Source organism: Plastoroseomonas hellenica, assembly GCF_018129085.1.
Lineage (GTDB): Bacteria > Pseudomonadota > Alphaproteobacteria > Acetobacterales > Acetobacteraceae > Plastoroseomonas > Plastoroseomonas hellenica.
In genome coordinates this window covers 1-54,499 of sequence record NZ_JAAGBB010000020.1, presented here as the reverse complement: position 1 = coordinate 54,499, position 54,499 = coordinate 1, and the positions used below count along the sequence as shown (strand labels likewise).

Below are 54,499 nucleotides of genomic sequence, written 5' to 3'. Positions count from 1 at the left end.
AGGTGAGGTCACCACCCATGTCCGATCCAGGCGGCACCGAGGCGCAGCATGAGGATACCGCGTCATCCAGGCGGAGCGATGCCGTGACCGGCGATCGGACCTACCGCGTCACCTATACCGAGGCGATCGTCCGGGACGCGGTGCGCAGCTATGTCCGCCGGCGGTTCCTGCGCGAACAGAAAGCCCTCTGGCTGGTCGCCTTCCTCATGCTCCTGCTCTTCGCCTACCTGCTCTGGACCGGCGATCGCAGCTGGCTGCTCGGCATCATCGGCGTCGCCGCTCTCCTGCCGGTGCTCTTCGTGGTCGCGGGGTGGCGGGCGCACCACGCCAATACGGTCGGCAGGTTCCGCCGCATGCCGAGCCCGGTCGCGGAGATCGCTTTCTGCGAGGACGGGCTCGCCGTCGCTTCCGCCCTCGGCAGCGGCCTGCTGCCATGGACAAGCCTCACGGAGATCTGGGAAAGGCCCGGTTACTGGATGATCTTCAGCGGCCCCGGCCAGTTCAACACCTTGCCGATCGAGGCCATCCCGGACGAGGACCTGCAATGGCTGCGGTCCCGCATAATATCGCGCTGAGCCACGGGCAGGATCAGCGCGCGGCTCCCGCAGCAACCGCCTTCTTCGCCAGCACTGCCTCATAGGCCTGCCGCAGTTCCTGGAAGACGGAGCGCGCCGGCTTCGGCGCATCCAGGTGCAGATGCCGCAGTTCGTCCATGAAGGCTTCCCACATCGGCGGCCCGCCATCCTCCAGCAGCTCGGCACGGATCGAGAGCTCCTCCGTCACCGGCATGTGGCGCCTTCCCCAGGCGGCCATATGCGCCAGCAACGGCACCAGCTGGATGGCGGGCTCGGCCAGGCTGTAGATCGCCTTCTGCTTGTGAGTCGGATCGTCACGCCTGGTCAGCAGCCCCCGCTCCATAAGCCGCTTCAGCCGGTCGGCTAGGATATTGGAGGCGATACCCTCATCCGAGAGGCTCAGCAGTTCCCGGAAATGGCGCCGGTTCCCGAACATGATGTCGCGGATGAGGATCAGGCTCCACCGGTCGCCCAGTACCTCCAGCGTCAGGTTTATCGGGCAGCCGGAGCGGCCTGCCTCCTCCACCTTCATGACTCCCACCCGCAAAAAACCGCTTGCATTTTAAAACCGCTTCTGCCAACACTCTGGTTGCTAATCGCAATCAGTAAGCGCCAAGGGAGCCCGTCATGTCAAGGCTGAGCGTCCGTGCCTTCACCATCTCCGCCGACGGCTATGGAGCCGGTCCCGATCAGAGCCTGAAGGAGCCACTCGGGGTGGGTGGGGAGGCGTTGCACGGATGGCTCTTCCCCACCCGGACATTTCGGCAGCTGTCCGGCAAGGACGGTGAGACCGGCATCGATGATGATTTCGCCGCCCGCAGCTTCGAGAATGTCGGCGCCTGGATCATGGGGCGGAACATGTTCGGCCCGGTGCGCGGTCCCTGGCCGGATGAGAGCTGGAAGGGCTGGTGGGGCGACAACCCACCCTATCATGTGCCGGTCTTCGTGCTGACCCACCACGCGCGCGCGCCCATCACCATGGAAGGCGGCACCACCTTCCACTTCGTGACCGACGGCATCGAAAGCGCGCTCGCCCAGGCGAAGGCTGCCGCCGCCGGCAAGGATGTGCGCATCGGCGGCGGCACCGCCACCGTCCACCAATATTTGCGCGCACGGCTGATCGATGAGATGCACCTTGCGGTCTCGCCGGTGCTGCTCGGCCGCGGCGAGAACTTCTTCGCCGGCATCGATCTGCCGGCGCTCGGCTATGCCTGCACGGAGCGTGTCTCCACACCCGCCGCGACGCATCTCATGGTGAGGAAGCAGGCGTGATGCCTGTCGCGGAAAGGGGCCGGAGCGGCGCTGCCGCCCGGCCCCTTCCCATGGAGCGTGATCGCTCGAGCGGAAACGATCACGCTCCAGGATTTTGCTTGATCGCGTGATTCACGCTTTGCGGCGATTCCGCCGCAAGCGATCACGCTCTACTCCCAGATCCGCAGGATCTTGGATAGCCGCTCCCCATCCGGGATCGGGCTGGAACCGATCGGGGCGTCCTGGTTCACGGTCCAGCGTGGAAACTGCGACTCAGCCCGCTTGACCGCCGCCTTGACGTTGGTCGCCTCGACCGAAACAACCGCCTGGCCGAGCTCATCGCTGCCAGAAGGCTTGGCATCGCGTCGTACGAGAGGAATGTCGAAGACCGGCATCCGTCCTACCTCCGCAGGGGTGGAGCCCCCTGAACGAAGGACCGGCGGCACGGTTCACGGGCGATGGGTCACGAGGAATGGAGGCGCGCCCGGAAGCGCGCCGGGTTGCTTTCGCGCAACACCTGCGCCCCGTCCAGGCGGTCAGCGCCGCCGCTTGGGCAGGTGCCGGATCTCGGCGGTTGCCGGCACGGCCGGCGGCGCGGCAGGCGCGGGCGGCAGAGCGAAGGCGATCCGCCAGCATTCCAGCCAGTATCGCTGCATCATCCGCGTCCAGGGGTTGTCCCAGGGGTTGGCCAGCATGCCCTTGAACATCTGCCCGTAGACCTGGTCGGGTGGCGGAAGCCACATGCGCGCCTCCTCTCGGCTCGAATCGGCTCAGGCGATCGGCCCGGGCGAATTTGCCATGCAAGGCATGGGCCGCGGAGGGAAATCCGGAAGCGGGCCTCAGCGCTCCTGCCGGCGCGGCACCTGGTCGCTGCCTTCCTGGCGGTCGCGATACAGCGCCGCGCGGGCCAGCAGCATCAGCGTCACCGGCGTGGTCGCGACGACGAAGAGGCCGATCAGCACCTCATGCACCACGAGGCGCGTCTGCAGCACGGAGAAGAACAGCATCGAGGCGAGCAGCACGCAGCCGACGCCGAGCGAGCTGCCGAGGGTCGGCGCATGCACGCGCTCATAAAAACTCCTGAGCCGCAGCAGGCCGATGGAGCCGATCAGCGTCAGCGCGGCGCCCACCAGCAGCAGCAGCGCGACCGGCACCGCGGCCCAGATCGGCAGATCCACGGCCCCGGTCATTCGATCACCTCGCCCCGCATCAGGAATTTCGCCAAGGCCGCGGTGCCGACGAAGCCGAGGATCGCGATCACCAGCGCCGCCTCGAAATAGATCACGGTGCCGGACTGGATGCCGAAGGCCAGCAGCAGCAGCATGCCGTTCAGGTAGAGCGCATCGAGCCCCACCACCCGGTCCTGCGCCCGCGGTCCGCGCAGCACGCGCCAGGTCGCGCAGGCCATGGCGAGGCCGAGCATCACCTGCGCGATCAGCAGGGACCAGGTCAGCAATGCCTCACTCACGGGAAGATCTCCATCAGCGGCGCCTCGTATCGATCCTTGACGGTGCGCACCCATGCGGCCTCATCCGCGAGGTCGAGCACATGCAGCAGCAGCATCCCCTCCCCCGAATCATATTCCACCCAGGCGCTGCCGGGCGTCGCGGTCAGGATGCAGGCGAGCGCCGCCAGGCCCTGCGGGTTGCGCAGCGTGAGCGGGATCTCGATGAAGCCCGAGCGGTGGACCCGGTGCGGACCCAGGATGATGCGCGCCACGTCGATGTTCGACCGCACGACATCCGCCAGAACCAGGCCCAGCAGCCGGAGCGCGGTGCCGAGGCGGCGCACCCGCGCCGTCCCCGGCTCCAGCAGCGCGAAGCTCCAGCCGCCGAGCAGGGCAAGCACGGCGCCGACCAGCGCTGTGCCAGGCGCCACGCTCTCGTTCAGCAGCAGCCACAGCAGGAAGAGTGCTGCGGAGACGAAGGGATAGGGCAGCAACCGCCTCATGGCCGCACCTCGCCGCGGGCGCCGGCCGGTGCCAGCACGTCCCGCACATAGGCGTGCGGCGCGTGCAGCTCGGCGGCGGCCGCCTGCATGTAGCGCATCACCGGCCCCGCCTGGACCGTCATGCCGATGCAGAGCAGCAGCAGGAACAGCACCGGCGCGATCTCGATGACGCTGACCCGCGGCACCACGCGGTCCGCCACGGCCCAGAGGTTGCGGATGCCGGCGCGGGTCGTCGCCAGCACGGTCGCCAGCCCGGAGAGGATGACCGCGGCGAGGAAGCCCCAGCTCGCGGCCGGCACCACGGCGGCCGCCGCCGCAGTGCCGAGACCCGCGGGATTCAGCACCGCGCTCAGCATCGCGAACTTGGCGATGAAGCCGGACAGCGGCGGCAGACCGGCCAGCAGCAGGGCGCAGCAGAGGAAGCAGGCGCCGAGGATCGCCATGGTCGCGGGGATGGCGACGCCGACCTCCTCCGCCTCGCCGGCATCCTCATCCTCCTCGCCGTCGCCGAAGGCCTCGAGCGTCACGGCCAGCACGTCGGCGCCGACATCGCGCCCGCGCTCCAGCAGCTCGATCAGCAGGAACAGCGCACCGACCGCGAGCGCCGAGCTCGCGAGGTAATAGAGGGCGCCGCCCGTCACGCTCACCTGCCCGGCGCCGACGGCGGCGAGCAGGGTGCCGGAGGAGATCATGACGCTGGCGCCGGCCAGCCGCGGCAGGTCCTGTGTCGCCAGCACGCTGACCGCGCCGAAGCCGATGGTCATGATCCCGCCCGCCAGCAGCCAGCCTTCGCCGAAGCCGGCGGAGGCGCCGGCATCCTCACCGAACAGCAGCAGCGACAGGCGCAGCACCGCATAGACGCCGACCTTGCTCATCATGGCGAAGATCGCGGCCGCGGGCGGGCTCGCCGCGGCATAGGTGGTCGGCAGCCAGAAGCCGAGCGGCCACATCCCGGCCTTGACCAGGAAGGCCATGCCAAGGATCGCCGCACCCGCTTCCAGGATCGGCCGGTCGCCGGCCGGGATGGCCGGGATGCGGGCGGCGAGGTCGGCCATGTTGAGCGTGCCGACCACGCCGTAGATCATGCTGACGCCGATCAGGAACAGCAGCGACGCCGCCAGGTTGATGGCGATGTAGTGCAGCCCCGCCTTCACCCGCGCGATGCCCGACCCGTGCAGCGCGAGCCCGTAGGAGGCGGCCAGCAGCACCTCGAAGAAGACGAAGAGGTTGAACAGGTCGCCGGTCAGGAAGGCGCCGTTGAGGCCCATGAGCTGGAACTGGAACAGCGCGTGGAAATGCGGCCCCATCCGCTCCCAACGCGCGGTCGAGAAGACCAGCGCGGCGAGGCCGAGCGACGCCGTCAGCACCAGCATCAGCGCCGAGAGCCGGTCGACCACCAGCACGATGCCGAACTTCGCCGGCCAGTCGCCGAGCCGGTAGACGCTGACCGCGGCGTGGCTGCCCTCCGATGCCCCGGCCCGCACCATCAGCAGGATGGCGATGACGAGCAGCGCCAGGGCGGAGGCGATGCCGATGCCGGCCCGCAGCCGGCGTCGCTGGTCGTCCAGCGGGATCATGATGGCGCCGGCGATCAGCGGCAGCAGGATCGGGAGGATCGCCAGGTGCTGGGAAAGCGCACTCATTCGTCGCGCCCCCTGCCGTCGACATGATCCCCCCCGGTGAGCCCGCGGGAGGCCAGCATCACGACGAGGAACAGGGCCGTGGTCGCGAAGCCGATGACGATCGCGGTCAGCACCAGCGCCTGCGGCACCGGATCGGCGAAATGCGCGGGGTCGCCGGCGGTGCCCGGCTCCAGCACCGGCGGTGCGCCGATTGGGAATCGGCCCATGCTGAAGATGAAGAGGTTGACTGCGTAGGAGAGCAGCGACAGCCCGATGATGACCTGGAAGGTGCGCGGCCGCATCACCAGCCAGACGCCGGAGCCGCCGAGCACGCCGATGCTGAGGGCGAGGATGAATTCCATCAGGCGTCCCCCGCCGGCTGCTCGAGGCGGGGCGCCGCCCGCTGGCTGCGCACCGACTGGTGCGCGATCGCGATCAGGATCAGCACCGTGGCGCCGAAGACCAGTGCGAAGACGCCGATGTCGAAGGCCATGGCGCTCGCCATCGGCAGCTTGCCGAGCCAGCCGAGATCCGCATAGGCGAAGAAGGAGGTCAGGAAGGGCCGGCCGAAGACCGCGGCGCCGATGCCGGTGCCGGCCGCCAGCAGCAGCCCCGCAGCCATCCAGCGCAGCGGGTGCACGCGCAACCGGTCCTCCACCCAGCGGGCGCCGCCGGCCATGTATTGCAGGATGATCGCGACCGAGAAGGTGAGGCCGGCGACGAAGCCGCCGCCCGGCAGGTCATGCCCGCGCAGCAGCAGGTAGATCGCGATGACGCCGATCGCCGGGAACAGCAGCCGCATGATGACGGCGGGGATCATCAGCCAGTCGCCGTCGCGGCTGCCCTCCTCATCGCGCTGCTGCTCCGGCACCTCGATGCTCTCGCGGGCCGGGCGGAAGCGGCGCAGCAGGGCGAAGACGGTCAGCGCCACGACACCGACGACCACGATCTCGCCCAGCGTGTCGAAGCCGCGGAAATCGACCAGGATGACGTTGACCACATTGGTGCCGCCGCCCTCGGAATAGGCGCGTTCCAGGAAGAAGCGGGAGATCCCGTCGGGGGAGGCGCGGGTCATGGTCGCGTAGGAGAGCGCCGAGAGCCCCGCCCCGGCGACCGCCGCGATGATGATGTCGCGCCAGCGGCGCAGCCGGGCGCGCAGGTCGCCCGCACCCCGGCTCTCGATCCGCCTCGGCAGCCAGCGCAGGCCGAGCAGCAGCAGCACCGTCGTCACCACCTCCACCAGCAACTGGGTCAGCGCCAGGTCGGGGGCGGAGAACCAGATGAAGGTCATGCAGGTGACCAGGCCGACACCGCCGAGCAGGATCAGCGCCGCCAGGCGATGGTACTTGGCCTGGTAGGCGGCGCCGATCGCGCAGGCGGCACCTACCGCCCAGATGATCGCGATCGCGGGGTCGATGCCGGTCATGGCGACCGGCCCGGGTCGGAGGCCATGCGGCGACAGCGCCCAGGCGGCAGCGACGAAGCCGAGGATGACCAGCAGCCGGAGCTGCATCTGCAGCCGCCTGGTGCCGAGCAGCCGCTCCAGGGTGCGGGCGAAGCGCCAGGAGAGAAAGACCATGACGTCGTCGAAGATCCGCCGCCCGTCCCAGCGTTCCAGCAGCGGCGTGCCCTCGACGCCGGCATTCAGGTGGCGCTGCAGCAGCAGATAGAGCAGGACACCGCCGGCGAGCGCGCCGAGGCTCATGATCAGCGGCAGGTTGAAGCCGTGCCAGACCGCCAGGCTGTATTCCGGCGTCGCGCCGCCCAGCACCGAGCGCACCGCGACGTCGAGGAAGGGGCCGATGGTCGCCGCCGGCAGGATGCCGACCACCATGCAGCCGAAGACCAGCACCTCCACCGGCACGCGCATCCATTGCGGCGGCTCGTGCGGGGTTTTCGGCAGCGCATCGGTGTCGGGGCCGAAGAAGGCGCCGTGCACGAAGCGCAGCGAATAGGTGACAGCGAAGATGCTGGCGATGGTCGCCGCGATCGGCAGGGCGGCATGCAGCAGCGTGAAAGTGCCGGTGGTCGCGGTCAGCGCCTCCGTGAAGAACATCTCCTTGGAGATGAAGCCGTTGAGCAGCGGCACCCCGGCCATGGCGGCGGCCGCGACCAGCGCCAGCCGCGCGGTGAAGGGCATGGAGCGGTTGAGGCCGCTCAGGCGCCGGATGTCGCGCGTCCCGGTCTCGTGGTCGATGATCCCGGCCGCCATGAAGAGGGAGGCCTTGAAGGTCGCGTGGTTCAGCGTGTGGAAGATCGCGGCCACCATCGCGAGCTCGCTGTTGAGGCCGAGCAGCAGCGTGATCAGGCCGAGATGGCTGATCGTCGAATAGGCGAGCAGCCCCTTCATGTCGTGCTGGAAGATCGCGACATAGGCGCCGAGCAACAGGGTCGCGAGCCCCGCGGTGCCGACCGTCCAGAACCAGGCATCGGTCCCGGCCAGCACCGGCCAGAGGCGCGCCATCAGGAAGATGCCCGCCTTCACCAGGGTCGCGGAATGCAGATAGGCGGAGACCGGCGTCGGCGCCGCCATCGCCTGCGGCAGCCAGAAATGGAAGGGGAATTGCGCGCTCTTGGTCAGCGCGCCCGCCAGGATCAGGCCGAGCGCCAGCAGGTAGAGCGGGTGCTCGCGGACCCGGTCGCCGGATGCGAGCACCCGGTCGAGGTCGTAGCTGCCCACGATATGACCGAGCACCAGCACACCCGCGAAGAGCGCGAGGCCGCCGGTCGCGGTCACGGTCAGCGCCATGCGGGCGCCGTCGCGTGCCGCCGCCGAATGCTGCCAATAGCCGATCAGCAGGAAGGAAAAGAGGCTCGTCAGCTCCCAGAAGAAGACGAGCTGGATCAGGTTCCCGGACAGGACCAGGCCCATCATGGCGCCCATGAAGGCCAGCAGGAAGGCGAAGAAGCGCGGCACCGGATCTTCGGGCGCCATGTAGTAGCGGGCGTAGAGCACGACCAGGAAGCCGATGCCCGCGACCATCGCCGCGAAGACCGAGGCGAAGCCATCCATGCGCAGCACGAGGTCGAGGCCGAGCGTCGGGACCCAGGGGATCTCGGTGCGGAGGACCTGGCCCGCGGCGACCGCCGGGTAGCAGAGCCAGACCATGAGCAGCACGGCGAGCGCCACGCCGCCGGCCAGCCAGGCCTCGAGGTTGCGGGCATTGGACGGCAGCAGCGCCGCGATCAGCGCGCCGAGGAAGGGAAGCGCGACCGCGGTCGCGAGAAACAGGTCATGGGACGGCAACCGCGGCAGGCTCCGGATGCTGGGGTGGCAGAACTCCGGCTGTTGGCCTCCAAGGACGGGCGGCCGATTCAGACCTCCGGCGAGGCTCAGGCGGCGTGCGGCGTATCGGCCTCCCGCAACAGCAGCAGCGCTTCTTCCGCCGACTTCGCCTGGCGGAGCTGGCGGGGAAAGTGGGTGTCGCGCAACGCGCGGCAGATCCCCGACAACGCCGGCAGGAAGCCCTCCGACGCATCCTCCGGCCAGAGCACCAGGAAGACCAGGTCGACCGGTTCCCCGTCGCGGGCGTCGAATTCGATCGGGCGGTCGAGCCGCGCCAGGATCGCGAGCTTGGCGTCCGGCCCCGGCAGCCGCGCATGCGGCATCGCGATGCCGCGTCCGAGCGCGGTGGAGCCAAGCCGCTCCCGCCCCTGCAGCGCGTCCAGGATCTCCTGCACCGGCCGGCCGAGGCGTTGGGCGGCTTCGGTGGCGAGTGTGCCGAGCAATTCGTCCTTATTGGCCGGCGCCAGGTGGAGAACGCCCTTCGCGTCCGGGAACAGGTCAGCGATTGCCATGCACGTCTCCTACAGGTCCGAAGCCTCCGCGGCCCGCCCAGGAGGGGCATTTCCGGCCGGGATGGCCGCGTCGAGCGCGCGGCCGGGCAAGCCGCGCCATGCGGGCCCTTCGGGGATTCACCAGTCGCGGCCGCGGTTGCCAAAGCTCGGCGGCGGCCGCCGCGCAAACTAAGTTAAGTCTTCGACAGGTCAAGTTTAAGGCCGATGACCCTCGGCACGGCTCCCGCTGGAGCATGATAGGCGCGCAAGCGCTCGCGCATCATGCTCCAGCCCGCCGTTTGACCGCGTGATTCGGACTTTTCGGACGATTCCGCCTCAAATCATCACGCTCCAGGCCGCTATCCCCGCCCACCCGCGAGTTGGGCAGCCGCCGGGCTCCGGCCCAGGTGCCGCATCGCGAGGCAGCCGAGCGCCGGCCCGATCGCCAGCGCGGCAAAGGCGCCGCCCCAGCCCGCCCGGACCACCAGCCAGGGCATCAAGTGGATGGTGACGAGGGTCAGCAGGAAGCCGAGGCTGGTCTGCAAGGTCAGCATGGTCCCGGTCAGCCCAGGGTCGGACAGCTCCGCGACGGCCGCGGAGAATTGCGGTGAATCCGCCACTGCCGTGATGCCCCAGACCAGGCAGAGCACCATGGTCAGCGCCGGGTGCAGGCCGAAGGCCGGGCCCGCCAGCAGGCAGCAGGTGGCGGAGCAGGCCATCGCCGCCACCGTGACCCGCACCCGGCCGATGCGGTCGGCCAGCAGGCCGGCCGCGACGCAGGTGATGGCGCCCGTCCCGATCACCGCGAAGGTGGCGAGCGCCGCTTCCGCCGCATCCACGCTGGCGCCGCCGCGCGATTGCGCGAAGCTGGCGGCGAGGTAGAGCCCGACCCAGGTCCACATCGCGTAGAGCTCCCACATATGGCCGAGATAGCCGAGCGTCGCGAAGCGGGTGCCGCGGTTGCGCCAGAGCCGGGTCGCGGCGGAGAAGGCGAAGGGCGGCGCCGGGGCGTGCCGGGGGCCGAGCCGCACCGGGGCGATCAGCGCCGCGCCGGCCAGCGCCGCGAGGGAGGCGGCGCCGAGGGTCAGCCGCCAGTCCAGCCCGCCGAGCCCGTTCACCAGATGCGGAGAGGCGGAGCCGAGGGTCAGCGCGCCCACCAGGATGCCGACAACGAGCCCGGTGTCGCCGCGGTCGGCCCAGCCGGCGGCCAGCTTCATGCCGACCGGATAGACCCCGGCGAGCGCTGCCCCGGTCACGAAGCGCGCCGCGATCATCGCATCGGCCCCGGGCGGCAGCGCCAGCATCGCGGCATTCGCGGCCGCCCCCAGCACCGAAGCCGCGGCGAAGAAGACCCGCGGATCCACCCGGTCCGGCAAGGCGAGGATCGCGCTTGCCAGCGTGCCGCAGACGAAGCCCGCCTGCACCGCGCTGGTGAGCAGCGCCTGGAAGCCGGCGCTCACCGCCGCCTCCCGCGCCATGCCGGGGCCCGCCGCGGTGCCGGAGAACCAGAGCGACAGGGCCAGGACCTGGGCCGCCGCGATCAGGGCGATGTTCGCTGCTTTTCCGGACATGGGGCCCACCGCCGCTCACCGCGCGATCATGCGGCCCCGCCGCGCCCGAGGACAGGGCGGTCCCGCACGGCGCCGTGCGGTTAATCGCCGGTTAAACTCCCTCCTGCATTGCTGGTGGCTCATCGCACCTGCCCGGCCGGCAGGAAGGAGCGCGTCGCGCATGACATCCGTGCCGAGCGGCATTCCGCCATTCTATGCCGGCTATCAGCCTGGCTATGTGGCGAACGGCTCCGGTTCCGCCTCCGGCGGCGCCACCCCCGGCGTCGCCGACATCGTGGATGTACGGGCGCCCCTGCCCTCGGGCAGCTTCACCGCGGAAGCCGGCGACAGCTTCTCCGTCCATGAGCTGTTCAGCGCGGGCGCCAAGGCCTGGGATACCGTGGAACGCTATCGGGTGGCACTGCGGGACGATCCGGTGGCCGGCGGCGGCGGGCGGCTGATGCTCAACGGCCAGGACGTCACCGACCAGGTCGACTTCTCGCCGCTCGAATTCAACTCGCTGCTCTATGTCGCGGGGCCCCACGGGACGAAGCAGGACCTGGTGGTCGTCGCGCGCGCCGGCACGCCGGTACTCGGCGGCGGGCTCACCAACATCGTCGACAGCCCGGCCGTCCAGATCTCCGCCAATGTCACCGGCAGCCGTTCGATCAATGCCGCCTCCGCGCTGCGCACCCAGCCCGGCGCCGACGAGGCGAACTTCATCAAGATCGCCCAGGACGCCAACCTCTACACGGGCATCTCCTCGACCAAGCGCCCGGCCGTCACCACGGTCGGCAACTTCACCGCGGAGGCCGGCGACAGCTTCTCGATGCACGAGCTCTTCGACGCCGGGCCCAAGGCCTGGGACACCGTCGAGCGCTACCGGGTGGCGCTGCGCGACGACCCGGCGGCGGGCGGCGGCGGACGCCTGATGCTCAATGGCCAGGACGTCACCGACCAGGTCGACTTCTCGCCCCTCGAGTTCAACTCGCTGCTCTATGTCGCGGGGCCGAACGGCACCAAGCAGGACATCGTCGTCGTCGCCCGCGCCGGCACACCGGAGCTCGGCGGCGGGTTGACCGACATCGTCGACAGCCCGGCGGTGCAGATCTCCGCCGAGGTTACCGGCAGCCGTTCCATCAACGCCGCCTCCGCGCTGCGCACCCAGCCCGGTGCCGATGAAGCGAACTTCATCAAGATCGCCCAGGACGCCGAACTCTATACCGGCATCTCCTCGACCAAGCGTCCCGCGGTCACCACCGTCGGCGACTTCACCGCCGAGGCCGGTGACAGCTTCTCGGTGCATGAGCTCTTCGATGCCGGGCCCAGTGCCTGGGACAGCGTCGAGCGCTACCGGGTGGCGCTGCGCGACGACCCGGCGGCGGGCGGCGGCGGGCGGCTGATGCTCAATGGCCAGGACGTCACCGACCAGGTCGACTTCTCACCGCTCGAATTCAATTCGCTGCTCTATGTCGCCGGTCCGAACGGGACGAAGCAGGACATCGTGGTCGTCGCCCGCGCCGGCACGCCCGAGCTCGGCGGTGGCCTCACCGACATCGTCGACAGCCCGGCGGTGCAGATCACCGCCGGCGTCACCGGCAGCCGCTCGATCAACGCCGCCTCCGCGCTCCGCACCCAGCCCGGTGCCGATGAGGCGAACTTCGTCAAGATCGTGCAGGACGCCAACCTGTTCACCGGCATCTCCACCACCACCCGGCCGGCGCTGACGACGGTCGGCAACTTCACTGCCGAAGCCGGCGACAGCTTCTCCGTCCATGAGCTCTTCGACGCCGGCGCCAAGGCCTGGGACAGCGTCGAGCGCTACCGCGTCGCGCTGCGTGACGATCCGGTGGCCGGCGGCGGCGGGCGGTTGATGCTCAACGGCCAGGACGTCACCGGCCAGATCGACTTCTCACCGCTCGAGTTCAACTCGCTCCTCTATGTCGCGGGGCCCAACGGGACGAAGCAGGATCTGGTGGTCGTCGCCCGCGCCGGCACGCCGGAGCTCGGCGGCGGGTTGACCGACATCGTCGACAGCCCCGCGGTGCAGATCTCCGCCAATGTCACCGGCAGCCGTTCCATCAACGCCGCCTCCGCACTGCGGACCCAGCCCGGCGCCGATGAGGCGAATGTCCTCAAAATCGTGCAGGACGCCAACCTGTTCACCGGCATCTCCGGCACCACCCGGCCGGCGTTGACGACCGTCGGCAACTTCACGGCCGAGGCCGGCGACAATTTCTCGGTGCATGAGCTGTTCAGCGCGGGCGCCAAGGCCTGGGACACCGTCGAGCGCTACCGCGTCGCGCTGCGCGACGATCCGGTGGCCGGCGGCGGCGGGCGGTTGATGCTCAACGGACAGGATGTCACCGGCCAGGTCGACTTCTCGCCGCTCGAATTCAACTCGCTGCTCTATGTCGCGGGGCCGAACGGCACCAAGCAGGACATCGTCGTCGTCGCCCGCGCCGGCACGCCGGAGCTCGGCGGCGGCCTCACCAACATCATCGACAGCCCGGCGGTGCAGATCTCCGCCAATGTCACCGGCAGCCGTTCCATCAACGCTGCCTCCGCGCTCCGCACCGAACCCGGTGCCGATGAGGCCGATTTCCTCAGGGTGGTGCGGGATGCCGCCCTCTATACTGGCCTTTCCGGCGCCACTCGGCCGGCGGTGACGACCATCGGCCAGCCGGACGCGCCCACGGTGCCGCTCGATGCCCTGGCTGATGCGATCGGCGCCTTCCGGATGGCCGGCGGCACGACCGGCGCGGCCGCGCTGCAACCGAGTTCCGGCCAAACCTACACCCTGGCCGACCTGGCCGCGCTCTACCCCGGGGCGGTCGGCGGCAGCCGGACAGGGGCGGCCGCGACCACCAACCCCGCCCTGACCGCGCTCGCGATGCTGCTGGATACCGATGCGATCGGCATGCACCAATCCGCCGGCGACCGCCGCGCGCGCCAGAGCGTCGCCCTGCAGGCCTATCTGAAGACAAGCTGAGACCGGCGGCGCCGCATCCCGCGCGGGAGACGAGGCCCGCCTTAAGCATTTGCTGAACCCCGCCCTGGCAGTCTCCGGACATATGGGACCCGCCGATCTCCGATTGCTGGAACGCTACGCCGCCGAAGTGACGGTGCCGCCGCGCTGCGCCGATCGGGGCGTCTGCGCGGCCTTCACCACCCCGGCCCTGTTCGGCACCCGTCTCCGTCCCGCCGGCAAGGGCGAGGTGGAGCTGCTGATCCCGAACCCCTCCGGGCGGGCCGGCTGGCTGGTGGTGCCCTGGGCGGCGGTGATGGATGCCTTCTCGCCCACGATCGCGGACCGCATGCTGGTCGCCGGCCTCGGCGCCGAGGAGATCCTGCCGGAGACGATGACCGCCGCCGCGTTGCGGGTCGCCGGCGCCGGGCTTGCCGGGCGTGCGGCGCTGCGCGCGGCGCAGGCTTATGTGACCGGGATGCGCAGCCTCGACGCCTTCACCACCGCGCAGCTCGAACAGCGGGCCCGGGGCGCGGGGGAGCTGCTGCCGCTGTTCCGTGACTGTGGGATCGGCGGCGGCGGCGCGCCGCTGGCGCGCCGGGCCGGGCGCCTCCTGGAGTTCGCGCAGATGCTGAGCCATTGGCGGCAGACCTGCCCTTTCGACGAGGATCGCAACCGGGCGGCCCTGCTCGCCGCACGTGCCGTCGCGGTCGCCGAAGCCGCCTCCGCCTTGATCGCCGCCATGCACGCCCTCGCCGCCGACCTGCCCGCCATCCTCGCCGTCTGGCGCACGAACGGCATCGCGCTGCTCGCTTTCGCCCAGCGCGCCGGCTGGGTCCTGGATGGCTGGGAGCTGATCGCCTGTCTCTGGCGCGCCGCTGCCGGCGACGCGCAGCTCCAGGCGTTGCGGCGGATCTACGCGCTGGCGCCGCCGGCGGCGGCGGAGGCGCTGGCCTGGCCCGGCTGTGCCGCGCTCGGTGGCATCCCGGAGCCGCGCACGCCACAAAACGCGCTCCGCACCATCGACACGCGGCTCTGCGAGGCGGCGCTCTGCGATTGGCTCCATGCCCCATGAGCACGCTGCCGAAATCGCTGCGCGACCTGGGCCACGCGGCCCGCCAGGCGACCGACAACCAGATCATCAAGCTGGTCAGCATGGTCGATGCCATGCCGGAGCGGGGCGCCGCGGATGCGATCCTCGGGCCGGTGCGGGTGCGGCTCAAGCATCTCCGGCCCGAGCGGACGCTGAATGTCCCGCGGTTGCTGTTCCTGCCGCTCGATGCCGTGCTGCTCAATGCGCGGGACTGGCGGCCGGCGCCCGGCCAGGTGCCACGTACCGCGATCGTGCCGCTGATGGCCGCGCTGCGCGCCGCCGAGCCCCGGGTCTTCCAGGCCGTGGCGGACGCGCTGGCGGGCCGGAGCCTCAGCAACGGGCAGATGGTGAGCGAGCTCGGCGCCGCGCTCTGGACCGCCGCGGCACGGAGCTTTCCGGGGGCGCCGCCCGCCGGCTGGGCGGAGGCAGGCCTCCCGCCCCAGGGCTTCCCCTTCATCGCCGAGACCTGCAAGCCGCTCTGGCGGCATGGGCCGGCGCTCTGGAAGCTCCGCCTCGCGGGCGCCGACGGCCTGCGCGAGCAGGATCTGCGCATCGCCTTCCGCACGGTCGCGCAGGATGGGCCGGAGGCGGTCGGCATCGTGCTCTCGGCGCTGCTGCCCTATGTCGTGAACCCCGCCCAGATGATCGCGATCGTGGGCGGGCTGGACCGCAGCCTGGCGGGCATCGCGGAGCAGGTGCTCGACAAGTATCTCGCGGGCATCAGCCCGGACCTCGACTTCTCGGACCTGACGGCGGTCGCGACGGCGGCCGAGCGCTTCGCCCTGGTGCTGGAGGATCTGGACAGCGCCACCGGCCGCGACCGGCCGAAGCGTGCCCAGCTTCTGCACAGCCTGCGCCAGGCGGCGGCCGATGCCTGCGCCGAGCGCCTGGGCGATCAGGTCAACGCGCATCTGGTGCAGCCGCTGGCACGGCTGGTCACCGCCGCCAGCGTCTCCGATGCGGAGGTGGAGGCGCTGGAGAAATCGGCGATCGCGCTCAGGAGCATCGCGAATTCCGGCCGGGGGCTGCGCCAGGGCGGCGGCTTCGACCAGGCTCTCACGCCCGCGATCACACTGCTGGAACGCGCCCTGCCCGCCTTGCTGCCGGCTCCAGATCGGTACGGCTTCGCGGATGCGTTGCGGGTGCTCGAGATCCTGGCGGGGTCCGCGGTGGCGGCGCGCTACCGCCGGTAGGAATGATCGCCGTCGCGGCAGTCCGGCGATACACTCGCCGCCGGGCCCGGCCCAGGACAGCCGGTGCGCCCCAAGCGGGAGAGCCGCCGTGGCGAGAGTGACGTCATCCAATCATGCGCTGGCCGAAGCCTTTTTCGGCCGCTTCGCGCAGGCCTTCGCCACCTTCGAGGCGGGGCGCATCGCGGCCCTCTACGTGACGCCCGGGGTCGCGCTGCGCCGCGACGGATCGATCGTCGCGCTGACCTCGGAACGCGATGTCCTGCGCTACTACCAGGCGGCGCTCGACCACTATCACCATGATGGCTGCCGATCCTGCCGATGGTCGCAGCTCACCGTGACCCGGATGGGCCGCCGCTGCCTGCTGGCCACCGTGACCTGGGAGCTGCTGCGGGAGGATCTGACCCTGCTGACGACCTGGCGGCAGTCCTACAGCCTGAGCACCTTCGGCGATGACGGGCCGAAGGTCTTCGCGACCGCCATGCACGTGGAGTGACGGGCCGCTAGGCCGATCCGGCCCTACTGCGCCTCCGCCCCTTGGGCGATCATCGCCTCCCGCATCGCATCGGGGATCGCCGCTTTCACCGGTCCCCTGGTCACCACGATGATCCCCCGCGCCGAGCAGACCAGCCCATCCGCGCGCCACATCGCGTATTCATGCACGAAGCTCGACCGGCGGACCGAGGCCGTGCGGCAGGTCAGCAGCACCTCGTCCCCGAAGCCCGCCGGCTTCAGGTAGCGCACCTCCAAGGTTCCGACGACCGGGCCGATCGCCTCCGGCCCGAAGCTGCCGCCGAGCCCCTCCCAGAAGGCGACGCGCAGATCCTCGAACAGCGTCAGATAGGCGGTGTGGTTCACATGCGCGTAGAGGTCGCATTCCGCCCAGCGGATGCGGTGGCGCCGCGCCATCGGCCAGTCGCCCTCCACCTGGAAGGCTGCGCGTGTCGCGTCGTCCATCGGCATCTCCTCTGTCCTTCCGCCATGATGCGCGCCACCGCCGGCCACGCAAACCCTTCCACCCGGGACGCGAAACAGGGCAGGCTGCCCGGCAAGAAGACCACGGGAGGAACCAAGATCATGACCACACGCCGCAGCCTCGGCGCCGCGACGCTTGCAGCACTCGCCGCACCGCATGTCGTCCGTGCCCAGGCCGTCTGGCCGAACGAACGGCCGGTCGAGATCACCGTCCCCTTCCCAGCCGGCGGCGGCGTCGACGTCATGACGCGCCTGATCATGCCGCTGGTGGCGCAGCGTATCCCGGGGCTCAGGCCGGTCGTCATCAACCGCTCCGGCGCCGCCGGGCAGCTCGGGCTGGAATTCGTCTTCAACGCGGCGCCCGACGGCTATTCGCTCGGCGCCACCACCCTGCCGGCACACAACTCCATCCCGCTGGAGCGGCCGGTGCGCTATCGGCCGATGGAGTTCAGCTTCCTCGCCAACATCGTCGAGGACGGGAACTGCTTCTACGTCCGCAGCGAAAGCCCGATCCAGAACGTGCAGCAGCTCATCGACATGGCAAAGGCGCGGCCCGGCCAGCTCACCTTCGGCACCACCGGCATCGGCTCCGACGACCATATCTTCATGGTGGGGTTCGAAGCGGCGACCGGCATTCCGCCGATGATCCACATCCCCTTCGCCGGCGCGGCGCCGCTGATCCCGCAACTGCTCGGCGGGCATATGGACCTCGCCGCCATCAATGTCGGCGATGCCCTGCAGCTCAAGCGGGAAGGCAAGCTGCGCATCCTGGCCCAGGCCAACCGCGCACGCTGGGCGGAGGCCGCCGATGTGCCGACCTTCCGGGAGCTCGGCCTCGACATCGTCTACGGCGCGTCGCGCGGCATCGTCGGGCCGCCCAACCTGCCGCCCAGGATCACCGAGCGGCTGGTGGCGGCCTTCCGCGAGGCGCTGGCCGATCCCGCCTTCACCAGCGAGGCGCAGCGCCAGCTCATGCCGCTCCGCCCCGTCGTCGGGCGCGAATACGCGGCGATGGCGCTCGAGATCGACGAACGCGTGCAAGGCCTCTGGCGCGCCAAGCCCTGGCGCAACACCTGATCTGGCGGATCAGCCCGCGGCCGCAGGCCGCCCTCCATTCCTGCGGAGCGAGCGAAGCGATGCTCCGGGGCCGCGAACGCAGCCCCGCGCGCGACCAACAGCAGCGCCCGGTGCAGCCTGACAGCGCGTTAGCCAAGGCCGCGGACGCGGCCGCCGGCGATTGAGGACAATGAAAATGCCGGCGCTTGAGGTCAAACTATAACCCCGCGCCTTCCAAGCGCAGGATTGCGCGGGCAAGGCTCTGGGCGCGGGGGACAATGCTGTCGAGCTCGAGGTATTCCTCCGGGCTATGCGCCTTGCCGCCGGCCGGGCCGACCGCGCAGATGGTGGGCGCGCCCATCGCGGCGGTGAAGCCGCTGTCCGCGCAGCCGCCGGAGAATTCGCCGGTCACGCTGAGGCCGGAGGCCGCGGCCGCGCCCTTGTAGAGCTCGAACACCCGGGCGCCGGCTTCCGTCTGGTTCAACGGCAGGAACTCGCCCTTGATGGTCAGCGTCGCGCGCGTGCCGGGCACATGGGCGCGGCCGACGATGTCGTGGATCCGGCCCATGATCTCGTCGCGATCCGTCGGATCGACATAGCGCAGGTCGATCTGGAACTGCGCGGAAGGGGCGACCGTGTTCACGCTCTGCCCGCCGGAGACCAGGCCGACATTCAGTGTGATGCCGCGCTTGAGGTCGGTCAGCGCATGGATCGCGATGATCTTGTGCGCGGCCTCGCCGATCGCGCTGATGCCTGCTTCGAAATTGCCGCCGGAATGCGCGGCCTTGCCTTCGATGTCGACGATGCTGAAGACCCCGCCCTTGCGCCCCGTGACCACGGCGCCGGTCGGGCGGCCGGGCTCGGAATTGAACACCACGCGTGCCCGCTTCGCCTCGGCCTCGATCACCGGGCGGCCTTCGGGGCTGCCGATCTCCTCGTCGCCGGTAAAGAGGCCGACCAGCGGGCCGGGCGCGCCGCCGAATTTCCGGAAGGCGGCGAGCACGAACATGTTCATCACGATGCCCGCCTTCATGTCGGCGACACCCGGGCCATAGGCGATGTTGCCCTCGATCCGGAAGGGCCGGCGAGTCGGCTCGCCCTTCGGGAAGACGGTGTCACGATGGCCCATCAGCACGATGTTCTTCTGGCGGTTGCCGGACGCGATCTCGCCGCCTTCGACGGTCGCGCGCAGGCAGTCGCCATGCTTCTGCTGCGGCAGCACCTCCACCGGGATGGCGTTCGCCGCCATGAAGCGCTTCACCTGTTCGCCGGTCTGGTCGACGCCCGCCTTGTCGTAGCTGCCGCCATCGGTGTTCACCATCTCGGCGATGGCATCGATCATGGCGCCGCGCTGCTCGGCGAGCCAGGCGGTGATGGCGGCTTCGGTGCTCACGGCGGTCTCTCGCTCCGGTGCGTCAAATGAGGCCGGATTGGAGCCCCGTGTCGGCGCCGGCGCAAGGGGGCCGGGTCAGGCGCCGGCCCTGCGCTTCACGAAGGCGAGCCGGGTCCAGTCGACATCGGCCTTGCCCGGCAGGATGGAGGCCGTGCGCACATTGAGTACGGTATCGAGGCCCTCAGCCCCGGCGAGCGCGATCGTCTCCTCCGCCGGGACCGCGAACATGCGCCGCCCTTGCGGCACCGGCCCATGCCGCAGCGACAGGATCACGACACCGCCCGGACGCAGGAGCGACGCCAGATTCGGCATTGCCCGCCGGCGCTCCGCGGCATCGAGGTGCATCCAGACGGCGGAGAGCAGGATGAGATCGAAGGCAGCGCCCCGCGCCGTCAGCCCGGCGAGCTCCGGCAGGCTGTCCTCCCGCCATTCCACCGCCGCGCCGGCATGCAAGGCCATCGCGCCTTGGCGGAGCACCGCGACCGGCTCCACCGCGGTGACGCGATGGCCCATCGCCGCCAGCGACGCCGCATCGCGCCCGGTGCCGGCGCCGATATCCAGCACATCGCAGGGCGCCCGTGGGATCAAGTGCAGCACCACCCGATGGATATCGGCGAAGGCGACGCTCTCGTACTGGACGAGGAGGGCTTCCGCCTCCTCGGCATAGCCCTCGGTGCCGCTCATCTGGAGCATTTCCGTTTGCCTGGGCTCACGTCAAATGCTCCAGCCCCTTGTTCGATCGCGTGATTCAGACTTTTCGGCGATTCCGCCTCAAGTCATCACGCTCTAGTCGATACGGCCGATGCGCTGCACGACGCGCGCCAGGCGTTCGGCATCGGCCGCGGCGAAGCGCGCGAAGGCGTCGCCGTCGCGGTGGTCGATGGCGCTGCCGGCAGCGTTCAGTGCCCGCACCACGTCCGGGTCCGCGGCGGCCGCGGCGAGCCCCTGGCGCAGCCGCTGCGCGATCGGCGCCTGGATGCCGGCAGGCGCATAGGCGCCGCACCAGATGTAGTATTCGACACCGGAAAAGCCCTTGGAGAGCAGGGTCGGCACATCCTCGAACCCCGCAATCGGCCGCGCGCCCCAACTCGCCAGCACGCGCAGCCGGCCTTCGCGCACATGCGGCGAGATCGGGCCGGGGCCGGAGGCCAGCGCCTGCACCTGGCCGGCGACCAGCGCGGTCAGCGCCGGTGCGCCGCCCTGGAACGGCACGTGCAGCATGTCGATCTCCGCCGCCGCCGCCAGCATCGCCATCGGCAGGTGCAGCGCCGAGTAGTTGCCCGAGGAGGAATAGGAGATCTCGCCCGGCCGCCGCTTCGCGTCGGCGATGAATTCCTCCAGCGTGCGCCAGGGGCTCGCTGCCGGAACCGCCAGCAGCACCGGATCGGCAGAGACCAGCGCCAAGGGCTGCAACTGGTCGAGCGTGTAGGCCGGTGCCCGGCCGAACAGCTTCGCCGCTTCCGGCAGCACGACGACGGAAGAGAGCGCCATCAGGATGGTGTAGCCATCGGGTGCCGCGCGGGCGACGGCACCATTGCCGATCTCGCCCGCCGCGCCGGCGCGGTTCTGCACCGGCACCGGCACGCGCCAGAGCCGCTCCAGCGCGGCCGCGACCGGCCGCGCCACCACATCCGCCTGCCCGCCCGGCGGGAAGGCGACCACCATGCTGACCGGGCGGTTCGGAAAGGCCTCGGTCTGCGCCCAGGCCGCGGGCGCCGCGGCACCAAGGCTGATGGCCCCGAGCAAGGCGCGTCTCTGGATCATGCTTCACCCTCCGCTTCGCAGTGCCGGATCATGACCGATACGGATGAACGGATGATGATCCGGCCAGCCTACGTGTCTATCAGGCGACCTTGTTCTCCAGCACGCCGATGCCGGTGATCTCGATCCGCACCACATCGCCCTTGTTGAGGAACTTCGGCGGGTTGAAGCCGATGCCGACGCCGGCCGGCGTGCCGGTCGCGATGATGTCACCGGGTTCCAGCGTGATCGCCGCCGAGATCGCCTCGATCAAGGTCGGCACGTCGAAGATCAGGTCGGCGACCGGCGCGTCCTGCCGCTTCTCGCCATTCACATGTGTGGTCAGGCGCAGCGCCGCCGGATCCGGCACCTCATCGGCCGTCAGGATCGCGGGGCCCATCGGGCAGAAGGTATCGAGCCCCTTGCCCAGGATCCATTGGCTGTGCCGCTTCTGCAGGTGCCGCGCGGTCACATCGTTGACGATGGTGTAGCCGAAGACGTGCTTCAGCGCGTCGGCCTTGGCAATGCCGCGTCCGCCCTGGCCGATGACGACCGCGAGCTCGCCCTCGTAGTCGAGGCCGCCGGTCGGGTCGAGCTCGCCCAGGATGGGCTCGCCATTGGCGATGATCGCGGTGTGCGGCTTGCTGAACACCACGGGAAAGGGCGGCACCACATCCTTGGCGCCGCCATCGAAGCCCGATCCCGCGAATTCCTTTGCATGCTCGTGGTAGTTCTTGCCGACGCAGAAGATGTTCTTCGGCGGACGGGGGATCGGCGCCATCAGCACCGCATCGGCGGCGACCGGCGCCTTCGCCGCCGCAACGCGGGCGCGCTCCAGCATGGCGGCGCCGCCGCCGATCAGCGCCGGCATGTTGCCCCAATCCACCCGGGGATCGGCGGCCGCCAGGTCGAGCACCTGGCCATCGGCGTTCAGCGCCCCGATGCGCTCGCCCACCGTCCCGCTCCGCTTGTAGGTCACCAGCCGCATCGACCGTCCTCCTTGAGCGTGACGGCTTCAGGCCGAAGCGCCCGAAAGGCCTGGATCACGCGATCAACCCAAGATGTCCGCTGCGTCATCTGCCGCGTGGCGCACGGCTTGCCAAGCCCTGCCTGGAAGCTGTGTCAGTCGAGCGGCGCCACCGGCAGGGACGCTGCGCGCTCGATCGCGCGCGCGGCGCGGAAGGCGAGATCGTCGCGATAGAGCGCCGCCGCCACCTGCACCGCCCGCGGCATCCCTTCCTCATCGAGCCCGACCGGCACGCTGATCGCGGGCTGGCGGGTCAGGTTGAAGGCAAAGGTCCAGGGCGCCCAGTCACGCCACAGGGCCTCCCACGGGCGGATGGTCGGCTGGTCGGCGGCGATCGCGGCGGTCGGCGTCGCCGCGGTCAGCACGATGTCGTAGCGCTGGTGGAAGCGCGCCATGGCATGCGCCGCCTCTATCCGGAGCGCATCGGCACGCAGGAAATCGACCGCGCTCATGCCCTCCTCCCGCGCCGCGACATCGGTGATGCCGGCATCGAGCAGCCCGCGCTTCTCCGCCGGCGTCTCGGCAACCAGCTTGGCCAGCGCCACGCCCCAGACGCGGCCGAAGATCGCGCGGGTGTCGGGCAGGCCGGGATCAGCCTCCTCCACGGTGGCACCGGCTTCCTCGAGCAGCTTCGCCGCGACGCCGAGAGCGGCCTTCCCATCCTCGTCCAGCGGCGGCTCGAAGCCCAGGCGACGGACCAGCGCGACGCGCAGCCCCTTCACCCCATCCTCGATGCCATCGCGCCAGTCGCTGATATCCTCGGGCAGGCAGAAGGGGTCGCGCACGTCATGTCGCGCCATGACGTTCAGCATGAGCGCGGCGTCGCGCACCGTGCGCGTCATTGGTCCCGCGCAGGCGACATTGGCGAAGGCGCCGAGCGGCCATTGCGGCACCCGGCCGAAGCTCGGCTTGACACCCACCAGCCCGCACCAGGCGGCGGGGATGCGGACCGAGCCGCCGGCATCGGTGCCGACATGCAGCGGCCCGAAGCCGGCGGCACCCGCGGCGCCGGCGCCGCTGCTGCTGCCGCCGGGCGTCCGGTCGCGGTTCCAGGGGTTGCGGGTGATGCCGTGCAACGGGCAGTCGCCCGGCGATTTCCAGCCGAACTCGGTCGTCGTGGTCTTGCCGATGATGACCGCGCCCGCCGATTTCAGCCCGAGCACGACCGGCGCATCCTCCGCGACCGGCGCTGCTTCGGTGGTGCGGCTGCCGCGCCGGGTCGGGAAGCCCGCCATGTGCAGCAGGTCCTTCACCGTCGCCGGCACGCCGTCGATCGGCCCGATTGGGCGGCCGGCCATCCAGCGCTGCTCGCTCTCGCCCGCCGCCTGCAGGGCGCGCGGGTTCATGGCGGCGAAGGCATTGACCCAGGGATTGTAGCGCGCGACGCGCTCGGTCACCGCGCGCAGCACCTCGACCGGGGAGAGCGCGCGCCGCGCGTAATGCGCGAGCAGCGTCTCGGCCGGCATCAGGGCGGGATCGGTTTCAGACATCGAGACGGCCCCACCAACAAGCGGGGCCCTCGCCCCGGATCAGCTCGCCACGATATTCGCCTCCCGCGCCACCGCGGTCCAGACACGGACATAGTCGGCGATCATGCGTACATAGGCGTCGCCAAGCAGCGGCGGCTCCGGCGGGTAGCTCGCGAGGTCGACGAAGCGCGTCTTCAGGTCCGGACGCGTGATGATCTTCGGGATCTCCGCGGTGATCCGTTCCGCGATCGGTGCGGGCAGGCCCTTGGGGCCGCTGATGCCGATCCAGACGCCGGCGGTGACGCGCGGCAGGCCGAGCTCGGCGAAAGTCGGCACGTCCGGCAGCGCATCGAGCCGCCGTTCGGAGGTGACCGCCAGCGCGCGCAGCGTGCCGTCGCGCAGCATCGCCATGTTGGTGGTCAGTGGGTCGAAGAAGCTTTCGATCGCACCCGACATCAGGTCCTGCAGCGCGGGCGCGGAGCCGCGATAGGGCACGTGGTCGAGCTTCGGCGCGCGGGCGTCGCGCGCCAGCACCTCTCCGAACAGATGCGTCGTCGAGCCGACGCCGGAGGAGCCGTAGCGCACGCCGGCGCCCCGCCCCGCTTCCAGGAACTGCGCCAGGTCGCGATAGGGGGAGCGCGCCATGACCAGCAGCGCGCTCGGCGTATCCACTAGCATGCCGAGATGGGTGAAGTCGGCGACCGGGTCGTAGGAAAGCTGTGGGTAGATGCCGGGCGCGATGCCGTGCGGGGAGGCGTGGCTGATGATCAGCGTGTAACCGTCCGGCGCCGCCTTCGCGACCATGTCGGCGCCGATGGTGCCGCCGGCGCCGGCGCGGTTCTCGATCACCACATTCTGCCCGATCGCCTGCCCCAGCACGGGCGCGACGAGGCGGGAGATCGTATCGGCGAGTCCTCCCGGCGGGAAGGTCGCGACCAGGCGGATGGTGCCCCGCCCCGGCCAGGCGGCCTGGGCGGTTGCGACGCGTGGTGCGGCCAGAAGGCCGGCGGACAGCCCCAGCAGATGGCGGCGTTGCATGGTGGTTGCGCTCCCGGTTCGCAGCCGGCGCGCGGTCTGCCGCCCATTTGGGCAGCCAGCACGCCAGGCCCGGCAATGGCCGGGCCTGGCGGGTTGCTTCGCAACCCTTGTGCCATGTTTGTGGCCTCAAGCGCCGGCGGCCGCATCCGCGGCCTTGGCTTGCGCGCTGTCAGGGCAGCATTGGCGGCTGAGATCGGTCGCGCGCGGGGCCGCATTCGCGGCCCCGGGGCATCGCTGCGCTCGCCCCGCAGGGACAGGTAGCGGCCTGCGGCCGCACTGTGGCTCCCTGGAAGGCTTGCCCTCCGAAGCCTTGGCGAAGGAGGGTCAGAAGCCCTCCAGCACCACCTTGCCGCGGGCGGTGCCGCTTTCCAGGAGCGCATGGGCGCGCTTGAGGTTGGCGGCGTTGATCGGCCCGAAGCTCTCGGTCTGGGTGGAACGGATGCGCCCGGCATCGACCAGCTTGGCGACCTCGGTCAGCAGCGCGTGCTGGGCCTCGATGTCTGCGGTGCCGAAGACCGGGCGGGTGAACATGAACTCCCAGTGCAGCGACACGCTCTTGCGCTTGAAGGGCAGCGCGTCCAGCGCCTTGGGGTCGTCGATCAGCGCGAAGCGGCCCTGCGGCGCAATCAGCTCCACAATGTCTGCCAGGTGCTGGTCGGTGTTGGTGGTCGAGAAGACGAAGCCCGGCGCACCGAGGCCAAGGGCCGCCACCTGCGGTGCGAGCGGCTGGCGGTGATCGATCACGTGATGCGCGCCGAGGCCCTGCACCCAGTCCCGCGTCTCGGCGCGGGAGGCGGTGGCGATCACCGTCAGATCGGTCAGCGCGCGCGCGAGCTGGATCGCGATGGACCCGACGCCGCCGGCGCCGCCGATGATCAGGATGGCGCGCGCCGCGCCCGGCACGGCGCGCGCAACGTGCAGCCGGTCGAACATCGCTTCCCAGGCGGTGATGCTGGTCAGCGGCAGCGCGGCCGCGGCGGCGAAGCCGAGGCTCGCCGGCTTGGCGCCGACAATCCGTTCATCGACCAGGTGGAACTCGGCATTGGTGCCGGGGCGGTTCAGGGCGCCCGCGTAGTAGACGGCATCGCCCGGCTTGAAGAGCGTCGCCGCCGGCCCCGCCGCCGCCACGATGCCGGCGGCGTCCCAGCCGAGCACGACAGGCGTGTCGCCCTCCGGCCTGGCGCGCATACGCACCTTGGTGTCGACCGGATTGACCGAGACGGCCTTCACCGCGACCAGCAGGTCGCGGCCCTCGGGCGCGGGCTTCGGCAACTCGAGGTCGAGCAGGGATGCAGCTTCGGTGATGGGCAGGGACTGGCGGTAGCCGACGGCGCGCATGGCGGGCCTCCTGTTGCGTTCGGTGGCATCGAGATGCAGGCTATCGGCACTTGCGGCAAGAACGCACATATCCAGCCCATAGTGTCGAAAAGGGTACCGTGATGCCGAAGGTCCGCCACAAGCGCCTGGACTGCTCGCCGGGCTGCGCCGTGGAAGGCGTGCTGGCGCTGATCGACGGCAAGTGGAAGGGCGTGGTGCTCTACCACCTGCTGAGCGGCACGCTGCGCTTCAACGAAATCCGGCGCCGGCTGCCGAACGTGACCCAGCGCATGCTGACCAACCAGCTCCGCGAGCTGGAGGCGGACGGGCTGGTGCTGCGCACCGTCTTCGCCCAGGTGCCGCCGCGCGTGGACTATAGCCTGACCGCGCGCGGCCGCAGCCTGGAGCCGGTGATCACCGCGCTGAAGACCTGGGGCGACGCCCATCTGGAGTTGGAGAAGGCCGCCTAGAACCTCTCCGCCGGGACCGCCGGGCCGGGACCCGTGTCGAGCGCAAGCCTTTTCATGAACCGGTTCATTGACTCCCCGTCGCGCCACCGTTAGCGTGTCCCTCGAGCGAGGAGGAAGACGCCGCATGTCCGTCGCCGCCGCCGATACCGTGAAGATGAACACCCGCACCGGGCATCTTCCCGATGTCAGCGACATCGATCACCCGCTGGTCGCGGAATCGGTGCGGGCCGTCGCCGCGCTGCGCCGGCGCCAGCTCAGCGTCGCCGAGTTCCAATCCATGATCCGCGCGCTGCACGACCGGCTGGACCTGACGGCTTGCCTGTCGCCCTGGATTGCCCGCGCCCTGGACGAACGGAAGGACCAGGTGCTCTACCGCCGCACCGGCGATGACGGGCGCGAGACCATCCAGTTGTTCTACATCGAGCCCGGCGAGGCGCATCCGCCGCACGCGCATCACAACATCGTCTCGACCCAGATGGTGCTGCACGGCCAGGTGCATATCCGGGAATACGACATCATCGCCCGGCTGACGCCCGACCGGCTGCTGCTGCGCCTGGCGACGGACCGCTGGTTCCAGCCGGGCGAGGCGATGCGCACGACGGAAATCGACCGCAACGTGCACTGGTTCGCCGCCGGCGCGCAGCCGGCCGTCATGCTGAATTTCAACGTCTATGGCTGCCAGGACTGGACGCTCGACCCACCCGGCCAGGCCTTCCAGCGCCGCATCGTCGACCCGACCATCGAGGCGCAGCCGGACGGGCTGATCATCGGCCACGAGATCGCGCTCGAGGCCGGATACGGCAAATTCGCCGGCCGCCCGCTCACTGATTACGCGATACCGCGCTATCGGCCGCCCGCCGGCTGACACCGGCCCGTGAGCGCATTCGAATGGATCGTGCTCCGGGGATCGCCGCTCATTCTTCCCGGCGTGCCAGGCGCTTGACCGTCGCCACCTGCCGGAAGAAGTCGCGCCTCGGCTGGGCCGGGCTGCCGACCAGTGCGGCGCCGGCCGGCACGTCCGAGATCACGCCGGCCTGCGCGCCGATCCGTGCCCCGCGCGCAACGTTCAGATGCCCGGCCAGCGCCGCCTGGCCGCCGACCTGCACGTAGTCACCGAGCACGGTCGATCCCGCGATGCCGACCTGCGCCACGATCACGCAGCAGCGGCCGATGCGGACATTGTGGCCGATCTGGACCAGGTTATCGATGCGGGTGCCGCGACCGATCACGGTGTCGCCCACGGACCCGCGGTCGATGGTGGTATTGGCGCCGACCTCCACGTCATCCTCCAGGATCACGCGCCCCAGATGGGGAACCGTCAGGAAGCCCTGTTCCGTGGTGGCGAAGCCGAACCCGTCCTGGCCGATGCGGGCGCCGGGATGCACATGAACCCGTGCGCCCAGGATGGCGCAGCAGAGGCTGGCATGGGCGCCGACCCGGCAGTCCTGCCCGACCACGACGCCATCGCCCACCGAGGCATGCGGACCGATCCAGCACCCGGCGCCGACCTCGGCCCCGGATGCGACCAGCGAGAAGGGCCCGATCTGCGCCGAGGGATCGACATGCGCATCGGCCGCGACGAAGGCCGTCGGGTGGATGCCCGGGCAGAGCGGCCGCAGCGGATGGAACAGCGCCGCCACCCGCGCCCATCCCGCATAGGGCTCCTTCGTGACGATCGGCACCGACCCCTCGGGCACCCGTGGCAGCATGTCCGGATGGATGATGACCGCGCCGGCCAAGGTCCCTTCCAGCGCCGCCGCGTAGCGCCGGTTGTCGAGGAAGCTGACCTCGTGCGGCCCCGCGCTCCCCAACGGTGCGACGCCCGTCAACAGGATGGCCACATCCGTCGCCGTGCCGGTCGCGGCTTCGGCGACCGCGGCGAGGGAATGCGGCCCACTTCGGGCAAAGAACCGCGCATCGCCGACTGACGCTTGGGTCATGTCTCATCCTTTTCGGTGGAGCACGACGCCATCCACGAGCCCTGTCTAGCCCAGGCGGACCTTCTTGGCTTCCGTTGTTGCAATTGCCCGCCGCCGCACCATTTGGAACAAACCAGGTCTGACGCGCGCGTGTCCGCCGCCTCAGCCGATCGGCCGTCCCAATTTTACTGCAGGTGTGTCGGGCCGTCCCAGGAACGTCGGCGTGATGCATGGATGGCCGCACACACGGAGAATGCCGCCATGCGCCCGCACAGCTTTTCAGTCGGACAGAGTGTCGAACTGGTCTCGGGCCGGCTCAGCGGCAATATCCCGGGCGGGAGCTATGTCGTTCTGCGGCAGCTCCCGAACGATGGCCAGGATCGGGAATACCGCGTGAAGAATGCCCGCGACGGGCATGAGCGCGTCGTGCGCGAAAGCGAAGTCCGCGGCGATACGGGAACGCTGTCCGGGGAGCGCGATCCCTGGGCGGGATCCGCGGCGGCCGGGAATCCCGGTACGCGGGCCCGCCGGCCCTGATGCCCGGCACCGTGCCCGAGCGTTCCGGCACGGGTCACCGAAGGCTTGGCAGCCACCCCGCCACGCTCATCACTTCCCAGGCGAAGGCCGCGGCACCCGCCAGCAGACCGACCGCCACGGCCAACGCGATGCAGAGAAGAACGCCATCCTCCTCGAGGTAGGCGAAGGCGAGCAGCACGATCGTCAGGGCGGGCGGGATGTTGCTCAACGGCAGCGGCACCAGCAGGCTCGCCCCCAGCAGCAGGACGACAGCCCCGACCACCCGCCTGGTCGCCACGAAAGGCGTGGCCCAGCGGGGCCGGATGAGCCGTTCCAGCCAGCGCAGGACCGGCACCAGCCGGTCGACCAGGATGGCCAGCTGCCGCGTCGAGACGCCCCGGCTGCTGACCCGTCGCGGCAGGCTGGGGCCGGAGCGCCCCATGATCATCTGGAAGGCGAGAACGACCAGCAGGACGCCGGCGACGGCCGACACGCCGGGCAGCAGGCCGCAGATTCCCAGCAGCAGCAGCATGATGCCGAACGACCGGTCGCCGAGTCGCGCGAAAAGCCAGTCGATCGTCACCCGCCCGGCGGCCGCTTCGCTCAGCAGCGTATACAGAACGGCAGAGGTGGGTCTGCGCATCTCCATGTCCGGTCAAGCATAGGCGCCGGTGGCGATGGAGAGTGCCTCGGTGATGGCCCCTTGGATAGAAAGTGGCGGCGGCTGGCGAAAGCCGGACGGCACGCGTGCCGTCCGGCACGCCCTGAGGTCAGGGCGTGGGCGGACACATCGATCCGTGTCGATCCGGTCGCAATTCGTTCCGAATTCGTTACCAATGCTGCCAGCGATCAGCGGCGCGCCTTGCCCTTCTCGATCTCGCGCTCGATCGCCGACTTCTCGGTCGCGCCGGTCCGGCGGATGATCTCCCGCACGATGGCGGCGGACACCCGATGCCGCTTCGCCAGATAGGCGACATCTTCCTCAAGCTTTGCGGCAACCGCCGGATCGATGGTCTCGGCCTGCGCCTTGTTCTGTGCCATGTCGAATTCCTGTCAGTGATCCCGCTCCAGGCGGGTCTGGTAGAGTCGCCGTCACCCCGGATGATGCGCAGGACACGTGCCGCACCAAGGCGCGGCCATCATCGGTCCGACGGGAATTCCGACGTCGCGCCCGCGCGCGTCGTCGCCATCGCAAACGGTGCTGGGCGCCATGGGGTCCGTGTCCTGGTCGGCTGAGTGGTCGGCGTGGTCGCGCTCGGCGCCGGGCGACAGTTGCCGCACAGGGTCGGTATCACGGGAAAATGGGGCGATGGCGCTGTGATTGCAAGCCGGGAATGGGCCGGTCGCCGGCTAAGAGACCGTTTGGGAATGGCGGCAGCGGAGGGCTGGCCGGGCCCGACAGCCCGACCCGTGGCTGTTCCAAGCGGTCTCTTAAGACACCACCTCATCGGTGAAGACGCTGAAACCTGAGAGCGTGCAGGGCCCGAAGGTGGTGACGATCGCGACATCTGTGGCATCGCGGCCGCGCGCCATCAGGATGCGCCCGATGCGCGGGATGTTGTTGCGGGCATCGAAGGTGTGCCAGCGGTTTTCCAGATAAACTTCGAACCAGGCTGCGAAATCCATGGGGCCATAGGGCGGCGGCATGCCGATGTCACCGAGGAACCCGGTGCAGTAGCGCGCCGGGATATTGACGCAGCGGCACAGCGTGACTGCCAGATGCGCGTAGTCCCGACAGACGCCCCGCCGTTCGTTGTAGGCTTCCGACGCCGTGCGGGTGGGTCGCGCATGCTCGTAGCCGAAGGCGATGCGCTCATGCACGTAGTCACAGATCGCCTGCACGCGCGCCCAGCCGGTCACGCCCTGGCCGAACAGCGACCAGGCGATGTCGGATAGCCGGTCGGTGTCGCAGTACCGGCTGCCGAGCAGGTAGATCAGCATCTCGTCGGGCAGATCTTCCAGGCGATGCTGCCAGGCCGCCGGCGCGATCGCATCCGGCATGCCGGAATCCGTCATCTGCAGCCGCGTCGAGATGGCCAGGCGCCCGGGTGGCGCGACGATGCGGGTGCAGGTGTTGCCGAAGCTGTCGGCATAGTCGCGCATCGGCACCGGCGGGTCGATGCGAACCTGATGCAGGCCGATCAGATCCGGCGCACGCGACGGGTGCGGGTTGACCATCAGCAGCATCGGCGTCGGCTGGGGGCAGTCATAGACGATCTGGCAGCCGGCGCTGATGCGCATGGCGAACTCCTTTTTGGAACAGGGCGGGCATGCCTAGAGCATGATGCGTTCGCAAGCGCTCACCGATCATGCTCTAGGCTTTCGTCTGATCGCGCGATTCAGACTTTTCGGCGATTTCGCCTCAAGGCATCGCGCTCTAGGGAAACGGATCGGCGGTGACGCTCACATCGACGGTCATGCCAAGATCGTCGGAGGGGAAGCCTGTCCAGGTGCCGTGCAGCGGCAGGACCTGGCGATGGTCGCGCGCGATCGCGACCCGGATCAGGTCGCGGTTGCCGATGATGCCGTTGGTCGGATCGAGCTCCACCCAGCCGGCCCCCGGTACATAGACGCGAAGCCAGGCATGGGTGGCGCCGCCGCCGACGTGGCCGCTGCGCTCCGGGACATAGAGATAGCCGGAGACGAAGCGCGCCGCGAGACCGAGCGACCGCAGCGCCTCGATCGTGAGGACGGCGAAATCGCGGCACGTCCCGCTGCCGAGGCGCAGCGTGTGAAGCGGCGGCTGCACGCCGCGCTCGGCCCGCGCGATGTAGGTGAAGCGCTGCCGCACGGCCAAGGTCAGCGAGGCCAGCAATTCCCGCGTGTCGGTCGGCCCGTCGCCCCGCAGGAAGCGACGCGCCCATCGCTCGACCTCGCGGTCGGGATCGGGATATTGGCGCTCGATCGAGCGCGCCAGGTCCGGCATGTCGTCGATGTCGTAGACGAAGGGATAGGTCTCGGCGCCCTGGCTGATCGGGAAGTCGAGCGCATTCACCGGCGCATGGTCGAGGCGCACGGTGCTGTCGAAGCAGAGCTCCCGGGCACGACTCGAAAACCGGGCGACGCCGACGCTGTTGCCGAAGACGTCGTGCAGCCAGCGGATCTCCTCGGGCTCCGGCGTGATCTCGAGCCGCGCCTCGATCAGCCGCTGGTCATGGCCTTCCCGGGGGCGGAACATCATCCGATGCTCGCCGAAGGCGACGGGCTGGCGGTAGCGATATGTCGTGACGTGGCGAACGGTGAGGATGGCCATCAGGCCGCGATCACGAGGATGATCGCGCCACCCCCGGTATCTGCTGCATGGCAACCGGGCTGCTGGCGGGCGGCGGATCGTCGATGTCGTCGGCCCAGATGCTCAGCACGCCGAGAAGGCCGCTCTTGCGGGCAAGCAGCTTGGCGACGGCGATGGCCTCGATCCGGCCATGCGCCTCGGCGAAGTAGCGCGGCAGATCGGCCGGCTTGAAGTGCCGGGTGCCGCTGAGCTCCTGCAGGGCGCCACTCGAGATCGCACAGGAATAGCGCTGCCCCTCATGCTCGATCTCAAAGAGGGCGCGGCGACCGTCCCAGCGTGGATGCGCGAGGGCCGGGGTGTGGGTTGGCGATGTCATCGGTTGCCGTTCCTGTCATGGGTGATGCCGTCGCGGGCAGGCGCCGGGGCCGCGTCGGCGGCGAGCGCCGCGGCCAGGATGTCGGGCTCCACCGGGATCATCTGCATCAGGGTGCCGCTCCGTGTCGCCCGGCGGGTGATCGTCGTGGCGACACGGCGGTAGGCGACGAAGGAGAGGCCTTCAATCAGCGCCTCCTCCGTCTCCACGGTGTAGGCGCCGGCAGGCTGTTCCTCGACCCACCCCTGCAAGCGGAAGGGGTGGCGGAAGACGACGTTCTCCCGTCTGGTCCGGCTCAGCATGCCATCAGGTCGAGAGCTTCGTGGAGCAGGCGTAGACCACGTCGGGATCGGGCGTCGTCGCCCCGGCCATGACGGCGAATTGGCGGGCCAGATTGTTCCGCGTCTGGTAGTCGAGGGTGCCGGTCACGGAGCCGGAAGCCCGCGCCCGTTCGGCACAGAACGCCGCCTGCTGTTCGACGATGCCGGCGCGCGCCGCGGCCTGCGCCGTGCTCGCGCGGATCTGGTAGCCCGTGATGCCCGAGATGATCGGGCCGGCGACCAGACCGACCACCAGGGCGATCGCGAGCGGCTTCGCTGCCGCCCACTTTGCGGCCATCGTCTCACGCATTGTCGTTGTCGAGCTGCTCATGACGCCACCCTCCTGCGTCGGATGAGGAAACGCCGTTCTGCACCAAAATGGAGCAGGCCCGTCCTTCTCATCTATTGATCGCTCTGACGCATCCGCTGAAATGGGAACGCGTCACTTCCAATACATCAAGCAGCGGCAATAAATCGAGCGTTCCTCGAAGATTACCACGATTTCTGCTCGCAGGCCGCCCTCCAGCCAGCTTTTTCGACGCTGAATTTTATAATTCCCAGGCATTAGAGAAAGCATACTCAGTCCAGTGACACAGTGTCCTTGGTGCGGATCCAGGACCTGATCATCGGCCGCCCGGCCTGGACGGAACCCCGGGTGATTGTCGCAAGTCCGGCCGTCAGCGGCGCCGCTGGACTGCCGGCCTGATGCCGGCGGTTACTCCGGGATCAAGGTCCCTGTTCATGACCGGCCTCCCCAGCGTTGGCGAGCAGCGTCCGCTCGACCGTCCCGCGTCGCCGAATGCTGTCCGCGACGCATGGCAGATGCCTCCCCCGCGGCCGCCCGGACCGAGAGGCATTAGGGGTTTGTGAATGCGGGGCCGGATACGCCGACCGCATCGCCAAGCCTCAATGTGAGAGTCCCGCATGCGCATCCTGAACGGGTGGTCTGTCAGAGGCCGCCTCTGGGCGACCTTCTCCGCCCTGCTTTTCGTCCTCGTTGTCAGCGGCGGGATCTCCATCTTTCAGGCACGACAGATCGGCGCGCTGGCCGAGGATATCGGCACCAACGCCCTGCCCAGCGTCATGCAGCTCGGGCGCTTCAGCGAGAACATCGCGGTGCTGCGGCGCCTGCGCCAGTCGCTGCTCATCGCCGATCAGGAGGAGCAGCAGCGGGTCCTGCGGCAGGCGCCGCAGGTGCTGACGCGCATCGAAGCGAGCTGGGCCATCTACCAGCCGTTGATCAGCGATGGCGAGGAGCGGCGGCTGGCCGATGCGATCGCCGCGGCCTGGTCCACCTATCGCCGCGCGGATGCCGAATTCGTCGCCCTCTTCGAGGCCCGGCGGACGGAAGAGGCAGCCCGCTTCTTCGCCGCGACCGTGAACCCGGCCGGCATCGCGCTGCGCGAGGCGCTGACCCGCGGACAGGACATCAACGAAGCGATGGCGAACCGCGCGCTCGGTGATATCCGTGCGGCGCAGCAGCGGGCCTTCTGGTTGATCGGCGCCGCCGCCCTGCTGGGGCTGATCATCGCCATCGGCGCGGCCGTCTGGCTGAACCGCTCCATCACCTCCGGGGTCGTCCGGCTGGCCGGCGTCATGCGCCAGTTGGCGAAGCGTGACTATGCCTTCGCTCTGCCCGATGCCGCGCGCAGCGACGAGATCGGCGACCTCGCACGCGGCATCGAGGAATGCCGCACCGGGCTGCAGGACGCCGACCGCCTCGCCGCCACCCAGGCCACCGAGCAGCGGGCCAAGGCCGCCCGCGCCGAGCGCGTCAACACGCTCGTGCAGGGCTTCGAGGCCGAGACCGCGGGCGTGCTCCGCGCCGTCGCCTCTGCCGCCACCGAGCTCGACGCCACCGCCCAGGAGATGGGTCAGGCGGCAGAACGCGGCACCGGCCAGGCGACCTCTGTCGCCGCCGCCTCCGAGCAGGCCAGCAGCAATGTGCGCACCGTCGCCGCCTCCGCCGAGGAGCTCACCGCCTCGATCGCCGAGGTGGCGCGCCAGGTGCAGACCAGCGCCGAGGTCGCGCAGCGCGCCAGCGAGCATGCCCGCGCCACCGACGACACCGTCCGGGCGCTGGCCGGCAGTGCGGCGCGCATCGGCGACGTGGTGAAGCTGATCGGGGAGATCGCCGGCCAGACCAACCTACTCGCGCTGAATGCAACCATCGAGGCGGCGCGCGCCGGCGAGGCCGGCAAGGGCTTCGCGGTCGTGGCGTCGGAGGTGAAGCAGCTCGCGGCGCAGACCGCCAAAGCGACCACCGAGATCGGCGCCCAGATCACCCAGATGCAATCCGACACCAACCTGGCGGTGGAGGCGATCAGCAGCATCGCCAGCACCATCGAGACGCTGACTGCGACCACCATGCAGGTGGCCGCCGCCGCCGAGCAGCAGGCGGCCGCGACGCAGGAGATCGGCCGCGCGGTCGCAGAAGCGGCGAGCGGCACCCAGGACGTCTCCCGCCATGCGGCCGGGCTGCGCGAGGATGCGGAGCATACCGGGGCCACCGCCGGCCAGCTCCGTGCCGCCTCCGGCGAGCTTGCCCAGCAGGCCGAGACGCTGCGCGGCAAGGTGGACAGCTTCCTCGGCGACATCCGCGCCGCCTGAGCCTGTATCTGATCGCGTGATGACTTGTCGGCCGGACCGGCCTCAAGTCATCACGCTCAATCGCTTAGGACCGCGCCCTGTTCCGCCAGGCAGATCCGCGGCTGCGCCGACCAGGATGGGCTCGCCGAAGGCGGCCGCCGAGCCTTGATGCCCTCGGCCAACCGCTGGATCGCCTGAGCGTAGTGCGCGTCCATCTCCTGCGCGCTGTCATCCAGCAGGCTGATCACGGCCCGCGCCATCGCGAGCAGCAGGGCATGTTCGCTGTCTGTCATGGCAGTGCCTCCTTGGCGGTTGTCGTGATGATCGATGTGCGGTCCGCACCTCCCCGGCACTCCTGAGGCCGGTCTCTCACTCCCGCCCCGGCTCCGCCGGCTGGGTGTCGAGCACCTCGGTCATGAAATGCACGACGCGGCCAACGGCATCCTCGGTCACGCGCGGATCGGGCCGGACCAGGACGCGTCCCTCGGCATCCGGCGCCGGCTGCCCGGGCGAGGCGGCCAGCCGGGCCGCATCCGCGAAATCCCAGGCATAGGTGGCGGTCGCATACCGGTGATGCGTGAGCCGTCCCCCAAGCGCCGCCCGGAAGGCGGCGCAATCGCCTTGTGGCCCGGGGGCGCTGCCGGCTTCCAGCACCAGGGCACGGCCGGTGCCCGGGGCGCGCAGCGGCGCGCAGCCAGGATAGAGCGCCGCAACCGGCAGCCCCGCCGCGCCGCTGAGCGCGATGCGGGCGCCACGGCCGAAGCCCAGCACCGCGACGCGCCGGGCATCGAAGCGTCGATCAGCGATGAGCGCGCGCAGCAGCCGCCCGAAGCGCTGCGCCAGCACCTCGGCCGAGAAGGCGGCATCGGCGCCCGGCCGGATCTCGATGGTCGCGATGCCCTGGGCGTTGAGCCGTTCCGTATACGCGCGCGCGCGCTGGTCGGCGCCGGCCGGGTCCGGCACCACGACCACGACCGGCACAGGATCAGGGCTGTGCGGCAGGGCCAGCAGCACCGGCCCGGCGCCCGGGATCTCCAGGACATCCACCGCGGACTCCCGCGCATGCACCGCACCCGCGCCGCAGAGGATCGCGGCCAGGACCATCCGGCGCAGCGCCTGCGGGAGATGCTTCGGATCCATGCGGGATGCTCCTCCGGCGGTGAGCGGCGGCCGACTTTCCTCCTGGACGGACAAGCGCGCCGTGCGCTGGGTCACTCGCCATGCCGGCCGGTTGTAACGGAGCTGCAGCGGCGGCATGCTGGCCGGAGCGGCCTTGCTGGGCCGCACCCGCTGCAACCGCCCCTGCCCTTCGGTTTTGCGAACGCCCTGTTCGCGGGACCCACTCACACGGGATCTGCCCTCGGCGCCATGGACGACCTTGCCCGCCTGCCCTTTTTCCGCCCCTTCACGCCCGAGGCGCTCGCGCCGCTCTCGGCCCTGGCGCGCTGGCGCAGCTTCACGCCAGGGCAGGTGGTGCTGGAGGCCGGCGACCAGACGCAGGAGGTCTTCTTCATCGTCGAGGGCGAGGTGCGCGTCGTGTCGCGCAGCAGCGGCGGGCACGAGATGATCCTGAACGAGCTCACGGCCGGCAGCTTCTTCGGCGAGATCGCCGCGATCGACCAGGCGCCGCGTTCGGCCGGGATCGTCGCGCTGACCCGCGCCCGGATCTGCACCGTGCCGGCCGAGCCCTTCATGGCCTTCACCCTCTCCTCGCCGGAAGCGTCACGCCATTTGCTGCGCCTGCTGGCGGCGCTGGTGCGGGAGAAGGATGCGCGGCTGATGGAGCTGGCGGTGCTGCCGGTCAGGCCGCGGCTGATCGCCCTGCTGCTGCGCCTGTCCCGCCCGCGCAAGGCGGGCGGGCGCGTGGTGTCGCCGCCGCGGCCGCAGCATGAGCTGGCAGCTCGCATCGGCACGCGTCGGGAGGTGGTGTCACGCACCATGGGCGCCATGCAGCGCGAAGGGCTGATGGAGCTGACCCGCGGCGGCCTGGTGCTGCTGAAGCCGGAGGCGCTGGAGGCCGAAGTCGAGGCCGCCTATCGCGCCGCGTCCGGCGGCTGATCCGGCGCGAGCCGGATCAGCGCAGGAGATATATGCCTCAGACCAGCGTCTCGGTCGCAAGCTGCAGGATCACCTGGCTGCGGCCGGCGGCGTAGTCCGCGTCGCGGAACTGCATGAGCTCCTTCACCGCCTTGCCCCAGGCGTCGTTCGGATCGGCGACCTTCGCCGTCATCTGCTCCATCTGGCTGAGGTTCTGGTAGCCCCAGATGGTACGGAAGCTGCCGAGTTTCCGATCGCTCTGCTGGAAGACGGTATAGGTGCCGAGATACTCGATCCCCGCGACGCTCGGCGCGCGGAGTGTGACATGCGCACTCTTCAGGAAAGCCTGAAAGGCTGGGTGCTTGTCCTTCGGCACCTCATAACCCCATTCGATCAGGATGCGCCCGAGCGGGCCGGCGCTCTGCCCGCCACCCGACGGCGCCAGGATCAGGAACTGCTCACCACTGCGCACGACGGAGACCAGCGGCGTGACGCTGGCGGCAGGAACCTGGCCCTGCGCGCGCAGCAGCGCCTCGGCCGCTGCGGCGGCATCGGAATGGTCGGTCATGCTGAAATCTCCTTCAGGGTGTCGGCGTCGTCCCGCCGTTGTACAAGGCCGGAGGCAAGCAGATCCGCGAGCCCGGCCTCCAAGGTCTGCCGCGCGGCCGCGGTCGAGAGCTGCGGCGCGGTGCGCGCCGCGAAGGCCGCGGCCAGCGTCTCCATCTCCTGATCCTCGGCGAGTTCCAGGATCAGCCAGGCGGTCGCGTTGAGTTGGTGCAGCTTCGGCCGGGCGGGCGTATAGGCCAGGCAGGCGCCGAGTTCCGGCACGGGGCGCAGCCTGACCCCGGGTGCGCGGCTATATCGCATTGGGCAAGGCGGGCAGCACCCGCAGATCGACGCCGTCGTTCAACCCGCTGTCGAAGGGATCCGGCGCATCCCAGCGGCCATGGAAGGCGTAGGCGGTGGAACGGCAGCCGCCATGGGTGTGCTGCGTGCTGGCGCAGCCCGAGCAGCTCTTCTCCACATTCCCGGCGCGCAGCCGGCGATAGAGCGGATGCTCCCAGGTCTCGAGGAAAGGCGTCACCGTGACGTCGCCGTAGTCGACATAGTCGCGCAGATACATGCAGCCGATCGATCGCCCATAGGCATTGACCGCCGCCATTTGCCAGCAGCAATTGGCGTCGTTCGGATGCCAGGACTGCATCAGCCGCACGCCCTCCGGCGGGCGGAGCGCCGCGATCGCCTCCATCATCTCCGGCAGCGACAGCGAGAGTTCGTCCCAGTTGCGCCGCATGCGCCCGAGCGGATAGGGGCGCAGCACGCCGACCGCCTCCACACCCTCGACCTTCGCGAGATCGAGCACCTGCTGGAGCTCGCGGTAGTTGCCGCGGTTCATGATGACCAGCACCGTCGCCGGCAGCCCGGCGCGCCGGGCCGCGCGGATGCCGTCGATGCTTCGCGCAAAGCTGCCCGGGACGCCGGTCAGCGCGTCATGGGTCGCGGGCGTGGCGCCGAGCAGGTCGACCATGACGTCGCCGAGGCCGATACGCTTCAACCGCGCCGCCATGGCGTCGTCGATCAACGTCGCATTGGTACGCAGCCGAGTCATGGCACGCGGTGCGGCGTGGGCGATGACGTCCAGAATGTCGGGACGGTGCAGCGGCTCGCCCCCTTCGATCATGATCGAGATCACGCCGGCCTCGAAGAACTCGTCGAGCAACCGCACCCAGGTCGCCGCCGGCAGCTCCCGCGGCGAGGGATCGCGCGTGCAATCCGCATAGCAGACGCGGCAATCGAGATTGCAGGACTGCGTATAGCCGATCGTGACCTTCATCGGCCGGTGCAGCGGCGGTGAGCCGCCGACGAGAGATGTCATGGCGTTTCCTCGAGCGTCCTGGCGAGTGCCGTGGCGGCATCCACCCGGCCGCAGCCGAGATCCTCCACCCAAGGCGGGTGGGCGCCGGCTTGCCGTTCATGGGTCGTCGCGTGCAGGATCTGCTGGATGCGCATGGCAGTGAGCTTCGGTCGGGCCTGCAGCATCAGCGCTGCGATGCCCGCGACCTGTGGCGCGGCGGCGCTGGTGCCGTCCATGAAGAAGCTGACGTCGAAGGGAAGCCCGCTGCTGTCGACCAGGCCGCCCCGGCCTGCGGCGCCGCGGATGCCGCAGCCAGGCGCCGAGACGTCGGGCTTCTGCTCCCCCTTCCGCGTCGGCCCCAGCGAGCTGAAGCCGGCGGCCACGCCCGTTGCCGGATCATAGGCCCCGACGCAGATCGGCCCCACGGCGCAGGCGAGCGAGCCGAGGGAACAGCCCTCATCGTCGCCAGGGTTGTCCAACGGATCGAAATGTGAGCTGTCCTCACGGTGCAGGTCGTCGCGCTCGATCCAGGCATCGAACTCGACCTCCTCGGCCGCGACATCCGGGTCGAGGCTCAGGGTCACCTTCCAGGTCTCGTCCACGCGCGATGGGCGGAGCCGGACCTCGAAATGCTGCAACGTCTCCTCTGTCGAGAGGGGATGCATGGTGGAGACCGCGCTGCCGATGATACTGGTGCCTTCGGCATCGAGCAGCCGGTCGATGTCGGTCTCTCGCAACGCCCCCGAGGGCAGGGCCGAACCGGGTGCGCCGTTGGGGCGAGCGATCGCCATGTCGAGCGCCGGCTTGCCGCCCGGCATGGGTGCGTAGACACGCAGGATATTCGCCGTGCAGTCGTCGCCCTTGAAGCGCCAGTCCAGAGTGACAGGCTTGCTCCGCGTCACCTTCGCCTGCCGGTGCTGGCCGGCCTTGCGCATGTTGCCCGCGGCGACGGTGATGGCGCGGCCAGGCGTGCGCAGCAGCGCGTCGAAGGCCCGGTCCATCAAGCCCTGCCCATCATGCGCCCCAGTATTGGCGCCGATGCTGAGGTTGACGACGGCGGCCATACCCTCGCGCCGCGCGAGGTCGAAAAGCGCGCAGACCCCTTCGAACACGTCGATCGCATCGCCTTCGGAGATCAGCGCACGCGGGCGCAGATGCACGAAGGCGAGCGCCGCGCCCGGCGCCACGCCAGCCGGCACCGGCCCCGCCCAGATCCCCTGTGTCGGCTTGCGCCCGCCGGCGACGGAGAGGACATGCGTGCCGTGCACCCGCTTCTGGCGCTCCATCTCGGTGAGCGGCGTCAGCACCATATCCGCGGGCGCATAGCAGTTCTCCCACGGCACATAGCCGAGCACGGCATAGGGATCCGGCGCCTTGAGCGCGTCATCGATTTCCGCCTGAGTGTAGAAGCGCCCCGGCAGGTCCTGCCCGTGGGGGGCGGCGCCATTCTGGTCCCAGAGCATGCGCAGCCGCGTGCCGCCCCGGCCGTCATCGCCGAAGCGGAAGGCGGGATGAGCGAAGGCACAGCCGAAATCCACGACACCGATCAGGACGCCCGAGCCATCGATGGCCGCCGGCGGCCCTGCCGCCGGCCGTGGCCCCTGCCCGGGAGCGTCAGGGGTGAGGAGCGGGTATTCGTGGATGCTGCAGGACTGGCCCCGAAGCTCCATCCCCCAGCCCTCCTCGGAGAGCTCGTCCAGCGTCAGCGACAGCGCGCGCATACTGGCCAGCACGTCATGCCGGGTGCTCGACTGCAGGGCGATGCGAAGCGCGGCGAAAACCGGTCCCTGCTCCTCGTGCAGCGCACCGCCCGGCGGGATGATGATGCCATCCGCCTCCCGCACCGCATGGCCGAAGCGGATATCCGGCCGCGGGCGGATGGCACTCGGATTGCCGATTCGAACCATCATTCCGAATTCGGTCTGATTTTGTCGCATCACAACCGCGAGTGCAGCGGCGCGCAATAAGGGATCAAGCGCCAGGCGCGTCCGGGCGCCCGTGCATACGGCGAAATCAAAGAGCGCCATGACCCACGTCCCATCCTAGCCCGCATCAACGCTATCAGGCGGTTGCGAAATCGGGCAGTGACTTCCGTTACACATCGCCACACCCCGGCGACAGGCGCAGGCAGCTTTGCCAGTATGCGCGCGCTCACGAAGGAATGTTCACCTGTCCGCCGATCCATCCGGCCCTGTGTGCCAGGCCTGCGGCTTCTCGAGCCCACCCGGCATGCGCTTCTGCGGCGCCTGCGGGGTGCTGCTGCGCCGCGCCCCGGACCGGCCGGCCATGGAGGCCGGCGAGCGCCGCCCGGTGACGGTGCTCTTCGCCGATATCGTCGGCTCCAGCGCACTCGCGGCGCAGCTCGATCCCGAGGATCTGCGCCGCGTGCTGCTCGGCTTCCGAACCATGGCATCGGACATCGTGACCCGGCATCGCGGCAGCCTGGCGCAGCATCAGGGCGACGGGCTGCTGGCACGCTTCGGCTTCCCCCGCGCGCGGGAGGATGACGCGCAGCGTGCCCTGCGTGCGGCGCTCGAGATCTCGGCGGGCGTCACCTCGCTGCACGAATGCGTCGACGTCGCCTTGCAGGTGCGGGTCGCCGTGCACAGCGGCATCACGGTGGTGGCGACGCTCGGCGGCGGTGCCGCCGGCGAGCCCGGCGCCATGGTCGGCGAGACGACGACGATCGCGGCGAGGCTGCAGCAGGCTGCCACACCCGGTGAAGTCTGGGCCAGCGAAGCGACGCGCCGCTTGGCCGGGCCACGCTTCAGCTTCTCCTCGCGCGGCGAGATCGTGCTGCGTGGCCTGCCGCGGCCGGTGCTGGCGCATCGGTTGGACGGGGAATTCGCCACTGTTGGCGCCGCTCCTGTCCTCTCGATGGTGAACCGAGTGCGGGAGCTGCGCAGCCTCTTCGCTGCTTGGCGCGATGCCGAGGCCGGGGCTGGCACGACACTGCTGATCGAAGGCGAGCCCGGCATGGGCAAGAGCCGCCTGATCGCCGAGTTCCGCGCCCGCCTGGGCCCGGCGGGCGAAGGCGCGGTCTGTCTTGGCTGCGGCGCCGATGACGGGGGCAGCGCCTTCCGCCCGTTGATCAATTGGCTTGCCACCACCGTGGGCCTTTCAGGGCCGGTCCTGTCCGGACGCGACGCGCTGGTCGCTTGGCTGGAGGGCCGCGGCCTCGCGGCGACCGAGCATGTCGCGCCGCTGGCGGCACTGCTGGATTGCGCGACGCCGGAGGAGTTGGCGGAGCTGCAGCAGGCCGGGCGCCGCCGGCGTCGGCGCAGCGTGGCTGCACTGCTCGCCGCACTCCGTGCCAGTGCCTCCGGGCCGACGCAGCTCTTCATCGCGGAAGACATCCACTGGGCGGATGACAGCACCCTCGCGGTGCTGCGCGCCCTCGGCGACGCCTGCGGCGCCCCAGGCGCCTCGTTGCTGCTGCTGCTGTCGCGGCGCACGGAGGGCCGCAACCTGGCCGGGGCGCCGCCGCTCACGCTCCGCCTGGCGCCGCTGACCGAGGCCGAGGCGCGGCAGCTTGCCACCGCCGCTGCGCCGCCCGGTACCGAAGCAAGCCTGGTCGGGCGCATCGTTGAACGCGCCGGCGGCGTGCCGATCTTCCTCGAGGAAGCGGCGCGCGAGATCGAAGCCGGCGCGGAGCTGCCGCTGACGCTCCGGGCCGCATTGACGTCCCGCCTGGATGCGTTGTCGGAAGCGAAGCAGACGGCGCAACTCGCCGCTGTGCTCGGGCGCACCTTCTCGCTGGAGATGATCGAAGCGCTGGCCCTGGCTGTGGCAGCGCCGCCGCCGCGGCGCGCGCTGCGCCGGCTGGTCGAGGCCGGGCTGTTGGAGCCGGAGGGGCCGGCGGAGGCGCCGAGCGGCTATGCCTTCCGCCACGAGCTGATCCGCGAGACCGCCTATGAGACGCTGCTGCGCAGCCGGCGCGCCACGCTGCACCGCGCGATCGCCAAGCTGCTGGGCGAGCGGACCGAGGCGCGCATGGATCTCGTCGCCTTCCACCTTGCGGCCGGTGGTCAGACACGGGATGCCGTCATCGCCTACGAACGGGCGGCAGCCGACGCTGCGGCCGCATCCGCGCATGTCGAGGCGGCCGCACATTGCCGTGCTGCGCTCGCACTGCTGCCGAAACTCGCGGACGACACGGCGCGCTCGACCGCTGAAGCGCGCCTCAACATCGCGCTCGCCACCCAGATCACCGTCGCCCGCGGCAATGCAGTGCCTGAGGTGGGCAAGGCTTATACCCGTGCGCACGCAGCGGCACTCCGCCTCGGTGATGACCGGCTGCGCATCCGGACGTTGCGCGGGCTGCAGACCTTCCACTTGGTGCGCGGCGCGATCGCCGAGGGCCATGAGATCGGCGAGCGCATCATGGCGCTGATGGCCGAGGAGACGGATCTGGCCGCGCGGGTGCAGGCGCACCGTCCCTTCGGGCTCGGGCTGCTCTACCTCGGCCGCTTCCAGGAGGCGGAGGAGCATCTGCGCCGGACCCTCGATTTCTACGACCCGGCACGGGATGCCCCGCAGCGCTTCGACTACGGCTCGGATCCGGCGGTGTTGGCCTGGTCCCATCTGGCCTGGGTGCTGTGGTTCATGGGCAAGGAGGCGGCTGCCTGGGAAGCGGATGCGGCGGCGTTGCTTGCCGCGCGCGAACTCGGGCACGCGCACAGTCTCTGCTTCGCCCTCGCCTTCCGCTGCGCGCTCGCGCAGTTCGCGGATCGCCCGGCAGAGAGCCTGGCGGCGGCGCTCGAACTGCAGGCGACCGCCACGTCACAGGACTTCACCTATTGGTCGGCTTGGGGCGCGATCTTCGAAGGCTGGGCCCGCGCGCGCGGCGGCGAGCTGACGGAGGGTGAGGCGGTGCTGCGGCGCGGCCTGGAGGACTATGCTGCGACAGGCGCCGAGCTGATGCGCCCCTGCGGCCTCGGGCTGCTCGCGGACATCCTGCCGGACGGCCGCGCCGAGGAGGCGCGGCAATTGATGGCCGAAGCGGATGCCCTGCTGGAAGCGGGCAGCATCTTCTTCTCGCGACCGGTCCTGGCAATGATCCGGCAACGGCATCCCCAACTGGCACAGTGACCTGCGGCGTCGATGGGGCCGCGCTACAGCTCCGCCTCGATCTCCTCGGCCGTCATGAACGGGTAGCGCGCCCAGAGCGTGTTCTTCTGGTTGGTGATCGCCTTGACCCAGGCCCCCACCTTCGTCGGCGGCGCCACCGTGAAGCCGACCTCCCCGCCCGCATTGGGGAAGCGCCGGTATTGCGGGTTCGCGAAAGTATGGCCCGGGGAGACATGGCCGTGCACCTCCGTCCCCGACTGCCACCATCGCTGGAGGTTGTTGGCCATCTTGTTCGCGATGCCGCTCGGCGCCGCACAGGAGCAGGCGTAGAGCAGGACTTTCACATCGGCAGCGCCCAGCTCATCGATCGCATCCGTCAGGTTGCTGATCTTGTCGCCATACCAGCCGGCGCTCTCCAGCCCGTTCTTCGTCCCGTGGCCGAAGTAGCAGATCGCGTCATAGTACTGGCCGCCCGACCCCTGGCGCATGGCGTCCAGGATGCCCTGCTGCACCTTGGCCGGCCCCAGCCCTTCCCCGTTCAGGAAATAGTGGCTGATGACCGTGCCGTTGGAGCCGCCATAGAGCTGGTTCCAGATCCGCATGCCGACATGGAAGGCCCCGGTCGCGTCGTTGGGGTCGTTCCCATGCTTGCTGTTGTTCTTCGGCCCGAAGATGAAGCTGCGCTGTGGTGCCTTCATGTCCGCCCCTCTGGTGTCCGGTCCGGGCTCCGTCCACCCGGTGCCGCGCATGCCGCGCATGCCGCGCATGTCACCATCCTCCCTCTGCCCGCAGCGCCAGCACTCAAATCCTTGCGATCTCGATATTGATACGGCTGACCATCGGCGCAGCCTCAATGGAGGCCGACCCGACGGTCAGGAGCATCTGGCCAGCTCGATCAGAATGCCGAAGGGATCGGCAGGCGGCCGCGCGCGAGATCGAAGCCGGCGCACAGCCCTGCCGCTGAGGCTTAGGGCCGTGCTGCCCTCACTACGAGGACTGAAGCGGCTCCCTTAAGGCCGCTCGCAAATCCAAGAGACCATGGCCGTAGCGAATATCGAACTCGCTCGCCGCATCGGCCGGCTTGCGTGCTGTCGCGCGCAGATGGTCGCGAAGCTCGGAAGTTTGCTTGCTCGCATGCGGGGAGCCGGCGCCACGCAGCGCAGCGACAGCGCCGGCTGCGATGCCACAGGCGGCCGATGTGCCGCTGCATAGCGCAGAGGCATCTGCGGCCTCAATGAAATGGCTGGGCGCACACAGGTCCGGCTTCTCGGAGAATGGCGTGGCCGGCGTCCGGAACGCCAACTGACCTGGCCCCTGCGAAGAATAGCCGATCCACATCCCGTCAGGCCGAACCGCGCCAACAGTCAACACATCGCCGTGTGAGCTTGCGCCGAAGATGCTGTTCCCTGGACCAGTGTCGCCCGGACCGCAGAGCGGATGCGGGCAGAATTGGCCGCCATTGCCGGCCGCAAAGATCTGGTCAAATCCCGCCGCATCGATAGCGCCTACGAGCAGGTTCAGCAGATGCGTCGGGTTTCCTGTGTAGTTTCCCGGATGGTGGACTGGAGCGCTTTCCTGCCGCCGGTCGTAGATCCCCCACGCATTGCAAAATACCCAGGGACCAGGGAACTCTGCTGACAGCCATGTCTGAATGTCGGCCTGCACCTGGTGTAGCGCCGCATGCGCCCAACTGGTCCAGCCGGTCACTTCAGTGACCTGTTCGGGCAGCAGCGGAAAATCGAACAGCCGCACGCGGGGGGCAACGGACAGCACGTTGCGCGCGACCATAGTCCCGTGGCCAGACCATGCCGCGGGTCCGGATCCGGTCTGCCAAAGAGGTGCACCGCCCTGCGACACCTCCCAGGCCCCGGCGACTTCCGCGCCCGGCGAGAAGGCAGCGAGAGCGGCCGCGTTCAATCCAAGGTCCACCATCACGACGTTCACCCCCTGACCGCGGAGAGAAGGCACGTGGCTTCTCAGCGCGTCGACGTCGATCAATGCCGAGGCCGCGTCGCGCGTGTGAAAAAGTGAGGGCTGGTCACCCTCCGGGCACCACGCATCGAAGACCGCGATAGGAAGATCGATACCGGCTCTCGCACCTGGCACCTGCCTGGCTGCATCGACGAAGCGATCGAGGGTTTCAATGCCCTCTACTTCGAGGCTGAAGACGAGCGATGGCAGTCGTTCCTCGGCGCGCCGCGCGGCTGCGGCCGCAGACTTCAGACGGCGGCCGGAAGACCGGAACTTATGCGAGTAAGAAGGCAGCGAGGCGATTTTAAACTTCGTACCGCCGATATCGAGCTGCCTCGGCAACAGTCTCCCAAGGCTGGCCAGGCCGCGCTCTGGGTCGCGGATGGCGGCGCGGTACGCCGCCCTCAGAGCGGGTTCGTTTGGCAACTCCAACATAATCCGCATTGCGCTGCCCTCTCCCTTCAACCGCTCAGCCACGGAACCAGCGTCACCGTCAGTCATCAATACGAAGCTTGCAAAATCCTTGCCCGGAACGATAAGAAAATGTCGCGCAGGATACCTTTTACACCATGTCCCCTGGGGCCCCTTCGACCGATGTCGGCACTGCTCCCCTGCGTCGGCGCTCTACGACGATCGCCTTTGCTGACATTGTAGGGTTTTCCATCCTGGCTGCCGCCGACGAGGTTGATGCGACCTCGCGCTGGCTGGCGATGTTCCATGACGTCGTCACCCCCGTGGCGGAGCGGCTCGGTGGCCGCATCGTCGATGTGCAGGGCGATGGCACGCTCGCCGAGTTCACGAACGTCAAGGCAGCGCTGGCCTGGGCACGGGCGCTGCATGACGCGTCAGAAGCGGCGGAGCGCGAGACATCTCCGAATCCGCCCATCGTTTTCCGGATCGCTATTCACGTTGGCAGCGTCATCGTCGAGGGCGACCGCATTCTGGGCGATGCCGTGAATATGGCGGCAAGACTTCAGGAGTATTGCACCCCGGGCGGGACTTTGCTCTCCACCGAGGCGTCGGCCAAGCTTTCCAAGGCGGATCGGAAAGCGACGCGGGACCTCGGCGAGCTGCCGCTGCGCAATCTCTCGCGGACGGTCCATGCGGTCTCGCTGGATCCTCGCCGCAGCGTCTCGGTACCATTGCCACCGGCGCCCACCCAGCTTCCGACGCTGGCCGTCCTGCCATTGCTCAACATGTCGGATGATCCGCTGGATGATTACCTCGCATCCGGGATCGTCGAGGACGTCGTGGCATCACTTGCCGGGCTTCGGGAGCTTTTCGTCATCGCGCCCGACAGCGCACGCATGTTCGCGGGCCGAAAGCCATCGCCGCAGCACGCCGCCCGGACCCTCGGCGTGCGATATATCGTCTCCGGCGACCTGAAGCGCGCAGGAGGCGGGCTGCATGCCTCATTGATGCTGACGGATGGCATCACAGGGGAGCACCTCTGGGGGGAGCGGATCGATACCCCCGAGCGCGAGATCTTTGAGCTTCAGGACTATGTGGCGACGCGAATCGTCGCCGGTGTCGCGCCCAGCATCCGCGCGTCGACACTGCGCGAAGCCATGCGCAAGCGTCCGGAGAGCCTGACCGCCTATGACCATATGCTCCGTGGCTTGCACGCGATGGCGTCGAGCGAACGCCCAGCATTCATCCATGCGCGCCGTCATCTGGAGCGCGCCATGGAAGAGGATCCGTCCTTTGCTCTCGCGATGGCTTGGGCTGCGCATTGGCACAGCCTGCGCATCGGTCAGGGCTGGACGGAGGATCGGGAAGCAGATGCCACGGCCATCTTCGACTTCGCCGGACGGGCGCTGACGCTGGAGCCAGGAAACTCGCTTGCCCTCGCGGTACTCGGCCACAACAGCGCCTATCTGCGACGCGACTTCGACACAGCCCTGGATTGTTTCGGAAGGGCACTCGCGGTCTGCCCGAACAGCGCGATCGCTTGGACGCTGTCGAGCGCCACTTTCAGCTATCTTGGGCGTGGCAGCGATGCGATCCACAACGCGGAGCGCGGCTTGCGGCTTTCTCCCTACGATCCGCTCCGATATTATCAACATCATTTTCTATCAATTGCCCACTATACAGCCGGCGATTTGCAGAGCGCAGAACGCTACGGATGCCTTGCGATCGGGGGCAATCCGGCTCACGCATCGAGTTGGCGCGTGCAGGCAGCGCTTCTCGCCGCGCAAGGACGATTTCAGGAAGCCAGGGAAGCCGCACGGCGGCTCATCGCGCTTGAGTCGGACTTCAGTGTTACTGAGTATATTTCGAACCGGATGCCCTTCAAGGACCCTGTCTTACGGGAGCGATTTGCTCGCGATCTGTATCAAGCGGGACTGCCTGCTTGATCTGCTCTGTCCACAGCGGAGAAGACAATGAGCTCGACCAGCGGAACGAGTGGCACGAGCGGTACCAGCGGCACAAGTGCCGCCAGCGGAACCAGCGGTACGAGCGGAACCGCTGGCGCTGGATCGACGGTCGGTCCGGACAGCACCGTGGGAGGCGCCGATATCTATCGCCCTCTTCTCATCTCGCCTTCGACGGCGCCGCTCCCGGACCTGCCGCCGGGCTCTCCTCTGGTGTTTCAAGGGCAGAGATGGCCTGGTCTCCTGGGTGCGGATTGGCCTCCGGTTCCCACGGTCGATTTTCGTGACTCAGACTGGGACCTGGATAAGTTCGCGATCGCTACGCTCGGTGAAATTGTCCAGCAATCGACAGGCACCACCCCGGCAAAGACCTGGAGCGACCTGATCGATCCCGGCGCTGATGGCTTCGATGAAGCGGGGACAGCGGCTGAATTGACGGAGCTGCGCAGCCTCATCGAATACCGCGCCGCCGTCTTCGATGAGGCGCTGGCGCAGCGGGCTGGATTGTTGACCTATATGCGGGGCGTCCTGAACTTTCGCTCAGGCTCGCATCCGGCCACTTACAAGCTGTGCATCCTGGCGTTTCAGTTCGCTCAGTTCCAGGACATGTACTGGAAGCGCATCTTCCGACGTCCGCGTCCTTCACGCCTGGATCCGGCGCTCATGCCACCGATCGAGGTGCCTGGCCACGGATCCTACCCGAGCGGCCATGCCTGCGAGGCGATGATGGTCGCCCTGGTCCTGGAGCAGGTACTGCCGACTGCCATCATTCCCGCCGCAGGTGCAGAACATGGGCCGCTCAGAGTTCTGGCGCGCCGCATCGCCCGCAATCGGGACGTGCTGGGCCTGCACTATCCAAGCGATACGCGCTGCGGCTTCAAGATCGCCGCGCGATCTCTTCCGCTTTTTCTTTCCGCCCCGACCGTACGCGGCACGCCGGCCGGCGGTTCCGGCAGCTCGTCCCAAAATTCCGACAACACAGAGCGCCATCAGGCCCCAGTCTTGCTCGGAGCGACCGAGCCTGTTGAGCCCGTCAACGTCGGCGAAGCTGCCGTCTATCTTGACGGGTTGCTCGCAAAAGCCCGCGCCGAATGGGCGTGAACTCGCACGGCATGCCTTTCGACGCGTGAGCGCGTGTCGGAAAACGCGCTCTATGGCAGCGACACCTTGGCTAGCATCGCGAGAAGACCAGATGCTCACGCTCTACTGCGCGCCCGGGTCCAGCTCCATGGCGCCGCATATCGCGCTGCACGAGATCTGCATCCGCTTCGACCTTCGGCCGCTCTCCTTCGCGCGCGGGCAGAACCGCGACCCGGACTACCTGGCGATCAACCCCGAAGGGAAAGTGCCGACCCTGCTGATCGACGGGCGCCCGCTGACCGAGGTCGCGGCCATCCTGTTCTACCTGGCGCGCCGCCACCCGCGGGCGGGGCTGCTGCCCGAAGGCGATCCGGAAGCCGAAGCGCGGGCAGTGTCCTGGATGTCCTTCCTGGCGGCGACCGTGCATCCGGCACGGCGGCAGGGCCTCGCCCAGGCGCGCATCGCCTATGGCCTGGCCGATCGCCGGCTCGGCGATGCCGATTGGGCGATCGGTCCTTATTCCATCGCCGACATCCACCTGTTCCGCCTGTTCTGGCGCTTCCGCAATTCGCTGCAACCCGCGGCCGGCGAGTTCCCGAACTTGTCCCGCCACCACGACCGCATGCTGGCGCGGGACGCCGTCCGCAAAACGCTCGAGGTCGAGGCCGCCATCGGCTACGAGCTGCCCGCCTGAACGGCCTGAACGACCTCAGGGCAGGCTCTTCGGGACGTGGACGGCGACCGGCTTGCGACGCAGCCGCAACCGCAACCGGAAAGGTTCCGGCGGGTTCGTGACCCGCATGCATTCCGAAAGCGCACGGAAGCCGAAAGTTCCAGGTGTTGCTTCCGCCAGGTGTGCGGGGCACGCAACTTATCGACCGGAGAGGCTTTGCCACTGCTGTTACGTCGACAGGAGACAAGAACATGACAATCGGACATCTCCGGCTGACCGCAGCGCTTCTGCTCTGTGGTGCTACGGCCGTCGGCTGCGCCCAGCCTTCGGGACCGCCGACGACCGCCATGCCCGCCGCCGGCGGGCAGGCATCCCCGGCCGCGCAATATGGCGGGCTGACGGGCACCCTGCCCCAGGCGCAGGGCGGCACCATGCCGAACAGCGGTACCCTGCAGCAGCCCTACCCGAACCTGCCGCCAGGCGTGTATCCGGCCCCGGGCCGGGACGCGGCGCCGCAGCTCGACACCGGCACGACGCGCCCGGTGGTGCCGGGGCAGACGGTACCGCGCTAGAGTATGATGCGCTCGCAAGCGCTCACGCATCATACTCCAGCCCCTTGTTTGATCGCGTGATTCAGACTTTTCGGCGATTCCGCCTCAAGTCATCGCGCTCCAAGCGTCGGGCTGAAGCCCGCGGCAGGCGCCGTCAGGCCTTCTTCTCCCAGCCCTTGGCGCCCTGCTGCCAGTAGGTGAGGGCATGGCCGGCGGTTTTGGCCGCCGCCCAGCGCCGGCGCGCGGCGGCGACCGCCGTCTCGTCGCCGCCGTCGAACAGGTCGAAGACGCGGTCGTAGTCCTGCAGCCGCGCCGTTTCCGCGCCGTCCACCAGGAACAGGAAGCGGGCGCCATTGGCGGGCGGCGCATCCTCCAGCGAGAGCAGGATCGGCTGGTGGGCGGCATGCGGCGCGGTCGCGGTGCCGTGCGGCAGCCAATCCGGGTCGCCGCAGGTCCAGAGCGTGGTGTCGAGCGCCGCCAGGCGCTCCGGCCCGCCGATCAGGATGAAGGCACGGCCGCCGCTTTCCAGCACACGCCCGAGCAGCTTGGGCGCGGCCGCTTCGGTGGTCGTGCGGGTCAGGTGATAGAAGCCGATCTCGGTCACGCCGGCGACCATAGCCGGCGCCGCGCTCCGCCGCCATGCGAGCGGGACCGGCGACACAACCATCGCCGAGCCCCTGCCATCATGGCCGTTTCGACACGCCCCAGAAGACCGGGACCGCGGTCGGGCGAACGCCCTGTACCGTGCTGCGCCAGGCCGCCATGGTGCGGAACTGCCCGGCATTGATGTAGGGCAGCACCTGGTAGGCGCGGGCATGCACGCGGGTCAGGATCTCCGCGCGCTTCGCGGGATCGCTCTCCTCCCACCAGGCACGGCGGAGCGATTCGAGCTCGGCATCCTCCGGCCAGCCGGTCAGGCCGGCAGCGCCCGGTGCCGCGAGGTAGAGGTTCGACAGCGGGTTGCCGGCATCGAGCGCATTGGCAACCGTGACAAACAGGCTCCAGCCGCCCTGCTCCACCGGCTCCCGCCGGTTGCGGCGCTGGGTGACGGTGCCCCAGTCCATCGCCGGCACGTCCATGGCGAGCCCGCCGCGCGCGAAGGCATCCGCCATCACCAAGGTCGCCGCGTTGTTGATCGGTGTGTCGGTGGCATTCAGGAACACCACGCGCTGATTGGCATAGCCGGCCTCGCGCAGCAGCGCCTGGGCACGCGGAATGTCGATAGTGCGCAGGCCTTCGGCACCGGCATCGCTTTCCAGCGGCGTGCCGCACATGAAGTAGGCCGGGCAATAAGGGCGCTGGTCGGCGGGGCGGATGCCGATCCCGTTCAGCACGTCCTGCTGGTTCACGAGGTGCAGCAGGGCGCGTCGCGCGCGCGGATCGTTGAAGGGCGGCTGCTGGTGGTTGAGGCGCAGCCAGACCATGAAGCCGACCTCATTGATCGGCGCGACAGTGAGCGACCGGTTGCGCTCCAGCACCGGCACCAGGTCGGCGCTGACCTGTTCCCAGAAATCGATCTCGCCGCGCTGCAGGGCGGCAGCGGCGGTCGCGGCATCCGGCATGGCGAGCCATTCGATGCGCTCGACCAGCGCCCGCTTGCCACCGGCGAGCCCGTCCGGCGCTTCGTCCCGCGGGCGGTACTGCGGGTTGCGGTGATAGGTCGCGCGGTCGCCGATCCGCCATTCGGCTCGGCGGAACAGGAAGGGGCCGCTGCCGGTCGGATCGGTGATCTGCTCGGCCGCGGGCGTGCGCGCCACCCGCTCCGGCATCACGAACAAGGCGCTGGCGGTCGGACGGGCCAGGGCTTCCGCCACCAGCCCGAAGGGGCGCGCGAGGCGGAGGGTGAAGCGGCGCTCATCCACCACCTCCAGCGCGGCGGTGGCGGCGGCGAGCGTGCGGCCGACGGTGTCGCGCTCCGCCCAGCGGCGGATCGACTGCACCGCGTCGGCGGCGCGGACCGGAGCGCCGTCGTGGAAGGCGAGCCCTTCGCGCAGCGTGAAGCTGTGGGTCAGGCCATCGGCGGAGACCGTGTGCGTCTCCACCATCTGCGGCCGCGCCACGCTTTGGCCGTCGAGGGCGAAGAGCTGGTCGTAGATCAGGAAGCCGTGGTTGCGGACGAAGGCGGCGGTGGATTGCACTGGGTCGATGCTGGTCAGCTCATTGATCAGCACGACGCGCAGCGTCTGCTCCGACGCCTGGGCGCGCGCCGCCGGCGCGAGGGCGAGAGAGGCGACGAGGAAAGCGGCGGCGAAGCGCATGCGACGGAACTCCCCGGGGTGACGGTCGCCGGCAGGCTACGACAAACTGCCGGGCTGGCGCATGATCGCGTGATTCACGCTTTTCGGTGATTCCACCTCAAGCGATCACGCTCATTCCTCCGTCTCGAAGCGCATCGCGACCAGGCGGTCGAGCATGCGGGCGCCGAAGCCGCTGGCACCCTTGGGGCCGAGCGCATCGGCCGCATCCCGCGTCTCGACCCCGGCGATATCGCAATGCGCCCAGGGCGTCTGTCCCGCGAATTCGCGCAGGAAGGCGGCGGCGTGGCAGGCATCCGGCAGGAAGCGGCCACCCCAGACCCCGCTGCCGGAGGGGGCGCATTGGCGGATATCGGCGATATCGCTGTTCAGGTCCTCGCGGTGGCGCTGCCCGATCGGCAGCGGCCAGAGCGCTTCCCCCACCGCGGCACCCGCGGCCGCGACCGCGGAGGCCAGCGCCGCATCGTTGCCGAAGAGCCCGGCATGGTGATGGCCGAGCGCCGTGATGACCGATCCCGTGAGCGTCGCGAGGTCGATCATCGCGCGCGGGCGGTAATGCTGGGCGGCGTGATGCAGCGCATCGGCGAGGACGAGGCGGCCTTCGGCATCGGTGTCCAGGATCTCGACGGTGCGACCGGAGAGCGTCGTCAGCACGTCGCCGGGGCGATAGGCATCCTCGCCGATCGCATTCTCGGCCAGCGCCAGCACCGCGATCACCGGCGCCGGTGATTTCCGGAGCGCCAGCGCCAGCACCGCGCCGGCGCAGGCGGCCGCACCCGCCATGTCCGCGCGCATCTCCTCCATCCCCAGCGCGGGCTTGATCGAGATGCCGCCGGTATCGAAGCAGATGCCCTTGCCCACGAAGGCGACCGGCTTCACGTCGAGCCGCCCCTTCCAGCGCAGCGTGACGAGGCGTGGGCCGGAGGCGGCCGCCTGGCCGACCGCGGCCAGCGCACCGAAGCCGCGCCTGCGCAGCCGCTTCGGGCCGATGACCTTCACGCGGATGCCATGCTCTTCCAGCGCGCGCAGCCGCTGGGCGAAGATCGCGGGCGTCAGGTGGTTGGCGGGCTCCGACACCAGGTCGCGCGCATAGAGCGCGCCGCGCGCCGCGGCCTCCGCCTCCCGCCAGGCGGGCGCCGCCGCGGCGATGTCGTCGACCAGGAGCTCAAGCCCCGGCGCGCCGCGCGTCGCCGGCGCGCTGCGGTGCTTGTCGAAGCGCCAG

The 54,499-nt window shown here is 69.6% G+C and carries 55 protein-coding genes; 17 read left to right on the top strand and 38 right to left on the bottom strand.

Going from position 1 to position 54,499, the window contains the following annotated elements:
• Positions 1-17 precede the first annotated feature (17 nt).
• The gene (locus GXW71_RS17205; protein WP_211853776.1) at positions 18-575 is read left to right on the top strand and encodes a YcxB family protein; all 558 of its coding nucleotides are present in this window, start codon (positions 18-20) and stop codon (positions 573-575) included.
• Between the two features lie 13 nt (positions 576-588).
• Here the strand turns inward: GXW71_RS17205 and GXW71_RS17200 are convergent, their stop codons facing one another.
• Positions 589-1,107 carry a winged helix-turn-helix transcriptional regulator gene (locus GXW71_RS17200; RefSeq protein WP_211853775.1) on the bottom strand — a complete coding sequence of 173 codons (519 nt, stop codon included), beginning with the start codon at positions 1,105-1,107 and terminating at the stop codon, positions 589-591.
• 95 nt (positions 1,108-1,202) lie between these two features.
• Here GXW71_RS17200 and GXW71_RS17195 point away from each other — a divergent pair, with 95 nt between their 5' ends.
• The gene (locus GXW71_RS17195) at positions 1,203-1,847 is read left to right on the top strand and encodes a dihydrofolate reductase family protein (RefSeq protein WP_211853774.1); all 645 of its coding nucleotides are present in this window, start codon (positions 1,203-1,205) and stop codon (positions 1,845-1,847) included.
• 149 nt (positions 1,848-1,996) lie between these two features.
• Here the strand turns inward: GXW71_RS17195 and GXW71_RS17190 are convergent, their stop codons facing one another.
• From GXW71_RS17190 to GXW71_RS17145, 10 genes are all read right to left on the bottom strand, one after another.
• Positions 1,997-2,221, bottom strand: a complete 225-nt coding sequence (locus GXW71_RS17190; protein WP_211853773.1) for a hypothetical protein — start codon at positions 2,219-2,221, stop codon at positions 1,997-1,999.
• 141 nt (positions 2,222-2,362) lie between these two features.
• Positions 2,363-2,569 carry a hypothetical protein gene (locus GXW71_RS17185; protein ID WP_211853772.1) on the bottom strand — a complete coding sequence of 69 codons (207 nt, stop codon included), beginning with the start codon at positions 2,567-2,569 and terminating at the stop codon, positions 2,363-2,365.
• Between the two features lie 96 nt (positions 2,570-2,665).
• On the bottom strand, positions 2,666-3,016 hold the full coding sequence (mnhG, locus tag GXW71_RS17180; RefSeq protein ID WP_211853771.1) for a monovalent cation/H(+) antiporter subunit G: 351 nt from the start codon (positions 3,014-3,016) through the stop codon (positions 2,666-2,668).
• Entirely contained in the window at positions 3,013-3,294 is a 282-nt protein-coding gene (locus GXW71_RS17175; RefSeq protein WP_211853770.1) for a K+/H+ antiporter subunit F, read from the bottom strand. Before GXW71_RS17175 ends, mnhG begins: the two co-directional genes overlap by 4 nt.
• Positions 3,291-3,776, bottom strand: a complete 486-nt coding sequence (locus GXW71_RS17170) for a Na+/H+ antiporter subunit E (protein ID WP_211853769.1) — start codon at positions 3,774-3,776, stop codon at positions 3,291-3,293. The genes GXW71_RS17175 and GXW71_RS17170 overlap by 4 nt, the downstream gene beginning before the upstream one ends.
• Entirely contained in the window at positions 3,773-5,419 is a 1,647-nt protein-coding gene (locus GXW71_RS17165; RefSeq protein ID WP_211853768.1) for a monovalent cation/H+ antiporter subunit D, read from the bottom strand. Before GXW71_RS17165 ends, GXW71_RS17170 begins: the two co-directional genes overlap by 4 nt.
• Positions 5,416-5,760 carry a Na+/H+ antiporter subunit C gene (locus GXW71_RS17160; RefSeq protein ID WP_211853767.1) on the bottom strand — a complete coding sequence of 115 codons (345 nt, stop codon included), beginning with the start codon at positions 5,758-5,760 and terminating at the stop codon, positions 5,416-5,418. Before GXW71_RS17160 ends, GXW71_RS17165 begins: the two co-directional genes overlap by 4 nt.
• On the bottom strand, positions 5,760-8,645 hold the full coding sequence (locus GXW71_RS17155; RefSeq protein WP_246526660.1) for a monovalent cation/H+ antiporter subunit A: 2,886 nt from the start codon (positions 8,643-8,645) through the stop codon (positions 5,760-5,762). The genes GXW71_RS17160 and GXW71_RS17155 overlap by 1 nt, the downstream gene beginning before the upstream one ends.
• Before the next feature lie 86 nt (positions 8,646-8,731).
• A complete protein-coding gene (locus GXW71_RS17150) occupies positions 8,732-9,196 on the bottom strand; it encodes a PTS sugar transporter subunit IIA (protein ID WP_211853766.1) in 465 nt (154 codons plus the stop codon).
• A 338-nt stretch (positions 9,197-9,534) separates the two neighbouring features.
• Positions 9,535-10,746, bottom strand: a complete 1,212-nt coding sequence (locus tag GXW71_RS17145; protein WP_211853765.1) for an MFS transporter — start codon at positions 10,744-10,746, stop codon at positions 9,535-9,537.
• A 160-nt stretch (positions 10,747-10,906) separates the two neighbouring features.
• Here GXW71_RS17145 and GXW71_RS17140 point away from each other — a divergent pair, with 160 nt between their 5' ends.
• From GXW71_RS17140 to GXW71_RS17125, 4 genes are all read left to right on the top strand, one after another.
• Complete coding sequence (locus GXW71_RS17140; protein WP_211853764.1) at positions 10,907-13,717, top strand: hypothetical protein; 2,811 nt, start codon at positions 10,907-10,909, stop codon at positions 13,715-13,717.
• Between the two features lie 82 nt (positions 13,718-13,799).
• The gene (locus tag GXW71_RS17135) at positions 13,800-14,768 is read left to right on the top strand and encodes a hypothetical protein (protein ID WP_211853763.1); all 969 of its coding nucleotides are present in this window, start codon (positions 13,800-13,802) and stop codon (positions 14,766-14,768) included.
• A complete protein-coding gene (locus GXW71_RS17130; RefSeq protein ID WP_211853762.1) occupies positions 14,765-15,979 on the top strand; it encodes a hypothetical protein in 1,215 nt (404 codons plus the stop codon). Before GXW71_RS17135 ends, GXW71_RS17130 begins: the two co-directional genes overlap by 4 nt.
• 88 nt (positions 15,980-16,067) lie before the next feature.
• Positions 16,068-16,472 (top strand): hypothetical protein, encoded by a 405-nt coding sequence (locus tag GXW71_RS17125; RefSeq protein WP_211853761.1) that lies wholly within the window; start codon positions 16,068-16,070, stop codon positions 16,470-16,472.
• A gap of 23 nt (positions 16,473-16,495) precedes the next feature.
• On the opposite strand, the gene GXW71_RS17120 is transcribed toward GXW71_RS17125, so the two are convergent.
• Complete coding sequence (locus tag GXW71_RS17120; protein WP_211853760.1) at positions 16,496-16,933, bottom strand: acyl-CoA thioesterase; 438 nt, start codon at positions 16,931-16,933, stop codon at positions 16,496-16,498.
• Positions 16,934-17,053: 120 nt separating this feature from the next.
• On the opposite strand from GXW71_RS17120, the gene GXW71_RS17115 reads away from it, so the two are divergent.
• Positions 17,054-18,028, top strand: a complete 975-nt coding sequence (locus tag GXW71_RS17115; protein ID WP_211853759.1) for a tripartite tricarboxylate transporter substrate binding protein — start codon at positions 17,054-17,056, stop codon at positions 18,026-18,028.
• Between the two features lie 196 nt (positions 18,029-18,224).
• Here the strand turns inward: GXW71_RS17115 and GXW71_RS17110 are convergent, their stop codons facing one another.
• The 7 genes from GXW71_RS17110 to GXW71_RS17080 form a co-directional block, all read right to left on the bottom strand.
• Positions 18,225-19,400, bottom strand: a complete 1,176-nt coding sequence (locus GXW71_RS17110; RefSeq protein WP_367617323.1) for a M20 family metallopeptidase — start codon at positions 19,398-19,400, stop codon at positions 18,225-18,227.
• A 75-nt stretch (positions 19,401-19,475) separates the two neighbouring features.
• Entirely contained in the window at positions 19,476-20,084 is a 609-nt protein-coding gene (locus tag GXW71_RS17105; protein ID WP_211853758.1) for a class I SAM-dependent methyltransferase, read from the bottom strand.
• Positions 20,085-20,186: 102 nt separating this feature from the next.
• Positions 20,187-21,164: a Bug family tripartite tricarboxylate transporter substrate binding protein gene (locus GXW71_RS17100; protein ID WP_211853757.1), complete on the bottom strand. Its 978-nt coding sequence runs from the start codon at positions 21,162-21,164 to the stop codon at positions 20,187-20,189.
• Positions 21,165-21,243: 79 nt separating this feature from the next.
• Positions 21,244-22,128, bottom strand: a complete 885-nt coding sequence (locus GXW71_RS17095; RefSeq protein ID WP_246526659.1) for a fumarylacetoacetate hydrolase family protein — start codon at positions 22,126-22,128, stop codon at positions 21,244-21,246.
• Between the two features lie 134 nt (positions 22,129-22,262).
• The gene (locus tag GXW71_RS17090; RefSeq protein ID WP_211853756.1) at positions 22,263-23,657 is read right to left on the bottom strand and encodes an amidase; all 1,395 of its coding nucleotides are present in this window, start codon (positions 23,655-23,657) and stop codon (positions 22,263-22,265) included.
• 39 nt (positions 23,658-23,696) lie between these two features.
• Positions 23,697-24,674, bottom strand: a complete 978-nt coding sequence (locus GXW71_RS17085; protein ID WP_211853755.1) for a Bug family tripartite tricarboxylate transporter substrate binding protein — start codon at positions 24,672-24,674, stop codon at positions 23,697-23,699.
• 324 nt (positions 24,675-24,998) lie between these two features.
• Positions 24,999-26,012, bottom strand: coding sequence for a zinc-binding alcohol dehydrogenase family protein (locus tag GXW71_RS17080; protein WP_211853754.1), 1,014 nt, complete (start codon positions 26,010-26,012; stop codon positions 24,999-25,001).
• Between the two features lie 101 nt (positions 26,013-26,113).
• Here GXW71_RS17080 and GXW71_RS17075 point away from each other — a divergent pair, with 101 nt between their 5' ends.
• Together GXW71_RS17075 and GXW71_RS17070 are read left to right on the top strand one after the other, a co-directional pair.
• Entirely contained in the window at positions 26,114-26,461 is a 348-nt protein-coding gene (locus GXW71_RS17075) for a winged helix-turn-helix transcriptional regulator (protein WP_211853753.1), read from the top strand.
• A 124-nt stretch (positions 26,462-26,585) separates the two neighbouring features.
• Positions 26,586-27,326 carry a cupin domain-containing protein gene (locus GXW71_RS17070; protein ID WP_211853752.1) on the top strand — a complete coding sequence of 247 codons (741 nt, stop codon included), beginning with the start codon at positions 26,586-26,588 and terminating at the stop codon, positions 27,324-27,326.
• Positions 27,327-27,375: 49 nt separating this feature from the next.
• Here GXW71_RS17070 and lpxD read toward each other — a convergent pair whose 3' ends face one another.
• Positions 27,376-28,401, bottom strand: coding sequence for a UDP-3-O-(3-hydroxymyristoyl)glucosamine N-acyltransferase (gene lpxD / locus GXW71_RS17065; RefSeq protein WP_211853751.1), 1,026 nt, complete (start codon positions 28,399-28,401; stop codon positions 27,376-27,378).
• A 213-nt stretch (positions 28,402-28,614) separates the two neighbouring features.
• Between lpxD and GXW71_RS17060 the strand changes: the two genes are divergently transcribed.
• Positions 28,615-28,917: a hypothetical protein gene (locus GXW71_RS17060; protein ID WP_211853750.1), complete on the top strand. Its 303-nt coding sequence runs from the start codon at positions 28,615-28,617 to the stop codon at positions 28,915-28,917.
• Between the two features lie 34 nt (positions 28,918-28,951).
• On the opposite strand, the gene GXW71_RS17055 is transcribed toward GXW71_RS17060, so the two are convergent.
• The 7 genes from GXW71_RS17055 to GXW71_RS17025 form a co-directional block, all read right to left on the bottom strand.
• The gene (locus tag GXW71_RS17055; protein ID WP_246526658.1) at positions 28,952-29,539 is read right to left on the bottom strand and encodes an exopolysaccharide biosynthesis protein; all 588 of its coding nucleotides are present in this window, start codon (positions 29,537-29,539) and stop codon (positions 28,952-28,954) included.
• A gap of 206 nt (positions 29,540-29,745) precedes the next feature.
• Positions 29,746-29,937 carry a hypothetical protein gene (locus tag GXW71_RS17050; RefSeq protein ID WP_211853748.1) on the bottom strand — a complete coding sequence of 64 codons (192 nt, stop codon included), beginning with the start codon at positions 29,935-29,937 and terminating at the stop codon, positions 29,746-29,748.
• 390 nt (positions 29,938-30,327) lie between these two features.
• Positions 30,328-31,137 carry a transglutaminase-like domain-containing protein gene (locus GXW71_RS17045; protein ID WP_211853747.1) on the bottom strand — a complete coding sequence of 270 codons (810 nt, stop codon included), beginning with the start codon at positions 31,135-31,137 and terminating at the stop codon, positions 30,328-30,330.
• A gap of 136 nt (positions 31,138-31,273) precedes the next feature.
• Positions 31,274-32,149 (bottom strand): transglutaminase family protein, encoded by an 876-nt coding sequence (locus tag GXW71_RS17040; RefSeq protein WP_211853746.1) that lies wholly within the window; start codon positions 32,147-32,149, stop codon positions 31,274-31,276.
• Positions 32,150-32,159: 10 nt separating this feature from the next.
• Positions 32,160-32,504: a DUF1488 family protein gene (locus GXW71_RS17035; protein ID WP_211853745.1), complete on the bottom strand. Its 345-nt coding sequence runs from the start codon at positions 32,502-32,504 to the stop codon at positions 32,160-32,162.
• Positions 32,501-32,803, bottom strand: coding sequence for a hypothetical protein (locus GXW71_RS17030; RefSeq protein ID WP_211853744.1), 303 nt, complete (start codon positions 32,801-32,803; stop codon positions 32,501-32,503). The genes GXW71_RS17035 and GXW71_RS17030 overlap by 4 nt, the downstream gene beginning before the upstream one ends.
• A 4-nt stretch (positions 32,804-32,807) precedes the next feature.
• Positions 32,808-33,152: a hypothetical protein gene (locus tag GXW71_RS17025; RefSeq protein WP_211853743.1), complete on the bottom strand. Its 345-nt coding sequence runs from the start codon at positions 33,150-33,152 to the stop codon at positions 32,808-32,810.
• A gap of 593 nt (positions 33,153-33,745) precedes the next feature.
• On the opposite strand from GXW71_RS17025, the gene GXW71_RS17020 reads away from it, so the two are divergent.
• Positions 33,746-35,431 carry a methyl-accepting chemotaxis protein gene (locus tag GXW71_RS17020; protein ID WP_211853742.1) on the top strand — a complete coding sequence of 562 codons (1,686 nt, stop codon included), beginning with the start codon at positions 33,746-33,748 and terminating at the stop codon, positions 35,429-35,431.
• A gap of 56 nt (positions 35,432-35,487) precedes the next feature.
• On the opposite strand, the gene GXW71_RS17015 is transcribed toward GXW71_RS17020, so the two are convergent.
• Positions 35,488-35,703, bottom strand: coding sequence for a hypothetical protein (locus GXW71_RS17015; RefSeq protein WP_211853741.1), 216 nt, complete (start codon positions 35,701-35,703; stop codon positions 35,488-35,490).
• A 76-nt stretch (positions 35,704-35,779) separates the two neighbouring features.
• Complete coding sequence (locus GXW71_RS17010; protein WP_211853740.1) at positions 35,780-36,550, bottom strand: dienelactone hydrolase family protein; 771 nt, start codon at positions 36,548-36,550, stop codon at positions 35,780-35,782.
• Positions 36,551-36,778: 228 nt separating this feature from the next.
• Between GXW71_RS17010 and GXW71_RS17005 the strand changes: the two genes are divergently transcribed.
• Positions 36,779-37,468, top strand: coding sequence for a Crp/Fnr family transcriptional regulator (locus GXW71_RS17005; RefSeq protein ID WP_211853739.1), 690 nt, complete (start codon positions 36,779-36,781; stop codon positions 37,466-37,468).
• Positions 37,469-37,505: 37 nt separating this feature from the next.
• Here the strand turns inward: GXW71_RS17005 and GXW71_RS17000 are convergent, their stop codons facing one another.
• Genes GXW71_RS17000 through GXW71_RS35205 form a run of 4 tightly spaced genes read right to left on the bottom strand, consistent with a single transcriptional unit; the run spans position 37,506 to position 41,212 of the window.
• On the bottom strand, positions 37,506-38,015 hold the full coding sequence (locus GXW71_RS17000) for a hypothetical protein (RefSeq protein ID WP_211853738.1): 510 nt from the start codon (positions 38,013-38,015) through the stop codon (positions 37,506-37,508).
• A complete protein-coding gene (locus tag GXW71_RS16995; RefSeq protein ID WP_211853737.1) occupies positions 38,012-38,275 on the bottom strand; it encodes a PqqD family peptide modification chaperone in 264 nt (87 codons plus the stop codon). Before GXW71_RS16995 ends, GXW71_RS17000 begins: the two co-directional genes overlap by 4 nt.
• Before the next feature lie 28 nt (positions 38,276-38,303).
• Complete coding sequence (locus GXW71_RS16990; protein ID WP_211853736.1) at positions 38,304-39,323, bottom strand: radical SAM protein; 1,020 nt, start codon at positions 39,321-39,323, stop codon at positions 38,304-38,306.
• Positions 39,320-41,212 (bottom strand): S8 family serine peptidase, encoded by a 1,893-nt coding sequence (locus GXW71_RS35205; protein WP_211853735.1) that lies wholly within the window; start codon positions 41,210-41,212, stop codon positions 39,320-39,322. The genes GXW71_RS16990 and GXW71_RS35205 overlap by 4 nt, the downstream gene beginning before the upstream one ends.
• 319 nt (positions 41,213-41,531) lie before the next feature.
• Here GXW71_RS35205 and GXW71_RS16980 point away from each other — a divergent pair, with 319 nt between their 5' ends.
• On the top strand, positions 41,532-44,393 hold the full coding sequence (locus tag GXW71_RS16980) for an adenylate/guanylate cyclase domain-containing protein (RefSeq protein WP_211853734.1): 2,862 nt from the start codon (positions 41,532-41,534) through the stop codon (positions 44,391-44,393).
• A 23-nt stretch (positions 44,394-44,416) separates the two neighbouring features.
• Here GXW71_RS16980 and GXW71_RS16975 read toward each other — a convergent pair whose 3' ends face one another.
• Positions 44,417-45,070 carry a hypothetical protein gene (locus tag GXW71_RS16975; protein WP_211853733.1) on the bottom strand — a complete coding sequence of 218 codons (654 nt, stop codon included), beginning with the start codon at positions 45,068-45,070 and terminating at the stop codon, positions 44,417-44,419.
• A 289-nt stretch (positions 45,071-45,359) separates the two neighbouring features.
• Positions 45,360-46,844: a S8 family serine peptidase gene (locus GXW71_RS16970; protein ID WP_211853732.1), complete on the bottom strand. Its 1,485-nt coding sequence runs from the start codon at positions 46,842-46,844 to the stop codon at positions 45,360-45,362.
• Positions 46,845-46,912: 68 nt separating this feature from the next.
• Between GXW71_RS16970 and GXW71_RS16965 the strand changes: the two genes are divergently transcribed.
• The 4 genes from GXW71_RS16965 (at position 46,913) to GXW71_RS16950 (ending at position 51,043) form a co-directional block, all read left to right on the top strand.
• Positions 46,913-48,700, top strand: a complete 1,788-nt coding sequence (locus GXW71_RS16965; RefSeq protein ID WP_211853731.1) for an adenylate/guanylate cyclase domain-containing protein — start codon at positions 46,913-46,915, stop codon at positions 48,698-48,700.
• Between the two features lie 27 nt (positions 48,701-48,727).
• Positions 48,728-49,819 (top strand): phosphatase PAP2 family protein, encoded by a 1,092-nt coding sequence (locus GXW71_RS16960; RefSeq protein WP_211853730.1) that lies wholly within the window; start codon positions 48,728-48,730, stop codon positions 49,817-49,819.
• Between the two features lie 91 nt (positions 49,820-49,910).
• On the top strand, positions 49,911-50,492 hold the full coding sequence (locus tag GXW71_RS16955) for a glutathione S-transferase family protein (RefSeq protein WP_211853729.1): 582 nt from the start codon (positions 49,911-49,913) through the stop codon (positions 50,490-50,492).
• A gap of 230 nt (positions 50,493-50,722) precedes the next feature.
• Positions 50,723-51,043 (top strand): hypothetical protein, encoded by a 321-nt coding sequence (locus tag GXW71_RS16950; RefSeq protein WP_211853728.1) that lies wholly within the window; start codon positions 50,723-50,725, stop codon positions 51,041-51,043.
• A gap of 133 nt (positions 51,044-51,176) precedes the next feature.
• Here the strand turns inward: GXW71_RS16950 and GXW71_RS16945 are convergent, their stop codons facing one another.
• From GXW71_RS16945 to GXW71_RS16935, 3 genes are all read right to left on the bottom strand, one after another.
• Positions 51,177-51,626, bottom strand: coding sequence for a DNA polymerase III subunit chi (locus GXW71_RS16945; RefSeq protein WP_211853843.1), 450 nt, complete (start codon positions 51,624-51,626; stop codon positions 51,177-51,179).
• 79 nt (positions 51,627-51,705) lie between these two features.
• The gene (locus GXW71_RS16940; RefSeq protein ID WP_211853727.1) at positions 51,706-53,280 is read right to left on the bottom strand and encodes an ABC transporter substrate-binding protein; all 1,575 of its coding nucleotides are present in this window, start codon (positions 53,278-53,280) and stop codon (positions 51,706-51,708) included.
• Positions 53,281-53,391: 111 nt separating this feature from the next.
• On the bottom strand, positions 53,392-54,499 hold a 1,108-nt coding region (locus GXW71_RS16935; RefSeq protein ID WP_211853726.1), incomplete at its 5' end, for a leucyl aminopeptidase family protein.

What these genes read in the sequence shown, in the direction of transcription:
- GXW71_RS17120 (WP_211853760.1), bottom strand. Translation starts at nt 16,933, where the DNA reads ATGGACGACGCGACACGCGCAGCCTTCCAGGTGGAGGGCGACTGGCCG.
- GXW71_RS17050 (WP_211853748.1), bottom strand. Translation starts at nt 29,937, where the DNA reads ATGGCACAGAACAAGGCGCAGGCCGAGACCATCGATCCGGCGGTTGCC.
- GXW71_RS17020 (WP_211853742.1), top strand. Translation starts at nt 33,746, where the DNA reads ATGCGCATCCTGAACGGGTGGTCTGTCAGAGGCCGCCTCTGGGCGACC.
- GXW71_RS35205 (WP_211853735.1), bottom strand. Translation starts at nt 41,212, where the DNA reads ATGATGGTTCGAATCGGCAATCCGAGTGCCATCCGCCCGCGGCCGGAT.
- GXW71_RS17015 (WP_211853741.1), bottom strand. Translation starts at nt 35,703, where the DNA reads ATGACAGACAGCGAACATGCCCTGCTGCTCGCGATGGCGCGGGCCGTG.
- GXW71_RS16965 (WP_211853731.1), top strand. Translation starts at nt 46,913, where the DNA reads ATGTCCCCTGGGGCCCCTTCGACCGATGTCGGCACTGCTCCCCTGCGT.
- GXW71_RS17035 (WP_211853745.1), bottom strand. Translation starts at nt 32,504, where the DNA reads ATGACATCGCCAACCCACACCCCGGCCCTCGCGCATCCACGCTGGGAC.
- GXW71_RS17080 (WP_211853754.1), bottom strand. Translation starts at nt 26,012, where the DNA reads ATGCGCGCCGTCGGCTACCGCCAGTCCCTGCCCATCACCGAAGCTGCA.
- GXW71_RS17025 (WP_211853743.1), bottom strand. Translation starts at nt 33,152, where the DNA reads ATGAGCAGCTCGACAACGACAATGCGTGAGACGATGGCCGCAAAGTGG.
- GXW71_RS17170 (WP_211853769.1), bottom strand. Translation starts at nt 3,776, where the DNA reads ATGAGGCGGTTGCTGCCCTATCCCTTCGTCTCCGCAGCACTCTTCCTG.
- GXW71_RS17085 (WP_211853755.1), bottom strand. Translation starts at nt 24,674, where the DNA reads ATGCAACGCCGCCATCTGCTGGGGCTGTCCGCCGGCCTTCTGGCCGCA.
- GXW71_RS17115 (WP_211853759.1), top strand. Translation starts at nt 17,054, where the DNA reads ATGACCACACGCCGCAGCCTCGGCGCCGCGACGCTTGCAGCACTCGCC.
- GXW71_RS17105 (WP_211853758.1), bottom strand. Translation starts at nt 20,084, where the DNA reads ATGAGCGGCACCGAGGGCTATGCCGAGGAGGCGGAAGCCCTCCTCGTC.
- mnhG (WP_211853771.1), bottom strand. Translation starts at nt 3,016, where the DNA reads ATGACCGGGGCCGTGGATCTGCCGATCTGGGCCGCGGTGCCGGTCGCG.
- GXW71_RS17100 (WP_211853757.1), bottom strand. Translation starts at nt 21,164, where the DNA reads ATGATCCAGAGACGCGCCTTGCTCGGGGCCATCAGCCTTGGTGCCGCG.
- GXW71_RS17190 (WP_211853773.1), bottom strand. Translation starts at nt 2,221, where the DNA reads ATGCCGGTCTTCGACATTCCTCTCGTACGACGCGATGCCAAGCCTTCT.
- GXW71_RS17000 (WP_211853738.1), bottom strand. Translation starts at nt 38,015, where the DNA reads ATGACCGACCATTCCGATGCCGCCGCAGCGGCCGAGGCGCTGCTGCGC.
- GXW71_RS17145 (WP_211853765.1), bottom strand. Translation starts at nt 10,746, where the DNA reads ATGTCCGGAAAAGCAGCGAACATCGCCCTGATCGCGGCGGCCCAGGTC.
- GXW71_RS16960 (WP_211853730.1), top strand. Translation starts at nt 48,728, where the DNA reads ATGAGCTCGACCAGCGGAACGAGTGGCACGAGCGGTACCAGCGGCACA.
- GXW71_RS17090 (WP_211853756.1), bottom strand. Translation starts at nt 23,657, where the DNA reads ATGTCTGAAACCGATCCCGCCCTGATGCCGGCCGAGACGCTGCTCGCG.
- GXW71_RS17095 (WP_246526659.1), bottom strand. Translation starts at nt 22,128, where the DNA reads ATGCGGCTGGTGACCTACAAGCGGAGCGGGACGGTGGGCGAGCGCATC.
- GXW71_RS17150 (WP_211853766.1), bottom strand. Translation starts at nt 9,196, where the DNA reads ATGGCAATCGCTGACCTGTTCCCGGACGCGAAGGGCGTTCTCCACCTG.
- GXW71_RS17135 (WP_211853763.1), top strand. Translation starts at nt 13,800, where the DNA reads ATGGGACCCGCCGATCTCCGATTGCTGGAACGCTACGCCGCCGAAGTG.
- GXW71_RS17055 (WP_246526658.1), bottom strand. Translation starts at nt 29,539, where the DNA reads ATGCGCAGACCCACCTCTGCCGTTCTGTATACGCTGCTGAGCGAAGCG.
- GXW71_RS17205 (WP_211853776.1), top strand. Translation starts at nt 18, where the DNA reads ATGTCCGATCCAGGCGGCACCGAGGCGCAGCATGAGGATACCGCGTCA.
- GXW71_RS17130 (WP_211853762.1), top strand. Translation starts at nt 14,765, where the DNA reads ATGAGCACGCTGCCGAAATCGCTGCGCGACCTGGGCCACGCGGCCCGC.
- GXW71_RS17140 (WP_211853764.1), top strand. Translation starts at nt 10,907, where the DNA reads ATGACATCCGTGCCGAGCGGCATTCCGCCATTCTATGCCGGCTATCAG.
- GXW71_RS17195 (WP_211853774.1), top strand. Translation starts at nt 1,203, where the DNA reads ATGTCAAGGCTGAGCGTCCGTGCCTTCACCATCTCCGCCGACGGCTAT.
- GXW71_RS17040 (WP_211853746.1), bottom strand. Translation starts at nt 32,149, where the DNA reads ATGGCCATCCTCACCGTTCGCCACGTCACGACATATCGCTACCGCCAG.
- GXW71_RS16940 (WP_211853727.1), bottom strand. Translation starts at nt 53,280, where the DNA reads ATGCGCTTCGCCGCCGCTTTCCTCGTCGCCTCTCTCGCCCTCGCGCCG.
- GXW71_RS17045 (WP_211853747.1), bottom strand. Translation starts at nt 31,137, where the DNA reads ATGCGCATCAGCGCCGGCTGCCAGATCGTCTATGACTGCCCCCAGCCG.
- GXW71_RS17010 (WP_211853740.1), bottom strand. Translation starts at nt 36,550, where the DNA reads ATGGATCCGAAGCATCTCCCGCAGGCGCTGCGCCGGATGGTCCTGGCC.
- GXW71_RS17200 (WP_211853775.1), bottom strand. Translation starts at nt 1,107, where the DNA reads ATGAAGGTGGAGGAGGCAGGCCGCTCCGGCTGCCCGATAAACCTGACG.
- lpxD (WP_211853751.1), bottom strand. Translation starts at nt 28,401, where the DNA reads ATGACCCAAGCGTCAGTCGGCGATGCGCGGTTCTTTGCCCGAAGTGGG.
- GXW71_RS17030 (WP_211853744.1), bottom strand. Translation starts at nt 32,803, where the DNA reads ATGCTGAGCCGGACCAGACGGGAGAACGTCGTCTTCCGCCACCCCTTC.
- GXW71_RS17185 (WP_211853772.1), bottom strand. Translation starts at nt 2,569, where the DNA reads ATGTGGCTTCCGCCACCCGACCAGGTCTACGGGCAGATGTTCAAGGGC.
- GXW71_RS16975 (WP_211853733.1), bottom strand. Translation starts at nt 45,070, where the DNA reads ATGAAGGCACCACAGCGCAGCTTCATCTTCGGGCCGAAGAACAACAGC.
- GXW71_RS17160 (WP_211853767.1), bottom strand. Translation starts at nt 5,760, where the DNA reads ATGGAATTCATCCTCGCCCTCAGCATCGGCGTGCTCGGCGGCTCCGGC.
- GXW71_RS17070 (WP_211853752.1), top strand. Translation starts at nt 26,586, where the DNA reads ATGTCCGTCGCCGCCGCCGATACCGTGAAGATGAACACCCGCACCGGG.
- GXW71_RS17060 (WP_211853750.1), top strand. Translation starts at nt 28,615, where the DNA reads ATGGCCGCACACACGGAGAATGCCGCCATGCGCCCGCACAGCTTTTCA.
- GXW71_RS16955 (WP_211853729.1), top strand. Translation starts at nt 49,911, where the DNA reads ATGCTCACGCTCTACTGCGCGCCCGGGTCCAGCTCCATGGCGCCGCAT.
- GXW71_RS16980 (WP_211853734.1), top strand. Translation starts at nt 41,532, where the DNA reads ATGCGCTTCTGCGGCGCCTGCGGGGTGCTGCTGCGCCGCGCCCCGGAC.
- GXW71_RS17075 (WP_211853753.1), top strand. Translation starts at nt 26,114, where the DNA reads ATGCCGAAGGTCCGCCACAAGCGCCTGGACTGCTCGCCGGGCTGCGCC.
- GXW71_RS16970 (WP_211853732.1), bottom strand. Translation starts at nt 46,844, where the DNA reads ATGACTGACGGTGACGCTGGTTCCGTGGCTGAGCGGTTGAAGGGAGAG.
- GXW71_RS16950 (WP_211853728.1), top strand. Translation starts at nt 50,723, where the DNA reads ATGACAATCGGACATCTCCGGCTGACCGCAGCGCTTCTGCTCTGTGGT.
- GXW71_RS17165 (WP_211853768.1), bottom strand. Translation starts at nt 5,419, where the DNA reads ATGAGTGCGCTTTCCCAGCACCTGGCGATCCTCCCGATCCTGCTGCCG.
- GXW71_RS17005 (WP_211853739.1), top strand. Translation starts at nt 36,779, where the DNA reads ATGGACGACCTTGCCCGCCTGCCCTTTTTCCGCCCCTTCACGCCCGAG.
- GXW71_RS16990 (WP_211853736.1), bottom strand. Translation starts at nt 39,323, where the DNA reads ATGACATCTCTCGTCGGCGGCTCACCGCCGCTGCACCGGCCGATGAAG.